Source organism: Pseudomonas leptonychotis (assembly GCF_004920405.1).
GTDB classification, from domain to species: domain Bacteria; phylum Pseudomonadota; class Gammaproteobacteria; order Pseudomonadales; family Pseudomonadaceae; genus Aquipseudomonas; species Aquipseudomonas leptonychotis.
This window is the reverse complement of the sequence record NZ_RFLV01000004.1, coordinates 114,696-169,913: the sequence shown is the minus strand read 5'-3', so window position 1 is coordinate 169,913 and position 55,218 is coordinate 114,696. Positions and strand designations below refer to the sequence as shown.

At 59.7% G+C, this 55,218-nt stretch carries 60 protein-coding genes (1 of these 60 cut by a window edge); 27 read left to right on the top strand and 33 right to left on the bottom strand.

What is annotated here, in order from left to right; genetic code table 11:
* Positions 1–198, bottom strand: the 5' portion of a protein-coding gene (locus D8779_RS17555; RefSeq protein ID WP_136665766.1) for an MFS transporter. The gene continues 1,008 nt to the left of window position 1, outside the view; 198 of the gene's 1,206 nt are visible here — the first part of the coding sequence; its start codon is at positions 196–198; its stop codon lies off the left edge, out of view.
* A 145-nt stretch (positions 199–343) separates the two neighbouring features.
* On the opposite strand from D8779_RS17555, the gene D8779_RS17550 reads away from it, so the two are divergent.
* On the top strand, positions 344–1,237 hold the full coding sequence (locus D8779_RS17550; RefSeq protein WP_136665765.1) for a LysR family transcriptional regulator: 894 nt from the start codon (positions 344–346) through the stop codon (positions 1,235–1,237).
* A gap of 258 nt (positions 1,238–1,495) precedes the next feature.
* On the opposite strand, the gene D8779_RS17545 is transcribed toward D8779_RS17550, so the two are convergent.
* Positions 1,496–2,389: a LysR family transcriptional regulator gene (locus D8779_RS17545; RefSeq protein WP_136665764.1), complete on the bottom strand. Its 894-nt coding sequence runs from the start codon at positions 2,387–2,389 to the stop codon at positions 1,496–1,498.
* A 144-nt stretch (positions 2,390–2,533) separates the two neighbouring features.
* Between D8779_RS17545 and D8779_RS17540 the strand changes: the two genes are divergently transcribed.
* From D8779_RS17540 to D8779_RS17530, 3 genes are all read left to right on the top strand, one after another.
* Complete coding sequence (locus D8779_RS17540) at positions 2,534–3,097, top strand: cupin domain-containing protein (protein WP_136665763.1); 564 nt, start codon at positions 2,534–2,536, stop codon at positions 3,095–3,097.
* Between the two features lie 137 nt (positions 3,098–3,234).
* Complete coding sequence (locus tag D8779_RS17535; protein WP_205895840.1) at positions 3,235–4,527, top strand: MFS transporter; 1,293 nt, start codon at positions 3,235–3,237, stop codon at positions 4,525–4,527.
* 267 nt (positions 4,528–4,794) lie between these two features.
* Positions 4,795–5,913, top strand: coding sequence for a hypothetical protein (locus tag D8779_RS17530; protein ID WP_136665761.1), 1,119 nt, complete (start codon positions 4,795–4,797; stop codon positions 5,911–5,913).
* A 240-nt stretch (positions 5,914–6,153) separates the two neighbouring features.
* On the opposite strand, the gene D8779_RS17525 is transcribed toward D8779_RS17530, so the two are convergent.
* Positions 6,154–7,053 carry an NmrA family NAD(P)-binding protein gene (locus D8779_RS17525; protein WP_136665760.1) on the bottom strand — a complete coding sequence of 300 codons (900 nt, stop codon included), beginning with the start codon at positions 7,051–7,053 and terminating at the stop codon, positions 6,154–6,156.
* A gap of 79 nt (positions 7,054–7,132) precedes the next feature.
* Here D8779_RS17525 and D8779_RS17520 point away from each other — a divergent pair, with 79 nt between their 5' ends.
* Positions 7,133–8,053, top strand: a complete 921-nt coding sequence (locus tag D8779_RS17520) for a LysR family transcriptional regulator (protein WP_205895839.1) — start codon at positions 7,133–7,135, stop codon at positions 8,051–8,053.
* 241 nt (positions 8,054–8,294) lie between these two features.
* On the opposite strand, the gene D8779_RS17515 is transcribed toward D8779_RS17520, so the two are convergent.
* The 6 genes from D8779_RS17515 to D8779_RS17490 form a co-directional block, all read right to left on the bottom strand.
* Positions 8,295–9,206, bottom strand: a complete 912-nt coding sequence (locus D8779_RS17515; protein ID WP_136665758.1) for an SDR family oxidoreductase — start codon at positions 9,204–9,206, stop codon at positions 8,295–8,297.
* 107 nt (positions 9,207–9,313) lie between these two features.
* Positions 9,314–9,844, bottom strand: a complete 531-nt coding sequence (locus D8779_RS17510; protein ID WP_136665757.1) for a DUF1569 domain-containing protein — start codon at positions 9,842–9,844, stop codon at positions 9,314–9,316.
* On the bottom strand, positions 9,823–10,734 hold the full coding sequence (locus D8779_RS17505; protein ID WP_136665756.1) for an alpha/beta fold hydrolase: 912 nt from the start codon (positions 10,732–10,734) through the stop codon (positions 9,823–9,825). Before D8779_RS17505 ends, D8779_RS17510 begins: the two co-directional genes overlap by 22 nt.
* Entirely contained in the window at positions 10,731–11,513 is a 783-nt protein-coding gene (locus D8779_RS17500) for a class II aldolase/adducin family protein (RefSeq protein ID WP_136665755.1), read from the bottom strand. The genes D8779_RS17505 and D8779_RS17500 overlap by 4 nt, the downstream gene beginning before the upstream one ends.
* Before the next feature lie 113 nt (positions 11,514–11,626).
* The gene (locus tag D8779_RS17495) at positions 11,627–12,094 is read right to left on the bottom strand and encodes a cupin domain-containing protein (protein ID WP_136665754.1); all 468 of its coding nucleotides are present in this window, start codon (positions 12,092–12,094) and stop codon (positions 11,627–11,629) included.
* Positions 12,094–12,546 carry a flavodoxin gene (locus D8779_RS17490; RefSeq protein ID WP_136665753.1) on the bottom strand — a complete coding sequence of 151 codons (453 nt, stop codon included), beginning with the start codon at positions 12,544–12,546 and terminating at the stop codon, positions 12,094–12,096. Before D8779_RS17490 ends, D8779_RS17495 begins: the two co-directional genes overlap by 1 nt.
* A 112-nt stretch (positions 12,547–12,658) precedes the next feature.
* On the opposite strand from D8779_RS17490, the gene D8779_RS17485 reads away from it, so the two are divergent.
* The gene (locus tag D8779_RS17485) at positions 12,659–13,120 is read left to right on the top strand and encodes a PAS domain-containing protein (protein ID WP_136665752.1); all 462 of its coding nucleotides are present in this window, start codon (positions 12,659–12,661) and stop codon (positions 13,118–13,120) included.
* 51 nt (positions 13,121–13,171) lie between these two features.
* Positions 13,172–13,783, top strand: a complete 612-nt coding sequence (locus tag D8779_RS17480) for a PilZ domain-containing protein (RefSeq protein WP_136665751.1) — start codon at positions 13,172–13,174, stop codon at positions 13,781–13,783.
* 149 nt (positions 13,784–13,932) lie between these two features.
* Here the strand turns inward: D8779_RS17480 and D8779_RS17475 are convergent, their stop codons facing one another.
* Positions 13,933–15,711 (bottom strand): acyl-CoA dehydrogenase C-terminal domain-containing protein, encoded by a 1,779-nt coding sequence (locus D8779_RS17475; RefSeq protein WP_136665750.1) that lies wholly within the window; start codon positions 15,709–15,711, stop codon positions 13,933–13,935.
* 209 nt (positions 15,712–15,920) lie between these two features.
* Positions 15,921–16,874 carry a MerR family transcriptional regulator gene (locus tag D8779_RS17470; protein ID WP_136665749.1) on the bottom strand — a complete coding sequence of 318 codons (954 nt, stop codon included), beginning with the start codon at positions 16,872–16,874 and terminating at the stop codon, positions 15,921–15,923.
* Positions 16,875–17,171: 297 nt separating this feature from the next.
* Between D8779_RS17470 and D8779_RS17465 the strand changes: the two genes are divergently transcribed.
* From D8779_RS17465 to D8779_RS17435, 7 genes are all read left to right on the top strand, one after another.
* The gene (locus D8779_RS17465) at positions 17,172–17,597 is read left to right on the top strand and encodes a thiol-disulfide oxidoreductase DCC family protein (protein ID WP_136665748.1); all 426 of its coding nucleotides are present in this window, start codon (positions 17,172–17,174) and stop codon (positions 17,595–17,597) included.
* A gap of 561 nt (positions 17,598–18,158) precedes the next feature.
* The gene (gene folM, locus D8779_RS17460; protein WP_136665747.1) at positions 18,159–18,869 is read left to right on the top strand and encodes a dihydromonapterin reductase; all 711 of its coding nucleotides are present in this window, start codon (positions 18,159–18,161) and stop codon (positions 18,867–18,869) included.
* Positions 18,870–18,892: 23 nt separating this feature from the next.
* Positions 18,893–19,453, top strand: a complete 561-nt coding sequence (gene folE / locus D8779_RS17455; RefSeq protein ID WP_136665746.1) for a GTP cyclohydrolase I FolE — start codon at positions 18,893–18,895, stop codon at positions 19,451–19,453.
* Positions 19,453–19,824 (top strand): dihydroneopterin triphosphate 2'-epimerase, encoded by a 372-nt coding sequence (gene folX, locus D8779_RS17450; protein WP_136665745.1) that lies wholly within the window; start codon positions 19,453–19,455, stop codon positions 19,822–19,824. Before folE ends, folX begins: the two co-directional genes overlap by 1 nt.
* Before the next feature lie 126 nt (positions 19,825–19,950).
* Entirely contained in the window at positions 19,951–20,244 is a 294-nt protein-coding gene (locus tag D8779_RS17445; RefSeq protein ID WP_136665744.1) for a DUF1244 domain-containing protein, read from the top strand.
* Positions 20,241–20,585 (top strand): HopJ type III effector protein, encoded by a 345-nt coding sequence (locus D8779_RS17440; RefSeq protein ID WP_136665743.1) that lies wholly within the window; start codon positions 20,241–20,243, stop codon positions 20,583–20,585. The genes D8779_RS17445 and D8779_RS17440 overlap by 4 nt, the downstream gene beginning before the upstream one ends.
* Before the next feature lie 201 nt (positions 20,586–20,786).
* Positions 20,787–21,374: a putative glycolipid-binding domain-containing protein gene (locus D8779_RS17435; RefSeq protein ID WP_136665742.1), complete on the top strand. Its 588-nt coding sequence runs from the start codon at positions 20,787–20,789 to the stop codon at positions 21,372–21,374.
* Between the two features lie 286 nt (positions 21,375–21,660).
* Here the strand turns inward: D8779_RS17435 and trxB are convergent, their stop codons facing one another.
* Positions 21,661–22,611, bottom strand: coding sequence for a thioredoxin-disulfide reductase (gene trxB, locus D8779_RS17430; RefSeq protein ID WP_167492593.1), 951 nt, complete (start codon positions 22,609–22,611; stop codon positions 21,661–21,663).
* Between the two features lie 264 nt (positions 22,612–22,875).
* Here trxB and cysZ point away from each other — a divergent pair, with 264 nt between their 5' ends.
* Entirely contained in the window at positions 22,876–23,628 is a 753-nt protein-coding gene (gene cysZ / locus D8779_RS17425; protein ID WP_136665740.1) for a sulfate transporter CysZ, read from the top strand.
* A gap of 171 nt (positions 23,629–23,799) precedes the next feature.
* Here the strand turns inward: cysZ and D8779_RS17420 are convergent, their stop codons facing one another.
* The gene (locus D8779_RS17420) at positions 23,800–24,921 is read right to left on the bottom strand and encodes a sterol desaturase/SRPBCC family protein (RefSeq protein ID WP_136665739.1); all 1,122 of its coding nucleotides are present in this window, start codon (positions 24,919–24,921) and stop codon (positions 23,800–23,802) included.
* An 82-nt stretch (positions 24,922–25,003) separates the two neighbouring features.
* On the opposite strand from D8779_RS17420, the gene bsrA reads away from it, so the two are divergent.
* Together bsrA and D8779_RS17410 are read left to right on the top strand one after the other, a co-directional pair.
* On the top strand, positions 25,004–25,906 hold the full coding sequence (bsrA, locus tag D8779_RS17415) for a LysR family transcriptional regulator BsrA (protein ID WP_136665738.1): 903 nt from the start codon (positions 25,004–25,006) through the stop codon (positions 25,904–25,906).
* Positions 25,907–25,964: 58 nt separating this feature from the next.
* The gene (locus D8779_RS17410; RefSeq protein ID WP_136665737.1) at positions 25,965–27,146 is read left to right on the top strand and encodes a glycosyltransferase family 4 protein; all 1,182 of its coding nucleotides are present in this window, start codon (positions 25,965–25,967) and stop codon (positions 27,144–27,146) included.
* A 102-nt stretch (positions 27,147–27,248) separates the two neighbouring features.
* Here D8779_RS17410 and sfsA read toward each other — a convergent pair whose 3' ends face one another.
* A complete protein-coding gene (sfsA, locus tag D8779_RS17405) occupies positions 27,249–27,956 on the bottom strand; it encodes a DNA/RNA nuclease SfsA (RefSeq protein ID WP_136665736.1) in 708 nt (235 codons plus the stop codon).
* Positions 27,946–29,127 carry a pyridoxal phosphate-dependent aminotransferase gene (locus tag D8779_RS17400; RefSeq protein WP_136665735.1) on the bottom strand — a complete coding sequence of 394 codons (1,182 nt, stop codon included), beginning with the start codon at positions 29,125–29,127 and terminating at the stop codon, positions 27,946–27,948. Before D8779_RS17400 ends, sfsA begins: the two co-directional genes overlap by 11 nt.
* A gap of 196 nt (positions 29,128–29,323) precedes the next feature.
* Between D8779_RS17400 and dksA the strand changes: the two genes are divergently transcribed.
* Together dksA and gluQRS are read left to right on the top strand one after the other, a co-directional pair.
* Positions 29,324–29,767 carry an RNA polymerase-binding protein DksA gene (gene dksA, locus D8779_RS17395; RefSeq protein WP_136665734.1) on the top strand — a complete coding sequence of 148 codons (444 nt, stop codon included), beginning with the start codon at positions 29,324–29,326 and terminating at the stop codon, positions 29,765–29,767.
* Positions 29,768–29,830: 63 nt separating this feature from the next.
* Positions 29,831–30,718 (top strand): tRNA glutamyl-Q(34) synthetase GluQRS, encoded by an 888-nt coding sequence (gene gluQRS, locus D8779_RS17390; protein WP_136665733.1) that lies wholly within the window; start codon positions 29,831–29,833, stop codon positions 30,716–30,718.
* 5 nt (positions 30,719–30,723) lie between these two features.
* On the opposite strand, the gene D8779_RS17385 is transcribed toward gluQRS, so the two are convergent.
* From D8779_RS17385 to pgm, 3 genes are all read right to left on the bottom strand, one after another.
* Positions 30,724–31,083 (bottom strand): winged helix-turn-helix domain-containing protein, encoded by a 360-nt coding sequence (locus tag D8779_RS17385; RefSeq protein WP_136665732.1) that lies wholly within the window; start codon positions 31,081–31,083, stop codon positions 30,724–30,726.
* 113 nt (positions 31,084–31,196) lie between these two features.
* The gene (locus D8779_RS17380) at positions 31,197–31,355 is read right to left on the bottom strand and encodes a DUF3309 family protein (RefSeq protein WP_136665731.1); all 159 of its coding nucleotides are present in this window, start codon (positions 31,353–31,355) and stop codon (positions 31,197–31,199) included.
* Between the two features lie 122 nt (positions 31,356–31,477).
* Entirely contained in the window at positions 31,478–33,136 is a 1,659-nt protein-coding gene (gene pgm / locus D8779_RS17375; RefSeq protein ID WP_136665730.1) for a phosphoglucomutase (alpha-D-glucose-1,6-bisphosphate-dependent), read from the bottom strand.
* 123 nt (positions 33,137–33,259) lie between these two features.
* Between pgm and D8779_RS17370 the strand changes: the two genes are divergently transcribed.
* Positions 33,260–33,793, top strand: a complete 534-nt coding sequence (locus D8779_RS17370; RefSeq protein WP_136665729.1) for a hypothetical protein — start codon at positions 33,260–33,262, stop codon at positions 33,791–33,793.
* 21 nt (positions 33,794–33,814) lie between these two features.
* Here the strand turns inward: D8779_RS17370 and D8779_RS17365 are convergent, their stop codons facing one another.
* From D8779_RS17365 to D8779_RS17355, 3 genes are read right to left on the bottom strand one after another with little or no spacing between them, the layout of a single operon-like run.
* Positions 33,815–34,048 (bottom strand): anti-sigma factor family protein, encoded by a 234-nt coding sequence (locus tag D8779_RS17365; RefSeq protein WP_136665728.1) that lies wholly within the window; start codon positions 34,046–34,048, stop codon positions 33,815–33,817.
* Positions 34,042–34,653 (bottom strand): RNA polymerase sigma factor, encoded by a 612-nt coding sequence (locus D8779_RS17360; protein ID WP_136665727.1) that lies wholly within the window; start codon positions 34,651–34,653, stop codon positions 34,042–34,044. Before D8779_RS17360 ends, D8779_RS17365 begins: the two co-directional genes overlap by 7 nt.
* Positions 34,653–35,774: a beta-ketoacyl-ACP synthase III gene (locus D8779_RS17355; protein ID WP_136665869.1), complete on the bottom strand. Its 1,122-nt coding sequence runs from the start codon at positions 35,772–35,774 to the stop codon at positions 34,653–34,655. The genes D8779_RS17360 and D8779_RS17355 overlap by 1 nt, the downstream gene beginning before the upstream one ends.
* 361 nt (positions 35,775–36,135) lie before the next feature.
* On the opposite strand from D8779_RS17355, the gene D8779_RS17350 reads away from it, so the two are divergent.
* The 3 genes from D8779_RS17350 to D8779_RS17340 all read left to right on the top strand — a co-directional run bounded on the left by D8779_RS17350 (position 36,136) and on the right by D8779_RS17340 (position 38,727).
* Positions 36,136–37,209 (top strand): alpha/beta hydrolase family protein, encoded by a 1,074-nt coding sequence (locus D8779_RS17350; RefSeq protein WP_136665726.1) that lies wholly within the window; start codon positions 36,136–36,138, stop codon positions 37,207–37,209.
* Positions 37,210–37,357: 148 nt separating this feature from the next.
* Positions 37,358–37,969, top strand: coding sequence for a LysE family translocator (locus D8779_RS17345; protein ID WP_136665725.1), 612 nt, complete (start codon positions 37,358–37,360; stop codon positions 37,967–37,969).
* A gap of 29 nt (positions 37,970–37,998) precedes the next feature.
* Positions 37,999–38,727 carry a substrate-binding periplasmic protein gene (locus tag D8779_RS17340; protein ID WP_240789756.1) on the top strand — a complete coding sequence of 243 codons (729 nt, stop codon included), beginning with the start codon at positions 37,999–38,001 and terminating at the stop codon, positions 38,725–38,727.
* A gap of 25 nt (positions 38,728–38,752) precedes the next feature.
* On the opposite strand, the gene D8779_RS17335 is transcribed toward D8779_RS17340, so the two are convergent.
* From D8779_RS17335 to D8779_RS17320, 4 genes are all read right to left on the bottom strand, one after another.
* Positions 38,753–41,095 carry a M48 family metallopeptidase gene (locus D8779_RS17335; protein WP_136665723.1) on the bottom strand — a complete coding sequence of 781 codons (2,343 nt, stop codon included), beginning with the start codon at positions 41,093–41,095 and terminating at the stop codon, positions 38,753–38,755.
* A 77-nt stretch (positions 41,096–41,172) separates the two neighbouring features.
* On the bottom strand, positions 41,173–42,504 hold the full coding sequence (locus D8779_RS17330) for an FAD-dependent oxidoreductase (protein WP_136665722.1): 1,332 nt from the start codon (positions 42,502–42,504) through the stop codon (positions 41,173–41,175).
* A 187-nt stretch (positions 42,505–42,691) separates the two neighbouring features.
* The gene (locus tag D8779_RS17325) at positions 42,692–43,117 is read right to left on the bottom strand and encodes a 3-isopropylmalate dehydratase (protein WP_136665721.1); all 426 of its coding nucleotides are present in this window, start codon (positions 43,115–43,117) and stop codon (positions 42,692–42,694) included.
* Positions 43,118–43,222: 105 nt separating this feature from the next.
* A complete protein-coding gene (locus D8779_RS17320; RefSeq protein WP_136665720.1) occupies positions 43,223–43,660 on the bottom strand; it encodes an HIT family protein in 438 nt (145 codons plus the stop codon).
* A 134-nt stretch (positions 43,661–43,794) separates the two neighbouring features.
* On the opposite strand from D8779_RS17320, the gene D8779_RS17315 reads away from it, so the two are divergent.
* Positions 43,795–44,499: a glutathione S-transferase N-terminal domain-containing protein gene (locus D8779_RS17315; protein ID WP_136665719.1), complete on the top strand. Its 705-nt coding sequence runs from the start codon at positions 43,795–43,797 to the stop codon at positions 44,497–44,499.
* Between the two features lie 89 nt (positions 44,500–44,588).
* Entirely contained in the window at positions 44,589–46,298 is a 1,710-nt protein-coding gene (locus D8779_RS17310; RefSeq protein ID WP_136665718.1) for an amidase, read from the top strand.
* A gap of 60 nt (positions 46,299–46,358) precedes the next feature.
* On the opposite strand, the gene D8779_RS17305 is transcribed toward D8779_RS17310, so the two are convergent.
* The 7 genes from D8779_RS17305 to D8779_RS17275 all read right to left on the bottom strand — a co-directional run bounded on the left by D8779_RS17305 (position 46,359) and on the right by D8779_RS17275 (position 53,038).
* Entirely contained in the window at positions 46,359–46,835 is a 477-nt protein-coding gene (locus D8779_RS17305) for a nuclear transport factor 2 family protein (RefSeq protein WP_136665717.1), read from the bottom strand.
* A gap of 97 nt (positions 46,836–46,932) precedes the next feature.
* Complete coding sequence (locus D8779_RS17300; RefSeq protein WP_136665716.1) at positions 46,933–47,172, bottom strand: hypothetical protein; 240 nt, start codon at positions 47,170–47,172, stop codon at positions 46,933–46,935.
* A 14-nt stretch (positions 47,173–47,186) separates the two neighbouring features.
* Positions 47,187–49,247, bottom strand: a complete 2,061-nt coding sequence (locus tag D8779_RS17295; RefSeq protein WP_136665715.1) for a pyridoxamine 5'-phosphate oxidase family protein — start codon at positions 49,245–49,247, stop codon at positions 47,187–47,189.
* Between the two features lie 52 nt (positions 49,248–49,299).
* A complete protein-coding gene (locus D8779_RS17290; RefSeq protein WP_136665714.1) occupies positions 49,300–49,929 on the bottom strand; it encodes a glutathione S-transferase in 630 nt (209 codons plus the stop codon).
* A gap of 181 nt (positions 49,930–50,110) precedes the next feature.
* Entirely contained in the window at positions 50,111–51,013 is a 903-nt protein-coding gene (locus D8779_RS17285; RefSeq protein WP_136665713.1) for a LysR family transcriptional regulator, read from the bottom strand.
* Between the two features lie 3 nt (positions 51,014–51,016).
* Positions 51,017–51,913, bottom strand: a complete 897-nt coding sequence (locus tag D8779_RS17280; RefSeq protein ID WP_205895838.1) for a LysR family transcriptional regulator — start codon at positions 51,911–51,913, stop codon at positions 51,017–51,019.
* A gap of 204 nt (positions 51,914–52,117) precedes the next feature.
* The gene (locus D8779_RS17275) at positions 52,118–53,038 is read right to left on the bottom strand and encodes a LysR family transcriptional regulator (RefSeq protein WP_136665711.1); all 921 of its coding nucleotides are present in this window, start codon (positions 53,036–53,038) and stop codon (positions 52,118–52,120) included.
* Between the two features lie 140 nt (positions 53,039–53,178).
* Between D8779_RS17275 and D8779_RS17270 the strand changes: the two genes are divergently transcribed.
* The gene (locus D8779_RS17270) at positions 53,179–53,574 is read left to right on the top strand and encodes a RidA family protein (protein WP_136665710.1); all 396 of its coding nucleotides are present in this window, start codon (positions 53,179–53,181) and stop codon (positions 53,572–53,574) included.
* Positions 53,575–53,714: 140 nt separating this feature from the next.
* Here the strand turns inward: D8779_RS17270 and D8779_RS17265 are convergent, their stop codons facing one another.
* Positions 53,715–54,605, bottom strand: coding sequence for a LysR family transcriptional regulator (locus tag D8779_RS17265; RefSeq protein ID WP_136665709.1), 891 nt, complete (start codon positions 54,603–54,605; stop codon positions 53,715–53,717).
* Positions 54,606–54,701: 96 nt separating this feature from the next.
* Here D8779_RS17265 and D8779_RS17260 point away from each other — a divergent pair, with 96 nt between their 5' ends.
* Positions 54,702–55,202 carry a lactoylglutathione lyase family protein gene (locus tag D8779_RS17260; protein ID WP_136665708.1) on the top strand — a complete coding sequence of 167 codons (501 nt, stop codon included), beginning with the start codon at positions 54,702–54,704 and terminating at the stop codon, positions 55,200–55,202.
* Positions 55,203–55,218: the final 16 nt, after the last annotated feature.

Sequence of the window (55,218 nt, the reverse complement as noted above, 5' to 3'; positions counted from 1 at the left end):
CGGCACCTTGCCGGTCATTGCGGTAAGCAGTGGCGCGCCGATGGCTACGCCGAGGGCATACAGGCTGATTAACAGACCCGCAGAGGGCAAGCTGACACCGAGATCGGCGGCGATGGTAGGAAGCAGGCCAACGATAACAAACTCGGTGGTACCAATGGCAAAAGCGCTCAGGGTTAGCGCCAGTAGAGCGATGGGCATTGTATTACTCCGGTGAAGATTCTTTTTAAAGCTATGTAGCGAGGCTTTGAACAGAACCTGTTAACTGTGTGGCGTGCAGTTTCACCGGATCATTCGTGCAGAAAAATAGTGTTTAAAGCACAAGATATTTGACTATAGTGCACGAATGAAGACGACACTTGATGAAATGCTGGCCTTCGTCCACGTGGTGGACAGCGGCTCGATCAGCGCTGCGGCCGAACAACTGACTCAGACGCCTTCCGGCGTTAGCCGGGCGCTCAGTCGTTTGGAAGAAAAGCTGGATGTCACCCTGTTACGCCGCACAACACGTCGCCTAGAACTGACCGAGGAGGGTCAGGCCTTTCTCGTTCAGGCGCGTAGAATTGTCGATGCGGTGGAAGACGCCGAAGAGCAGATGAAAGTCCGCCGGCAGAAACCTGCAGGCCGCCTAAGGGTCAACGCTGCCGCGCCATTCATGCTGCATGCGGTGGTGCCTCTGGTATCGGGCTTTCGTGCTCAATACCCGCAGATCCAGCTGGAATTACACAGTAGCGAGCAGATCATCGACCTGCTTGAGCAGCGTACCGATATCGCCATTCGCATCGGTACGCTGCGTGATTCAACCCTGCATGCGCGGCCATTGTGCACCAGTCGTCTTCGCATCCTCGCTAGCCCGGCGTACCTCAAGGCTCGAGGTACGCCGCAAAGCGTCGAGGAACTGAGCGGCCATAGTCTGCTCGGCTTTACTCAACCCGACAGCCTCAACCAATGGCCACTGCGCCACGCTCTTGGGGATTCGCTAAGCATCAACCCGAGTGTCAGCGCTTCTAGTGGGGAGACCCTGCGGCAACTCGCCTTGGCCGGCGGTGGGATTGTCTGCCTCGCCGACTTCATGACTGATGCAGACAGAGCCCGTGGTGATCTGGTGCAATTACTGCTGCGCGATACAGTCGAGGTGCGCCAACCGATACATGCGGTTTATTACCGCAACACCGCGCTGGCTTCACGCATCACCTGCTTTCTCGACTATCTGAGCATGCACATAGCCGAGCAGGTATAACCTAGCTGATCAGTACTCGGCACCAGCCAGGCACAGAAAAAGGACTCGATTTATTTTCAACGGACTGAATTGTGTGACTCACTGAGCAGGCTCAACAGTTAGTTTGTCAGTCGCATCTAGAGTGGTGAAGCCGGGAATAGCTCCATGCTCCTAGCCACTTCTGAGTGGCTGCTATTGGCCGATCTCTGCCGATCATGAAAGGCGAGAGTCGGCCAGTAGCGGTCATCGAGCGTCTACATAATCAGAGGTCAGTCAGTATTAAGTTTTTCCACAAACACCAAGAACCAGACTTCGAAGCCACCGATGAGCCGGATCAGCACTGAATCGGGGATGCCAAAGCAAAGCAACGGTGAAGGCTTGCGTGTGAACCGGAAGCGGAAAGCTATACATCCCCTCGCGCAAACTCGCGGTATGACGCTCGGGTACACTGGCGATCAAATCGGATCCCCGGGCCAGCCCCAGCGCGGTTGAAAAGCCAGCGACGATCGTGGCTATCTTCCGCTCCAATCCAAGTGACTGCAGCGCGTCATCTATGGGGCCTTTTTCTACACCCTCTCGCGACACTGAAATATGCATGCCCGCTGCATACTGTTCCCGCGTGATTGCGTCGCGGCTCAGTGGGTGCCCGGCTCGTACAACGCCGACGTAATTATCCCTGAACAAAGACTGGCCCTTAAGCTCGGGGGCAGAGGTCAGATCTATAACACCTGTTTCAAGGTCGACGACTCCATCGCGTAACGGCTTACTGTCTTTGTCCGGCTTCTGCATAAAAAACAACCGAACTCCAGGGGCCTGCTCCGCAACACGTGCGATAAGAGCCGGGCCAAAGCTCTCAGCAAAACCCTCGCTGGTTCTGATCGCGAAAGTCCGGTCGAGCTTTTTCAGGTCAAGAAGCTCGACTGGGGACAAAACCTCCTGCGCATCTCGAACAAGCTGACTGACGCGATCACGAAGCTCGATCGCCCTAGGAGTAGGCACAAGCCCCCTTCCCGCCCTGACTAAAAGCGGATCTCCCGTGGTTTCTCTGAGCCGCGCAAGTGCCCGGCTCATCGCCGAGGGACTGAGCCGCAGGCGTTTAGCTGCACGCGTGACACTTCCTTCGGCGAGCACTGCGTCGAGGGTAATGAGCAGATTAAGGTCCGGATTCGACATGGCCTGATGTTAGCCCAACTTGTCTGTCACATGGCGTCAGACGCAACAATAAACTGCAAACAGTGCGTCTTCCGCCATGTATCTACCCTACATACAGTTCTCTCCATCGGCACATTCGTACCGAAATGAATGAGGAGATGATGTATGAATTCGTTGAGCAGATTTGTTGAGCATGTCCAATCAATCTGGGGGCCGCTCAGCTCTGAGGTAGTCGCAGGCTGCCAGCAACAGCTGGATGAGCTCCTGAAGGCGCCTGCCACCGAGCCATGGTTGGCAGATCTACGCCAGCGTGCATTGGCTCAACAAGAAATGTACCGAGACTCGGTAAACGGCTTTGTGTTGCTGGCACACACTGAGCCTGAGGGGCTCTATCGGCCGCCTCATGATCACGGCAGAAGCTGGGTCATTTACGCGGTGCAGCACGGTGAAATAGAAATGACCACCTATGCCAAGGTTCAGGCCCCAGATGGCCAGGTGAAACTGGTAAAGCGCAGTGTCACAAGGGTTTGCGCCGGTCAAACGCAGGTCTACCTGCCGGGTGATATTCACGATACGCGCTGCATCTCCGGGCCTGCTGTGCTCTTTCGCTTTACCGAGCGCGATTTGAAGAAGGAGGACAAAGAGGCCCGCAAGCTGACACGCTATATAGAGCAGGAGGGTGATTGGGTCCCGGCGAGCCAATGCGCTCCCCAGTGGTTGGAGTCATGAAGCTTGGCCCAGCGCCCAAAGTCGGCCGTCTCAGCATACGACCGGAACAAGCAGCCTCATCGGTGCAGCCTGTTAACGCGCTGCCAGTCCGCGCAAAACCAAGAAGCTTGACTGCCATCGGCTCGGTGCTCGTAGCCATGGTGCTGGTGGTGCTCAATACGGCGATAGCCAACATGGCCTTGCCAACGATCGCCCAATCGCTGCAAGTGCCCCCCGCCCTGTCCATCTGGATCATCACGGCCAACCAGGCGGCGCTCCTGATGGCTCTGCTGCCCTGCGCAGCGCTAGGTGAAAGCCTTGGCTACCGCCGAGTATTTCGCTGGGGAGTGGCGCTCTTTCTGGTCGCCACCCTGATGTGCGCGCTGGCGCCGACGTTGCCTTGGCTCATTGCCGCGCGGTTGCTGCAGGGGCTTGGAGGCGCGGCAGTCATGGCACTCGCCATTGCACTGCTGCGCCAAGTGGTATCGAGCCAACAACTAGGTGCCGCTATCGGCTGGAATGCACTTGCGATTGCCCTGTCATCAGCCGCAGGCCCCGCAATGGGGGCAGCAATTCTCAGCGTGGCAGATTGGCGATGGTTATTTGCTGTGCTGCTGCCCTTGGGGCTCTGGGTGTTGCTAGCGACCCGTGCGCTGCCCGCTGTGGACGGCAGCGCGCGCAAAGCTGATCTGTTGAGCATTGCATTGAATGCCGGGACCTTTGCATCGCTGGTCATAGCCGCTGGAGTCATCATTGAGCACACAGCACTCGCTGCAGCGTTACTGGTCATCTCCACTACCCAACTGATGCTGTTGATTACGCGAGAAAGGCAGAAGGAAGCGCCACTGATTCCGCTTGACCTGCTCAGGGTCCACTCATTCCGTATTTCAGTTATTGCCTCGGTGCTCTGCTTTGCTGGGCAGACCGCAGGCTTGGTCGCGCTGCCCTTCTACCTGCAGCACAGCCTTGGGCAAGAGGTGCTGATGACAGGTCTCTACATGATCCCCTGGCCTTTAACCGTCGCGCTAATAGCTCCGCTAGCTAGTCGTTTTTCAAACCGATTCTCGACTGCCTGGTTTTGTTCGATAGGAGGCATGTGCCTTGCGACAGGATTAGCCGGAGTTGCGCTTTGGCCTCTGCAGGAAAACCTCATGATGTTTGTGCCACTAACCATGCTCTGCGGTCTCGGTTTTGGCCTTTTTAACGTGGCCAATAACCGCAACATGTTCCTCGCAGCGCCGCTGAGCCGAAGTGGTGTGGCTGGAGGAATGCAGGGTACCGCGCGCTTACTCGGGCAAACTGCTGGCGCAGTTCTCATGACGTTGCTCTTTAACTTGTTCCCCGCCGACTCTGCACCTCAGCTTGCTCTTGGTGCAGGAGCTTTATTGAACGTGTTCGCAGCCCTGATAAGCACACTGCAAGGCAGAAAGGCGGTGTGTCGACACGCCTGAACGAGCAACGCCCTTAGCTACCGAAAGACCTCGCACGATCACTTTTTTGACTGCTTCGATTTTAAATCTTCGGGTAACGCGGGTTGCTCATGGCACATCTTTATAGGTCGAAATATGAGGCTTGGAGGTGTCTACGAAACCAGGAGCGATTCATTCTTAAATTTCCGCAAGATCAAATACAACGCGGCCCTGACGAATAAGTGGACACGATAATGGCAAAACCGTAGCGTCCTGAAAAACCCTACTCACGCACATCCTGAGGCAACAATGACAATTATTCAGCGATCATTTTTGTGGATTGCCGTTGCACTTCTGGCAGGCTGTGTTTCTACAGAACCCTCGCGACCTCAGCCCTACCCCATTCCCGATCCTTCGGTGTTCGCCTCATTGAGCTGCGAGGAACTCGCCTACAAACGCGATGGCTACCAGCAATTGCTGCAAAACGTCGCAGTGGATCATCCTACTGATTCACATCTCCATATACCGGGGTTACAGGCAAACTTTCAGGGTTTAAGTAATGCTCTCGCGCTGCGCAATTGTCCCGCATCTGGACAAACCAGTGCCGCGCCTCCCACCCCAGTGGGTGACGACAGTCATTGCTTCGCCTATTACACAAATAGAAATCTGATGGAGCCCGCGAACACTACTACGGGTGTCGTCAGCAAACCCTGGCAAGCTGGCGCCATCGCTGGCGCGCCAGCGCGGGTTGCGCTCACCGAGTTCCAGGCATTTTTGATGTCCCGCGTAAACAGCGAACAACTTGGTCCGCTTTCCTGCAGTACATTAGCGCAGAGCCAGAGCTGCACCGTCAGCAAAGCTGACACTGGCTCATTCACTCATGGGACTCGGTTGGCGAGCGTTATTTGTAGCACGTCAAGGGAAGCTGTTGAAAAAGGCTTGGCCTCCCTGCGTGCCACTAACCCATTGCTGCACGTGATTGACTGGTTGCCTGCCGAGCGAGCCGCTCAAGTGCCGGTGATGCCAACGGCTCCAGTAACCAGCGTGACGACTGCGCCTCCGGTCGAGCAGTCAGTGACCTCTGTAGGTGCTATGTATTGCACCGCGGTCATCTCCACTCAGCATACTTACGGCGCTACTGTCAGCCCGGTCAAATTGATCGTCGGGGCAGCAAACGACATACGACCTTCGCTCACACACTACATCGCGAAAGTAAAACAGGAGCAGCCGGGCGTTTGGGGAGAATTCAAACTCAATCCCGTCATTTGCGCACCGGGTGCAACAGTTTGTATGGGCGAGGCCAAAGGGCCGACTGGCAAAACCCAGAACGCCTTCTCGTTTTGCCATGCGACACAAGCGAAGGCGGATGCTGAATTACATCAGATGCGTCAGGGTGACCCGAAAGCGGTTGTCGTTGAATGGCCTTGAGCATTGAAACCGTCATTTCTTTCTTCAGCGTCTGCTTTTGGCCAAATCTCGCCTGTCATGATCGGCAGAGATCGGCCAGAAGCGGACGGTCAGGCCCGCAGTGTGTCGCGATAGCCGGTCGCAGCGGCCTTGGCACTGGCTTTAGCGGACACCACGACGCACTTGGCTTCATCCGGAAATGCTTGCTAAGCCCATGTCACCGAGTGCGGCGAAGTTTGCGCATATAACGCCAGCTGGCCTTTATCGCTGACCCTGTACCAGTTCGACGATAACTCGTTCGAGCGGAGTTGTTCCTACCCATTCGACCGCGCGGGGATCGCTTTTGATGTCGATATGCGAGCAATTGAGGCCACGGGTCATTTCGGTGAATCCAGCAAGGGCGGCCTTTGAGAAATGGGCATCCGCCAGCGCTTCTGGCCACTCAGTTTCCGGCAGAACTGCAACGTCGACAGGCTTCTCGAGCGTGGCTGAAACAATGGCAGCGACATCGTTCGGGGCATAGTCTTTGGGCCCCGCGAGAGTGACGGCGCAGGTCCCTGTCCTTTTTTCTTGCAGCAAAGCAGCTGCAGCACTACCGACATCCACAGTCGCCACCATCGGGAGAAGACGCTGTGGTGGTGCCAGAAACGTCGGCAGAGTGCCGCTGCGCATGGCCTGTCCGACCATCGGCATCCAGTTTTCCATGAAATAGGCCGCGCGCAGGAAGATGGTGGACACACCGGCATCGGTCAAACGCTGCTCGAACATGCGGTTCATCCTGATCCACCCTGTTCCGCTTTCACGGTCGGCACCCACCGAGGAAAGGGCCACAAGTCTGGGCACGTCCGCCGCAATTGCGGCGCGCGCCGTGATCTCGGCAATCAGCTCTGCTCTCTCGAACAGGTCTTCACGGCTGTAGTGTTGCGGGCTGACGACATAGGCGCCTTGGACCTGACTGAGTGCCTGGGTCATTGCGGCCAGATCAGTCAGGTCGGCCACGGCAACTTCTGCGCCACGTTCCGCCCAGGCCTGGGCCTTGGCCGAGTCGCGCACCACGACGCGCACAGGCTGGCCGGAGCGCAAGAGAGCATCAGCGGTTGCGGCACCGGTACGACCGGACACGCCGAATACAGCATAAGGAAGGGGGGAATAAGCAGTCATACAACATCTCCTGTTTAGATGAACCAGGATGGTGGATGATTGCGCGACGTACATAAATGATATGGAAGTTATAGCCAACATGCGTCAAGTGGATTTATCTAGGGTCGACCTCAATCTGTTAAAGCTGTTCGAAGCACTCGTTCGGGAGCGAAGTGTTACGCAGGCGGGCCTCCGCCTGGGCTTGAGCCAACCGGCCGCCAGCCGCGCGCTGGGGCGACTGCGCACGATGCTGGGTGATCGCCTGGTGGTTCGCGGCAAGCTCGGGCTGGAACTGACGCCACGCGGCGAAATGCTGGCAGCTCCCGTGGCTAAACTGCTGGACGATGCCAGAGGCATCGTCTCGCCTGCCGTCTTCGACCCTGCCTCTGCAACGGGGCGAATCACGATCGCCGCGCACGACCATCTGAGCCTGACGGTCCTTGCTGGTTTAATCGCCCGCTTCGAGCGCCATGCGCCAGCGCTAAGTCTCCATATCGCGCAACCTGTTGGGGATAACGTGCGGCTGGTCGAGCAGGGGGACGTAGATCTAGCCCTGGGCATTTTCGAGACACTGCCCGGCAGTCTCCATCGGCGCCGCCTTTACGCTGATAGCCTGGTGTGCGTAGTGAGGTCCGATCACCCCTGTGTAACAGACGGACTCAGCCTGGAGCGTTATGTGACCTTGCGCCACATCACCGTGACCATTTCCGGAGTGGGAGGGAGCGCGGTCGAAGTCGCGCTCTCGACGCTGGGGCTCACTCGCCAAGTCGCGCTGCGAGTTCCCCACTTTGTTGCTGGTGCGATGTTGGTGGCGGACAGCGACATGATTCTCACGTTGCCCAGCCGTTTGGCGCGCCTGCTTGCGAAAAGGCTCCCACTTGCGCTCCTAGATCTGCCGCTAAAGGTTGCGCCCCTGTCACCAGCCATGATCTGGAATGAACGCTTTCACGGCGACCCCGCCCATGTTTGGGTCAGGCAACAGCTTGTCGACGTCGTCGCATCGTTCAATACGGCCGGATAAATGCCGCCGACCTCGATTTATAAAATGGCGATCCCCCCAGTTATTATTAGTCTCGGGTCCTAAATATTCTCAGCAGCTGTCTCAGGGTGTCCGCTTCTGGCCGCTTGCAGCCCGTCAAATCATCACGACCGCAGGTACCCATTCACTAAAAAATCAAAGGCCGGCAAATGCCGGCCTTTGTCTTAAACACTTGCGACAGTGGCATCAGCCTACTGAACGATATTCCGCCAAAGTGGCGTAATCAGAGGGCGAACTTCTGCAGGTTGGCCATCATCTCTTTCATCGCTTCGATGTTGTCCTTCGGATGGGCCGCGCCCTCGAAGTCGCAGATTTGCGCGAAGTTGGCCGCCACGTCTTCCGGGCTGTAGCCGACCCGTGGATCGAAACCGGCACCCAGGCTGCGCTCCCAACGCACTTTGCCCATCCAGCCGCCACCGACTTCAAACAGGCCGGAGGTTTCTTCGCAGGCGTTGCTGGCCAGGTACACCACCAGCGGGCTGACCAGCTCAGGCTTGAGCTGCTCGAACACCTGTGGCGGGATCAGCCCTTCGGTCATGCGCGTGCCGCCAGTCGGGGCGATGGCGTTGACCAGGATGTTGTTTTTGCGACCTTCGATGGCCAGGGTGCGGGTCAAGCCGTACAGGCCAAGCTTGGCCATGCCGTAGTTGGACTGGCCGAAGTTACCGTAGATACCTGAGGTGGACGCGGTGAAGATGATGCGGCCATAACCCTGCTCACGCATGTGCGGCCACGCGGCGCGAGTTACCTTGTAGGCGCCTTCGACGTGGACCTTGTAAACCAGATCCCAGTCGGCGTCGTCCATCTTATGGAAAGTTTTGTCGCGCAGGATGCCGGCGTTATTCACCACCACATCGATGCGGCCAAAGGTATCCAGTGCGCACTGCACGATCTTCTCGCCGTCGGTCACCGAATCGTGGTTGGCCACTGCGGTACCACCGGCAGCCCGGATTTCCTCAACCACTTTGTCTGCCGCCGACGCGTTAGCGCCTTCGCCGTGGGTGCTGCCGCCAAGGTCATTGACCACCACTTTGGCGCCGTGCTGGGCGAACAGCAGCGCATGGGCGCGGCCCAGGCCACCACCGGCCCCGGTGACGATTACAACCTGATCTTGAAAACGGATGGCGTCGCTCATGCAGCATTCCTCGGCAGATTAACAATGCACCGAGTGTCCAGCAGACGCACGCCAGTCACAATAGATACGAGCAGCGCTGAATGGTGCGCGATAAAGCAGCGGGATAGTCAGGCCAACTTGAGCAGTGTGAGATGGTTGTACAGGTGCAGCACATGGGCCTGAGCGTAATCAGCATGGTTTAACACGCCATAGGCGAAGTGCGGCTGCAACTCACCTTGGTAGGCTACAAAATCGCTGAAGGCCTGCTGCAAACGCTTGAGCGCCAAGGTTTGGCTAGACGGCTCGCTGAGCGTTGCAGCGCCCGGAATGGCTTCATCCAGCGGGTGACGCATGGCCCCGCGCGCGGCAAATACACTGAAGGCCAGCGGGCCGACGCTACTACGAAACCAGCCGGGCTTAAGCGCGGGATAACCGCTAATGGAGTACTCGATGCTCTGCGCGCAATGGTTAAACACCTGCGCCGGGCTCCAGCCTTTGAGGCTGGTTAACGGTTTATCGACCAGCCCTGCCAACACCTGTTGTGCGCCTTGCAGGCTCACGGCAGCCGGGGCTACCCCGCTGGGCAATGCCCAGAAACCCACGCCCAAGACCGCGACACCACCCAGAGCGGCTCCTTTTAAGACAGTACGTCGCTGCATGCGGCGGCCTCCAGCCGGTCACGAAAGTGTAAGTAATGCATCAGCACCTCTGCCGGGGCCTCAGTTTGCGGATAGTGGCCGATCTGCTCCAGCAGGACGGTGTCGGCGTTGGCAATCAGCTCGCGATAACGCACCACCATGTGTGCGCCGGAAATCGGGTCGGCCGCCCCATCTATTATCCGCATAGGCACTGTCGTGGCCTGCATTGCAGCCACCCAGCGGTCACGCTGCACGCGACGCTCGGGCATGTAACGAATCAACCGGTGCATCACTGCGGTGCCATCATTGGCGGCAATCAGGCTCCAGAAATCATCCAGCTCGCGAGCGCTGGGCTGGGTGTGCGGGCCGAACACCTTGGCAAAACTGGCAGCCAGCTTTTGCCGGCTAAACAACCGACTGATCAAGGGCCCCACGGGGCTGAGCAGCAGCTTTTGCACCAACACCGGGTGGTGGGTTTCCGGGAACAGGCCGCCATTGAGAAACACGCAACTGCCCAACTTAATACGACCGTCCTGGTCACGGGCAATCAACTCCTGGGCCACGCTGTCGCCATAATCATGAGCCAATACATGCAGCGGTCCCTGAATCGCCAGGTGTTCAAGCAGTGCTTGTTGCAGATCGGCCTGCTCCAGCAGGCTGTAGGCATGCCCGCGCGGCTTGGCCGAATCGCCAAAGCCGAGCATGTCGCAGGCGATCACTCGGTACTTCTGCGCCAGCGGCTGCCACAGGTAATGCCAATCCCAGCTGGCGGTGGGGAAGCCGTGAATCAGCAACAGCGGCTCAGCATCTGCCGCACCTGCCGTCCAGTAACGTATGGCATGGCCCTTGAAGGTAAAACTCTGCCCTTGCCCGCGCCAATCCTGCAGGGCAATGCCGAGGAGCGCAGTCACGCGTCGTAACCCGGCATCTGCTGGTCCAGCTTGCGCAGCAAGGCCGGCCAAGCCAACTGACCACCCATACCTTGCGGGCTTTTCATAACGCCAGCGACCATGGCCTTAGCACCCTCGAGAATTTGCTGAGGGATATGGATCAACTCGGCGCCACCGCTTTGCGCCATGACTTGAATTTCACAGGCGCGCTGCAGGGTGAACATCATCAGGAAGGTATCGGCGATGCTGCCGCCAGCAGTGAGCAGACCGTGATTGGGCAGAATCATAAAGTTCTTCTCGCCCAGGTCCGCTTGCAAGCGCGCTTTCTCGTCATGGTTCAGCGCCACGCCTTCGTAGCCGTGGTAAGCCAGGCTCGCGAGGACGAACAGCGACTGCTGCGACAACGGCAACAGCCCCTGCTTCTGCGCCGAAACGGCAATGCCGGCCGCCGTATGAATGTGCGCCACACACGCAACATCGTGGCGCACCTCATGCACGGCGCTGTGAATGGTGTAGCCCGCCGGGTTGATGTCGTAGGGGCTGTCCATCAGCTTGTTACCGGCCAGGTCAATCTTCACCAGGCTGGAGGCGGTGATTTCGTGAAACATCAGGCCGAAAGGGTTAATCAGGAATTCTTCAGCGCCCGGAATCTTCGCCGAGATGTGGGTGAAGATCAGATCATCCCAGCCATGCAGTGCGATCAACCGGTAACAGGCCGCCAGGTCGACGCGGGTCTGCCATTCGACGGCAGACACCTGAGTTTGGACATTGAAGGACGGCAGTGCATGGGCAACGGTCATGGCTTTTACCTCGGCAGTTCTTGTTATCAAGTGCCAAGCAGTCTAGCCAGGGCTGCGGTAAAGGTGAGTCGCTCTAGCGGCCAGCGTGGTGGCTTTACGGGTCAGTAAGCGTTTCAGAAACTTTCGGGGTGCAGCTGACGCAGCAACGGCCAGTCACGCTGGGCCTGAGGATCATCGGCGAGCAGGCAAAAGCCGGTGAAGTCAAAACCGGGGGCCACGGTGCAACCCACCAAGGTGAAGTCGCCCAGGCTGCGCGCACTTTGCCAGGCATGCGCCGGCACTGCGCGTTGCGGTAATTGCTGCGTGGCCACCGGGCCGAGGCGCTCGCTGCGAATCGCCGTGGGGTGTTCGGCAATCAATAGTTGCAGCGGCGCGCCTTCGTAGAAGTGCCAGAGTTCGTCGGCATCCACACGGTGCCAACGGCTGACCAGCCCAGCCGGCAACAAAAAGACAATCGCCGTACTGCACAACCGGCCCTGCGCCGTTTGCTGGCGCGACTCGAACAGCCGACGGTAATAGCCACCCTCAGGGTGCGCCTGCAGTTGCAGCGACTCGATCAGCTCCAGCGCGCGCGGATGCATCAGCCGTGCAGCACCGTAATAAATTCGGCCAGCCAAGGCTCGGCGTCGGTTTCCGGGGTTACGCTTTCGCTGCTATCCAGGCGCAGCATCGGCTGCACTTCGCGAATGCCCAGCTCGGCATATAACTCGCGCACTAGCTCGCCGCCACCGCAGAAGGTATCGCCATAACTGGAGTCGCCCAGGGCGATCACCCCACCCGATAGCCCGCTCCAAGCGGGCAAGTGGTCACGAATGGCGAAATACAGCGGCTGCAGGTTATCGGGCAATTCGCCCATGCCGGTGGTCGAGGTCACCGCAAGAAACGCCTCAGGGGCAAAGGTTTGGATATCGGCCAGATTGGCCCTGGGGTTGTGCCAGGCCTGATGGCCAGCGGCGTTCAACAGGCGCTCGGCGTGGCGGGCAACTTCCTCGGCAGTGCCATACACCGAGCCGGAAAGGATGGCGATTTTCATGCAAAACTCCGAAACATACAGAACCAAGTCGATAAGCCCGGCATTATGCCGCAAGTAGACAGCTCGCCCGGATGTTTTAGAATGCAGCGGACATAGACTGGGAAAACGCCTCATGATCAACGCCAAACTGTTGCAACTGGTGATCAACGCCTCCAACGACGGCATCGTGGTTGCCGAACAAGAAGGCGATGACAACATCCTGATCTATGCCAACCCGGCCTTTGAAAAACTCACCGGCTACGCCAGCGAAGACATCCTCTATCAGGATTGCCGCTTCCTGCAGGCCGGCGATCGCGACCAGCCTGGTTTGAGCGCCATCCGTGAAGCGGTTAAGCAGCACCGTCCTTGCCGACAAATTATTCGCAACTACCGCAAAGACGGCAGCCCGTTCTGGAATGAGCTGTCGATCACCCCCGTCGTCAACGACGCCGATCAGCTGACCTACTACATCGGTATCCAGAAGAACGTTACCGAGCAGGTGCAGGCGCAAGAGCGGGTCAAAGAACTGGAAGCCGAACTGATCACCCTCAAGGCCGAACTGGCTCGATTACAGGCGACGATCGGTCATAACTAATCTCGTTCGAAGCGGTCACAACAGCTCCAGAGCTTGATATAGACCGCTTCCATGCAAGAACAGGCACTCCTGACCCAAGCTGAATTGGCCTTTATTCGCCAGCTAAACCAGCCGACGAATATTGAAGCACGCAGCAACCTTCCTCTGCAGGCTGATATTGTTAAACAATTCAGTGAGCTGCTCTCGCACTGTGCCACCCATGAACAGCTGAGCCTGCATGCGCATATCGCCAACCAGCACCTGACCTTCGACCTGCACCTGAGCCAGAACGCGCACAGCGCGCCTTGCCTGCAACTCAGCGCGCCGCAGATTTTTGACGAAGGTGCAGTCAACCGCGCCTGGCGCTCCCCCTTATCCGAGCCGTTGGCGCTGCACACGCCCAACGCGCAACCCAGTGGCCTGTGGGTACACCAACTGTCGATGAATGGCGCACTGATTGAACATCGTGCGCGGCGCGCCGCACCGAAACGCTTCCACTTGGTCTTACCGCTAGACGAGCACACCCCGATTGCCATTGCCGGCGTTTTTGTGCGCAAAACCGTGGACGGCTTTCTGGCCTACCAACTGCACACCCTGGACCCGCAAAGCGATGAACACCTGCGTCAGTTCATCTACCAACAACACCTCCAGCAAGAACAGCGGCTGGCCAGCGGGCATCGCTGAACGCACCACCGCTAGATGGTTAAAACGTAGGCAAAAAAAGACCCGCAATCAGCGCGGGCCTAAAGTGCAGGGGAAACCCCTGCAGCAGGGATAAAAAAACCGATAGCCGAAAGGGCGATACACGCTGGCTATCGGATTGCGCAGTCGTTTTAGGCAGCAAACTCCTCTTCGCTAAAGGCCATCAGCGTGGCTTTGCCGGCCTTAACCTCAGCCAACAGGCTGTCGGTTTCAGTCAGGACTCGCGCCATATAGAAGTCGGCAGACTTCAACTTGGCGCAATAAAAAAGGGTTTCGGTGCTGCCGTCAGCCAGCTTGGTCTTGGCCACCGCCGCCATGCGCGCCCACATCCAGGCCAGGCTGGTGAGTGCGAACAAGCGCAGGTAAGGCGTAGCAGCTGCGCCGGCTTGCTCAGGGTCTTTCATGCCTTCGCTGGCAATCCACATGGTGGCTTGTTGCAGCTGCTTGAGTGCTGCAGCCACCGCAGCCGCATGCTCGCTGTCGGCATTGGCCTTGAGCCAGCTTTCGATCAAGGCGAAATAGTTGCGCACCGCGCGACCGCCGCCCAAGCCCAACTTACGGCCGACCAGGTCGAGTGCCTGAATACCGTTGGTGCCTTCGTAGATGCGGGTAATCCGGCAATCACGCACCAGTTGTTCGATGCCCCAGTCTTCGGTGAAGCCGGAGCCACCGAGCACCTGCAGGCCTTCGTTGGCGCAGTTGAACCCTTCATCGGTAAGGAAGGACTTCACCACCGGGGTCAGCAGCTGCACCAGATCATCGGCCTGCTCACGCATCGCAGGGTCTTCGTGATCATGGGCAACGTCTTCGTGCAGGCCGGTGAAATACGCCAGGGCGCGGCAACCTTCGATCATCACTTTCTGGCGCAGCAGCATGCGCCGCACATCCGGGTGCACAATAATCGGGTCTGCCGGCTTATCCGCCGCTTTCGGGCCGGACAGCGAGCGGCTCTGCAAGCGCTCTTTGGCAAAACCCAGGCTGACCTGATAAGCACTCTCGGCAATACCAAGGCCCTGCATGCCCACCATCAGGCGCGCGGAGTTCATCATGGTGAACATGCACTTGAGGCCTTTGTTGGCTTCACCGATCAACCAACCCTGTGCGCCTTCGAAATTCATCACGCAGGTGGCCGAACCTTTGATGCCCATCTTGTGCTCTAGTCCGCCACAAAACGCGGGGTTACGGCTGCCATCTTCGAGGAACTTGGGCACCAAGAATAAGGAAATGCCTTTTACGCTATCCGGTGCATCGGGCAGTTTGGCCAAAACCAGGTGCAGGATATTGTCAGCCAGATCGTGCTCACCACCGGTGATCCAGATCTTGGTGCCACTGATGGCATAACTGCCGTCTGCCTGAGGCACGGCGCGGGTACGAATCAGGCCCAGGTCGGTACCGCACTGCGGCTCGGTCAGGCACATGGTGCCGGTCCATTCGCCGCTGATCAGTTTCGGCAAGTAGCGCTCCTGCAGCTCACGCGCACCATGCGCAGTCAATGCGTTGATCGCGCCATGGGTCAGGCCTGGGTACATGCCGAGCGACAGGTTGGCCGAGCAGACCATCTCCTCAACCATCATATTCAGTACATGGGGCAAGCCTTGGCCGCCAAACTCAGGCGTGCAGGCCAAGGCTGTCCAACCGCCTTCAGCAAACTGCTTATAAGCCTCACGAAAACCGTCTGGGGCTTTAACTGATTTGCTCTCGGGGTCGTACTTGCAGCCTTGCTGATCACCTGGCCCGTTCAACGGAGCCAGCACGTTCTCTGCCAATTTGGCAGCTTCTTCCAGAATGGCGCCACCGAGGTCGTCTCCGAACTCGCGCTGACTAGGCAGCGACTGCAAGGTGGCATAAGCGTCGAGCACCTCGTCAAAAACGAAACGCATGTCACGAAGGGGTGCGCGGTATTGGGTCATGTTGCTGAGTCCTCAAGCTGTACAAGTGAATAAAAGCTATACACAAATTAACAATGTACAGCTTTTGTATAGGCAAAGAAGGCAAAGCGCAAGCATTTTTCTATACAGCCTGTACAACTTTATGCAATCCACACTAAATCACAGGCGCAGCAAAGCGCGCGGCGCCATGCGGCGACACGCTCCCATTCAGGCGTTTTTAATAAGAGGAATCAGGTATCCAGATGGCCCGCGAGGAACTGCTGCAGTCGACGCTGCATCAAACGTCCTTCATTGCCCAGACAGGCAATCGGCGACCCCCTGAGGCTCTCCTCAGCCAGATCGGCCCCGTCACCCGCCATCACCAGCGGACAATCCAGCGCCAGCGCAAGACGCGACAACACCTTAGGCAAATCATCACTGGGCGGCTGATTGGAGAACAACACCAGCGCCTGGGGCTGCATTTTTTCGCAGATCAGGGTCAGCTCTTCGAGTGGCTGGCCCATCCCGAGCACACTGACGGCGGTGTCGGCACTGCTCAGCAGCAACCCAGCCACCAGCAACTCCAACTCCCGGCAGTGACCGGGAAACGCCGCTAGCAGCACACGCTCTTCAACTTGGGCGCGTAACACCTGCAGGCGCTGCAGCGTGCGGGCACGCAAGAACGTATCGAGAAACAGCCACTCACTGGTTTGGCCGTACTCATCCTGGCGCAACAACAGCTCCTGCCACAGCGGCATCAGGATCTCTTGAAACACCACCGGCAGTGGGTAGCTGGAAAAAATCTGCCCATATAGACGATCCAGACGCAGCTCATCGAAGGCGCTAATCGCGCGCCGCAGCTGCGCTTGCCACTCCCCCCACTCGCTGGCGCTGACTTCTTCATAGCCCGGCGAACTGGCGGACTTGATCGTGCTGCTCTTAGCGAGAATCTTGCCGACCTTGCTCACCGCCACGCCGCGCTCAATCCACGCCAGGATGCTGCGTACCGACTCGATATCCACCTGCGAATACAGGCGATGACCACTGTCAGTGCGCGTCGGCTGGATCAGCCCATAACGGCGTTCCCAGGCCCGCAAGGTCACCGGATTAACGCCGGTCAGGCGCGCCACCTCACGAATAGGAAAGAGTTCTTCCTGCTTGAGGGCACTCGAAGCGAAGGACGGCGCACCAACGAGATCGGACATGGGAGGCGATATCACAGAAAAAAGATTGCACGCATTGTAACTCAGCTATTTTCGGCATACTTTGTACAAGACTTATACAAAACCTCAGAACTTGTTTACGCTATTGCGAACTAGATCCAGGCAGACGCTACGCAGTAACAACCCGCAATGATCAAAACGTCATGAAGGCGGAGTTTACGAGCTGTAAATAAGCATGGCTCGCTCTGCCCGCCCTTCGAGTCGCGCTAAAGCGGTTTGCCGAGGCTGTTTTCACCCCGACGGCTCGACGCGCAGCCGATCGTTAAAGGTTTTTAGATTATGAACAAACAACCAAGCTGGCCCCTGACCCTTTACTACGATGGCGATTGCCCCTTGTGTGCACGCGAGATCCAGCTGCTGCGCCAGCATGCCGATGTACAGCGCCTGTGCCTGGTCGACATTAGCCTGCGCGACTTCCATGCCGAGTCCATCGGGGTAACCCAACCCGCCCTGCAAAACCGTTTGCATGCACGCTTTGCTGACGGCCAATGGGTTACCGGTCTGGATGCGACACTGTGGAGTTGGCGCGCTGCCGGCCTGGGCCGCTGGACCACCCCCCTCACCTGGCCTGCGCTGCGACCGTTACTGGAGCTGGGTTATCGAGCGTTTTGTCGCTTACGCCCCTACCTTGAATGGCTACCTCATCCCGACGCTAGCCGACGCTGCAAGGACGCACAGTGCACCCCGGCTAAAACTCCGCGCTGAGTCAGCCCACGTGAATCCACAAGCCTGGATCCTTTCCAATCAGCGCGGGCCGGCCGATGATTTCATCGTGATTTTCCGGCTGTAGCAGTAAAACCTGGTGCACCCCGCAGCGACGTAAATGCGTTTTGAGCAGCGCCAGCGTAGGCCACAGCGGCCCTCCAGGCGCACAACCAAATACGCGCACGCGGCCTGTGCGAAGAATCACCCGCACCTGATAACCGCAACAGCGCAGTGCCAGGACCTCGACGCGCGCCACCCAGCCACAGCGAACGGCGATGCTCAACTGCCAACCCTTCACGACACCAATTCCTGTACAAGAAAACCAATCTTGTACACCATAAAGACAGTTTTATTCAGCCAACACACATAAGAAATATCGATACAGCTCAATGAAATAGGCAAATATCTAAAAAATGGCGCAGTAACCGCACAGCCAGCATGGTTGTACAAAGCACAATGCTGGTATAACTTTACTTCTGGTTCAGTCGAGGCCGCGCCCTACTGGTCAGGTAACCCGGCGCAGCGTCGCTGAACCCACCTCTTTCTTTTGCCGAGCCGACCATGAGCGCCAGCGCCGCCCCCATTCTGATTACCGGAGCCAGCCAGCGCATCGGCCTGTATTGCGCCGAGCGCCTGCTCGATGATGGTCATTCGCTGATTGTCACCTACCGCCAAGAACGCGAGAGCATTGCGCGTCTTAAGCAGCGTGGAGCATTGGCACTGGCCGCCGACTTTTCCAGTGAAGCCGGTATCCTGGGTTTTATCGAGCAGCTCAAACAGCACACCGACAGCCTGCGCGCCATCGTGCACAACGCCTCCGACTGGCTGGTAGAAACGCCGGGCGAGGAAGCCGCAGCATTCACCCAACTGTTCAATGTGCACATGCTCGCGCCTTACCTGATCAACCTGCATTGCGAAGCGCTGCTGCGACGGTCGACACCTGCCGACATTGTTCACCTCAGCGATGACGTCGCCCGCAAGGGCAGCGCCAAACGCCCTGCTTACTGCGCCAGTAAAGCTGGATTGGACAGCCTGACGCTGTCACTGGCCGCTCGCTTCGCACCACAGATCAAGGTCAACGGTATCGCTCCGGCACTGATCATGTTCAACCCGGACGACGATGCCGAGTATCGCCGCAACACCCTGAACAAATCGGCACTGGGCATAGAACCCGGGCCGCAAGTGATTTACCAAAGCTTGCGCTATCTGCTCGACAACCCTTACGTCACAGGCACCACCCTTACCGTCAACGGCGGCCGCCATCTCAAATGAGCCTGGCCGCGAGGACCCTTGCAATGAACCCAGAACTGCCCAATCACTACCGCGAGATTCTCCTCGGCGTTGGTGAGAACCCTGAACGCGAAGGCCTGCTAGACACGCCCAAGCGTGCGGCCAAAGCCATGCAATACCTGTGCAACGGCTACCACAAGAGCCTGGAAGAGGTGGTCAATGGCGCGCTGTTCGAGTCGGATAACGACGAGATGGTGATCGTCCGTGACATCGAGCTGTACTCGCTGTGCGAGCACCACATACTGCCGTTTATCGGCAAGGCTCATGTGGCCTACATCCCCACCGGCAAGGTACTGGGGCTGTCGAAAGTGGCGCGCATCGTCGACATGTTCGCGCGGCGCCTGCAGATCCAGGAAAACCTCACCAAACAGATCGCCGATGCCATCCAGCAGGTCACCAACGCTGCCGGCGTAGCCGTGGTCATCGAAGCCAAACACATGTGCATGATGATGCGCGGCGTGGAGAAGCAGAACTCGGTGATGACCTCCTCGGTCATGCTTGGAGCCTTCCGTGAATCCTGCAACACTCGCCACGAATTCCTGCAACTGATCGGACGGAACAAGTAATGCCGCGACTGGAACCTGGGATGGCGCGCATCCGCGTCAAAGACCTGCGCCTGCGCACCTTCATTGGCATCAAGGAAGAAGAGATCAACAACAAGCAGGACGTGTTGATCAACCTGACCATCCTCTACCCCGCCGTGGAAGCAGTGCGCGACAACGATATCGACCACGCGCTGAACTACCGCACCATTACTAAAGCGGTGATTCGTCACGTCGAAGAAAACCGCTTCGCCCTGCTCGAACGCATGACCCAGGAGATTCTTGACCTGGTCATGGCTAACCCCGACGTGCGTTACGCCGAAGTAGAAGTCGACAAGCTGCACGCCCTACGTTTTGCCGAGTCGGTGTCGATCACCCTCGCCGGGCACCGCTAGTAAGTTGTTGAAAAACGGCCTGCCCCAGGCCGTTGCCGATTCCCCGCACACCCTGCGTGGGGCGTTGCCGTCGGGCGGGCAGGCTCTTATCATCGCCCGCATCGCCCGCCTTCTGAGAACATCGCCATGACCGAGCAAGAACGCCTCGAACTTGAAGCCGCCGCCTTTCGCAGCCTGGTTCACCACCTGCGCTCACGTCCTGATGTGCAGAACATCGACATGATGAACCTCGCCGGTTTCTGCCGAAACTGCCTGTCCAAATGGTTCAAGGCCGCCGCCGATGACAGTGGCATCGCCATCAGCCTGGATGAAGCCCGCGAAGAGGTTTATGGCATGCCCTATGCCGAGTGGAAGGCCAAACACCAGAAAGAAGCCAGCACCGAACAGCAGGCGGCTTTCAGCAAAGGTAAAGACGCATGAGTGCCTTGAACGATTTCCGCGCCAAATTGCACAACGTGCAGTTCACTTTCGCCGAAACCCTGGCGTTTATCGCCGCGCACTACCAGTACCAACCCAGCGCCTTTCGCAATGGTGCGGTGGAAAACCCCGCTGGCCAGAATGAAGGCTCCTGCAAGACCCTTGGCCTGGCTCTACTCGAAGGCCTAAGCCTGGAGGAAACCCTGCACTGCTTTGGCGAGCACTACCGCAGCGTGCTGGCCACCCCGACCGGCAACGACCATGGCAACATCCGCGCACTGCTGGATACCGGCCTGGCTGGCGTGCGTTTCGAGCAACCGTCATTGCAGCGCAAAGTGCTTTAACCCCACTGCCAAGGGGATTGCACGCACCACAATAGCGCGCAGAAAGTTGCACAACTGTCGGCAAAAGCTGACAGACATCACGTTTCAATCGCTTTAAGCTGCGCGCCAGCAAACGAACGAGAACACCAGGGAAGGTGCTCCGTGCCGCGTTATGGCCGCCCTTCCCGGCTTTTCCCCCTTACCTGGCTTGGAGTCGCGTTGATGCAGCAGACCTTGGTATGGAAACCATGGCACAACCCCGGCGTGGAAAACCTGCGCCTAAGCATCGATGAGCACGGCATCAATGCCACCAGCCATCTGATGCAGAGCCTGCAAGGCCACAGCATCGCCGCCACCTATGTGCTCAATTGCGACCCTCGCTGGCGCTTTCGTCGCCTGTGGTTGAAGGTCGACAACCACGGTCAACGCAGCCTCAACCTCAAGCGCGATATACGCGGCAACTGGTTCCATAACGGCGAACCGCGCCCGGACCTCAGCGAGTGCCAGCAGGTGATGCTCTCCGACTCGCCCTTCACCCATACCCCGCTACTGCAACGCTGCGCCCTGGAAACCGGGCAGAGCGAATCACTGCAAGTGGCGTATATCGACTTGCTGACACTCAAGGTGGAAGCGCGCGGCCAGCGCTACCAGCGCCTGCGTGAGGAAGACGGTAGAACCCTGTACCGCAGCGAAGCGCAGGGTAAAAAGAGCAGCGAACTGACCGTCGACGAGCATGCCCTGCTGGTTAAAGCCAGCGACCAGTTTTTACGCTTGAGCTCGCGGGATTTGAAGCTCAATACCTGGGTCTGAGAAGCCATCACTGATGTGGGTAGGGCTTTCGGCTCTGGCATCCTGCTTCGCGATCCACAGGGATGTGGTGAATGCCGCAGCCCCGCCAGGAGCAGGTGCGACCCTACCTCCTGCATCCATGCAGTCGTAGCCGCGACACGACCACTAATACTCTCGCCGCTAAAGCGCCTCCTACAAAGCCCCCATCGCCCTGTATAGATGTTTTCCTCGGACAGATGAAAATGCCGCCGACCTGATCCAGGTCGGCGGCATTGCGGCTCACATCAAGTTCTTTGCATGCACAAACCTATTGGCCGTCGAGATAACGCTCCACATCCAGCGCCGCCATGCAGCCGGCGCCGGCCGAGGTTATGGCCTGGCGGTAGACGTGATCGGCCACGTCCCCCGCCGCAAAAACGCCTGGCACACTGGTGGCGGTAGCATTGCCTTCGCGGCCACCGCTGACTACCAGATAGCCATCCTTGAGCGCTAACTGCCCCTCAAACAACGAGGTGTTCGGTGTATGGCCGATAGCGACGAACAGGCCATCGACGCTCAGCTCGTCAACGCTGCCATCATTGTTCTTCACTCGCACGCCGGTCACGCCCATGTTGTTGCCGAGCACTTCATCCACCTCGGCGTGCAGCTTGAGCACGATCTTGCCTTCGGCCACCCGAGCCTGCAGTTTGTTCTGCAGAATCTTCTCCGCGCGGAAGCTTCCACGGCGGTGCACCAGGGTCACCTTGCTGGCGATATTGGCCAGGTACAGCGCCTCTTCTACCGCGGTGTTGCCACCACCGACCACCGCGACTTCACGGTTGCGGTAGAAGAACCCATCGCAGGTGGCGCAAGCGGAAACGCCCTTGCCCATAAAAAGCTCTTCGCTGGGCAAGCCCAGGTAACGGGCGCTGGCGCCGGTGGCGATGATCAAGGCATCGCAGCTGTAGGTGCCGTTGTCGCCGACCAGGGTGAACGGCTTGCCGGCCAAATCCACCGCATTGATATGGTCAAAGACGATCTCTGTCTCGAAGCGCTCGGCATGCTCCTGCATACGCTGCATCAGCGCAGGCCCGGTCAGGCCATGCACATCGCCCGGCCAGTTATCCACCTCGGTGGTCGTGGTCAATTGGCCGCCAGCCTGCATACCGGTGATCAACAACGGCTTGAGATTGGCCCGCGCAGCGTAAACCGCAGCGCTATAGCCGGCAGGGCCGGAGCCTAAAATGATCACGCGGGCATGACGATTGGTCGACATCAGCAACTCCACCCGGCAAGGCCGGCGATAATAAAAAGGGACTTCCGGGAGCGCCTAGGGGAAGGCCGTAAGAGCGCAAGCCCCGTAAAGGGATGCCGCGCAGCCTATGCCCGCTCAGTGCACGGCGGAAATATGCTTTGCCAATGCCTTGCATAGGCAAGCGCTATAACGCTGACAGGCAATCGTTAGCACCCATTGCAGAGGCTTTCACCTGCCACACAAAGCCGGTAAGGTCGGCGCGACTTCAACCTCGCGGAGACTCTCCCCATGCCTGCTCCCGTACTGACCGGCCCGCAATACCTCAGCGAGGGCCTGAAACTGGTACTAAGCCCCGGCCTGCGTCTGTTTGTACTGCTGCCCCTGACGATCAACCTGGTCCTGTTTATTGGCCTGATTTACCTGGCCTTGCAGCAGTTCGGCGGCTGGGTCGACACCTTTATGCCCAGCTTGCCAAGCTGGCTGAGCTTTCTCGAATACGTGCTGTGGCCGCTGTTTGTGGTGCTGGTGCTGTTGATGGTGTTTTTCACCTTCACCCTGCTGGCCAACATCATCGCCGCGCCGTTTAACGGCTTTCTCGCGGAGAAGGTCGAAGTGGTGGTGCGCGGCCAAGACGATTTTCCGCCGTTCAGCTGGGCTGAGCTGATGGCCATGGTGCCACGCACCCTGGGCCGCGAGCTGCGCAAGCTGGGCTACTTCCTGCCCCGCGCCATCGCCCTGCTGATCCTGACGTTTATTCCGGTGGTCAATATCGTCGCCGCGCCGCTGTGGCTGCTGTTTGGCGTGTGGATGATGGCCATCCAATACATCGACTACCCAGCGGACAACAACAAGATGAGCTGGCAGGACATGCTCGCCTGGCTGCGCGGAAAGCGCTGGCAGAGCCTGGGCTTTGGCGGCATTACCTACGCCGCACTGCTGGTGCCAGGGCTGAATATCCTGATGATGCCGGCAGCGGTAGCCGGTGCCACGGTGTTCTGGGTGCGTGAGCGCCAGGAGCAGGCGCTAACGCCCACTTCCTAAGAGCTTGTTCACGATCTCGCGAGCTAGAGCCATACAGGCGCTACGTTAGTAACAGCCTCCGGCTGGTCAAAACAGGCGAGGAAGCGGAGTTTACTGCTGTAAATGAGCATTCCGAGCCTGATTTTAACGCCGCAGGGCCGACGCGCAGCAGATCGTGGACAGGCTCTGCGTTCACACCGCAGGCTGGCTGCGTTCAAGTACCGCGCGCAGCGCCTGCATGGATGCCAGGGATTCGCGTTCAATGCGCCGGCTTAGCAGCAGACGGTTGGCCAGGCGCATCAGCCCGCCGTCGAAGCCGTACTCCAAGGTGCGCACGAACTCGCAACCACCCTCCACCGCTATGCACTCGTAGGTCAGCAACAGCCCTAGGCCGTGATCGCCACGCGCGCTGGCCTGCCAGCGGCGGGCCGGCTGATAGTCGAGCACGTTCCAGCGTAGATGGCCGGTGCGGCCGCCGGCGTGGATGTCCTCCTCAAATACTTCGCCGGCGAGCAACGCGCCCTCGCGACCGTAGATGCGCAAGGATGATGGATGCCACTCGGGCCAATGCGCCGGAGCAGCGGCATAGCTCAACACCGCGTCCGCCGGACGGGTAAGTCGAATGCGGTGCTGCTGACGATTCTGCTGATAAGTGGGCTCCGGCTCCCAATGCAGGGTGCCGTACAACCAGTCCATCAGTGGATGGACGATGCCGAAATTGCGCGAATGCATCAGCTCACGCCGATGGTGCAGCGCATGCAGGCGGCGCATCTGGCGAATCCCCGGCAGCCGCGCAACGGGATGCTCAGCCGGCAGATGCTCGCAGGCGTGCACCACCTCATAGCTCATATATCCCAACAGCATGCTGCCGGCGAACAGCGCGGCGAGGTTGCCGTCGATATGGCTCAGCAACCACCAGACGCCCAGCAATGGCAGGCTATAGAGCACGATCAACCAGGCGGGAAAAAGGATCACCCGCCAATCGCGCAGCGTCTCGTAGCGCATCTGGCCTTCAACAAAGAAGCTGTGATGATCACCGGTATGGCGCTTGTAGAACAGCTGACCGAAGCGCGTCTTGTTGTGCCCCAGGCGCTTATGCACCTGGTACTCGCCCCAGCTAAAGAACACCAAGCTCAGCGGCACCAGCAGCCACTGCCAGAGCGCTACCGCATCCAGGGTGCGCCACAGCAGGCCCACGCAGGTAAGACCGTAGGCCAGCACAAAGGCGGCATGCAGCCAGGGGTTGTACAGCGGATGAATGGCATCCCGATAACGTGCGCGGAAAGCCTGGGCATTGTCGTTGTTATAAGCCACGGTGGTACTCCTGTGCGGATTGACAGCAGTCTAGGCGCGGCTAGATCATTCGGATAATGGATATTTTAAAAGAGCATTATTCTTGATAGCGAATTTACGTCAGCTCGATCTCAACCTGTTGCTGGTCTTCGATGCGCTGATGCAGGAAGGCAACTTGACCCGCGCCGCCGAGCGCCTGCACCTGAGCCAGTCGACGGTGAGCAATGCCCTCGCCCGCCTGCGCCAGCAACTGGGTGAAGAACTGTTCCTGCGCACCGCCCGCGGCATGACCCCCACCGCTCGCGCTCATTCCTTGTATGTACCCGTGCGCCAGGCCCTGCGCTTGCTGCAGACAGGACTGGGCCCTGCTGAGCCGTTTGATCCGCAAACGGCGCACGCCTTCAGCCTGTCACTCAACGACTATGCCCAGGCCGCGCTGCTGCCCATGTTGCAGGCGCATCTGGCGCGCAACGCTCCACAGGTCGAGCTGCTGGTGCAAGCCGATGATGCCGACAGCCTGGTGCAGCGCCTGGAAAGCGGCGCGCTGGACTTGGCCATCGACTACCTGCACTTCGATTCACCCGACCTGCACTACGCGCCGCTGCGCGAAGAGCCACTGGTGGCCATCGGCCGAGCCGGCCACCCGGCCTTTGCCGGCGGGTTGAGCCTGGAGGATTACCAACAGGCGCGGCATATCACGGTGACGCCGCGCGCCGGGCGTGGCTCGCCGCTGGAAATCGTCCTGGGCTCGGCCAGGGTGCGCCGGCAGGCGGCGCTGCATTTGCCCAACTACTTGCCGATCCCGGCCATCGTCGCCCAGACCGACCTGCTCGGCACCGTGCCCGCGCGCCTGGCCGAGGCTTTTGCCCCGGTACATGCGTTGGAAATTGCAGCGCTGCCCTTCGATATGCCACCCGTTCAGGTCAGCCTGATCTGGCATCGCCAGCAGCATCTCGACTCGGCGCACACCTGGCTGCGCCAGCAACTGATCGAACTGCTCGACTGAAATGCAAACGCAATCAAAGCGTCACAGTCATTACATAGCGGCAGCGGACACTGCTGCCATGAACACACCTTCTGCGTTGTACATTGCCCTGATCAGCGAAACCTACCCGCCGGAAATCAACGGCGTGGCCAATACCCTCGGGCGCCTGGTAGACGGCCTGTGCGGCCGTGGCCATCGCGTGCAACTGGTGCGCCCGCGCCAGAACATCGATCCACGCGGCGCTGCCGAGCAGGATGTGCTGCTGGCCCGTGGCTGGCCGCTGCCGGGCTACCCAGGCTTGCAGTGGGGCCATTGCTCCATGCACAAACTGCTGCGCAACTGGCAGCGCCAACGGCCAGATGTACTGTATATCGCCACTGAGGGGCCGCTGGGGCTCTCGGCATTGCGCGCCGCGCGACGCTTGCAGATCCCGGTGATCAGCGGCTTTCACACCAACTTCCAGCAATACACCGGGCATTACGGCTTCGGCATGCTGACCCGCGCACTGACCAATTACCTGCGCTGGTTTCACAACCGCTCGAACATGACCCTAGTGCCCAGCGTCAGCCAGCAAATCGAATTACAACGCCGCGGCTTCGACAACCTTGAACTGCTCGCGCGCGGCGTCGACAGCCAACTGTTCCACCCGGCCAAACGCTGCACGGCATTGCGCGAAAGCTGGGGACTGGCGGAACAGGACATTGCCGTCCTGCATGTCGGCCGCCTGGCGGCGGAAAAGAACCTGGCCCTGCTCAGCAAGAGCTTTCAAGCACTGCAGCAGGCACATCCGCAGCGGCGGCTGAAACTGATTCTGGTCGGCGATGGCCCACAGCGCGCCAACCTCCAACAGCAACTGCCCGAGGCCGTGTTCTGTGGCCTGCAGCGCGGTGAAGCGCTGGCAGCGCATTACGCCTCAGGGGATATGTTCTTGTTTCCCAGCCTGTCAGAAACCTTCGGCAATGTGGTACTCGAAGCCCTGGCTTCGGGGCTTGGCGTGGTGGCATTCGATCAGGCTGCGGCGGCGCAGCACATCCGCCACGGGCATAACGGTGCCTTGGCCGTGGCCGAGGATGAACAAGGCTTTATTGACGCCGCCAGCGGGTTACTGACAGACCGCGAAAGCCTGCGCCGGGTGCGCTTAAATGCCCGGCAGCATGCCTCACATCAGGGCTGGCCAGCGATTGTCGAGCTGTTCGAGCAGCATCTGCGCAGCGCCATGCTGCCTGTGCAAGCGTTGCCGGCCGGCAGAACGCAGTATTGACGCCCCTGTAGGAGCGGCGGGGACGCCTAGTCCGTGCCCGGGAAAAGCATTGCTTGAAACCGCAAAAGCTCGCGGCTAAAGCGGAACGCCGCCCGGCCCCTCCTACAGCAGCACATCCAGACGCTTGATCAGCCGCACGTCCTGCGCACTGATCGCTGCGCCGTAGGCCAACACTTCCACACCGGCACTCACCGCCTCACGCAGCGCGGCGGCATAGGCTGGGTCGATCTCCTCAGCCGGACGCACCGCATCAATATCGCTCAGGTTCACGCAGTACAGCTGTACCGCTCGCACCCCGTCACGGGCCAACGCCGCCAGTTCGCGCAGGTGTTTGCTGCCGCGCTCGGTGCGCGCATCCGGGAAGGCCGCGACGCGACTGTCGGCGAACCCCAAGGTAACGCTCTTAACTTCAACAAACGCCGGGCCTTCGGAGTAGTCCAGGCGAAAATCGATACGGCTGCGCTCCTGGCCATACGGCACTTCGCGCTTAAGGTTGGTGAAGCCGTTCAACTCGGCAATCAGCCCGCCACGCAAGGCTTCCTCCACCAACGCATTGGCGCGCCCGGTGTTGATTACGGCAAGGCGACCATGCGGCGTCTCGCCAATCTCCCAGGTGCCCGGCAACTTGCGCTTGGGGTCGTTGCTGCGACTAAACCAGATCGCTGCACCCTCACTCATGCAGTTGAGCATCGAGCCGGTGTTGGCACAGTGAATGGTCAACAGCTCGCCACTGGCCGTCTCGATATCAGCGAGAAAGCGCTTGTAGCGGCGCAGCAGACGGCCCTGCTCCAAAGGCGGGTCAAAGCGCATGGGGCCGCCACGTTTTCAGACCACGAGCAATCCGCTCGACCGCTTGCTGCAACCGCGGCAGGTCCTGGGTGTAGGAAAAACGCACATGCTGAGTGGCCAGATAGCGGCCGAAATCCAGACCTGGGGTAAAGGCCACGTGCTCGGTTTCCAGAAAGTGCTGACAGAAGGCGAAGGCATCGCCGCCAAAGGCGCTGATGTCGGCATATAGGTAGAAGGCCCCTTCCGGCTCCACGGCGATCTTGAAACCCAGCTCACGCAAGGCCGGCAGGAGGAAATCGCGACGCTGTTGAAACGCATGGCGACGCTGCTCAAGAATCTCCAGGGTATCTGGCTCAAAGCAGGCCAGCGCGGCGTACTGGGCCATGCTCGGCGCGCTGATATAGAGGTTCTGCGCCAGTTTCTCCAGTTCCGCAAAGGCAGCCGGCGGCGCCACCAGCCAACCGAGACGCCAACCGGTCATGCCGAAGTATTTGGAGAAGCTGTTGAGCACAAAGGCGTCGTCATCCACTTCCAACACGCTGGCTGCGTCTACGCCGTAAGTCAGGCCGTGGTAGATCTCATCCACCACCAAATGCCCGCCGCGCGCTTTTAGCGCCTGTGACAGGCCGCCCAGCTCATCACGACTGAGCAAGGTACCGGTCGGGTTGGCGGGGGATGCCACCAGTGCACCGACACTGTCTTTATCCCAATACCGTTCAACCAGATCAGCTGTCAGCTGATAACGCACCTCAGGACCTACCGGCACCAGTTGCGCAGCCCCTTCTACCAGGCGCAGAAAGTGCCGATTGCAAGGGTAACCGGGGTCGGCCAGCAGCCAGTGTTTGCCGGGGTCTACCAGCAGGCTGGTGGCCAACAGCAAGGCCCCCGAACCACCGGGGGTAATCAGAATGCGTTGCGGGTCGATATTCAGGCGATAACGTTCGGCATAGAAGCCCGCAATCGCTTCACGCAGCGCCGGCAAACCGCGCGCGGCGGTGTAACGGGTATGACCATTGGCCAAGGCCGCTTGCCCGGCCGCGACGATCGGCGCGGCCGTGGTGAAGTCTGGCTCACCGATTTCCAAATGAATTACATCATTGCCATCGGCCTGTAACTGATTGGCACGGGCCAACAGCGCCATTACGTGAAAGGGTTCTATGGCGCGGCTGCGTGCACTGTAAGACGGGACCATCGGACTGCCTGCCAGGGAGATAAGCCGCCGATTCTAAAGCATACCCAGCGCAGCTTCGACAACCGGGAGTGGCGCGTTGTGAGTTGTTCTGGTAAGTTCGCCCGCTTTACAGCCGCAGGGCCAGTTCTACTCGACGTAGGATCGGCAAGGGACACCGTCCTGCGCAGTGGATTAGAAGAGTGAGAGGCGGTCATCCATGCCCACCAAAGCAAAAGCAAAAAGCAGCCAACTGACTCGCGGTTTCGAGCCCTATAAAGAAACAAAGGGCGAAGAGTACATGGGCGCACCAATGCGCGCCCACTTCACCGGCATCCTCAACAAATGGAAGCTGGAATTGATGCAGGAAGTTGATCGTACTGTGCACCATATGCAGGACGAAGCAGCCAACTTCCCCGATCCAGCGGACCGTGCCAGCCAGGAAGAAGAATTCAGCCTGGAACTGCGTGCCCGTGATCGTGAGCGTAAGCTGATCAAGAAGATCGACCAGACCATGCAGCTGATCGAAGACAATGATTACGGCTGGTGCGATTCGTGCGGCGTCGAAATCGGCATCCGCCGACTGGAAGCCCGCCCCACCGCCACCCTTTGCATCGATTGCAAGACGCTGGCGGAAATCAAAGAAAAACAGGTCGGTTCCTGATCTGACTCAAGGGGTGCTTCGGCACCCCTTGTTGTTTCTGTCTCTGCGTGTGCGCAATAGAACATGAACACACCTGCCTACATCGGGCGCTTCGCCCCCACCCCCAGCGGTTATCTGCACTTTGGCTCACTGGTCGCCGCCCTTGCGTCGTACCTTGACGCGCGCGCGGTAAACGGCCGCTGGCTGCTGCGCATGGAAGACCTCGACCCGCCGCGAGAAGTTGCCGGCGCTCAAGCCGCGATTCTCAGGACCCTAGAGTGCTACGGTTTGGAGTGGGATGGCGAGCTGGTGCGGCAAAGCACGCGTCATGGCGAATATGCCGCGCTAGTCGAACGCCTGCTCAGCCAGGGCCTGGCCTATGCCTGCACCTGTTCGCGCAAACAACTGGCCGGCAGCCAAGGCATCTACCCCGGCACCTGCCGCAATGCCGGCCATGGTTTTGCCGATGCCGCGATTCGTTTGCGCGTACCGGAGCTGAACTACCACTTTGTCGACCGCGTGCAGGGCGATTACCGTCAGCACCTTGGCCGCGAAGGCGGTGACTTTGTGATTCGCCGCCGCGATGGCCTGTATGCCTACCAACTGGCGGTGGTGCTTGATGATGCGTGGCAGGGCGTGACGGATGTAGTACGCGGGGCTGATCTGCTCGACTCCACCCCGCGCCAGCTGTATTTGCAGGAACTGCTCGGTTTGCCGCAGCCGCGCTACTTACATGTTCCCCTGATTACCCAGCCAGACGGCCACAAGCTCGGCAAATCCTACCGTTCGCCACCGCTGCCAGCCGACCAGGCGACTGTGCTGCTGATGCGCGCCCTGCGAGCGCTTGGCCAATCATTGCCGGAGGGCGCCGATTACGGCACGCCGAGCGAACTCCTGCACTGGGCCAGCCAGCATTGGGATGCATCGCGCATTGCGCGCAGCCTGACGCTGGCCGAAGCGCAGCTGCTCTAGCACTACTAATCCTTGGCAACCCCTTCAGCCAATAACTCCGCCAGCTCAGCACAACCATCCTGCACCGCCGCCTCGGCCTGCGCACACAGGGCGCGGTAGCGCCGTAGTACTTGCTCACCGGTTTCGGTCAACTGGGTACCGCCGCCGTGTTTGCCACCGGCCAAGGTGCTGACCAGCGGCTGCTTGAAACTGCGATTCATGGTTTCTACCAACAGCCAGGCCCGCCGATAGGACATACCCAAGGCGCGAGCCGCCGCGCTGATCGAGCCATGCTGAGCAATCGCCGCCAACAGCTCAGCCTTACCTGGGCCCATGGCAATGTCTGCGCCGTTATGTAGGCGAAGTTTCAGATCGAGACGATACATAAGGTGGCCGCAGCGAGGATTCGCTGGGCAGACTAACGCCTGATTGGCTCAGGCGAAAGCGCTGCTAAGCCTGCAGTGCAGCGGGCTTAGCACGATGGATTGGCCGGCAGGGGTCAGATACGCCCCATCAACAACAGCACTATCAGCACAATCACCACTACGCCCAAACCGCCCGTAGGGCCGTAACCCCAGCTTCTGCTGTGCGGCCAGGCAGGTATGGCGCCGACCAGCAACAAAATCAGCACAATCAATAGAATGGTACCCAGGCTCATGACGTTCTCCTTGATGAGTCACTGCAGCGCGCCGCAACAGCAGGTGCCGAGATGGCACCCGAACGCTCCATCATCCTGTATGCCGCAGGAACCGCTGTCTGTGCGCTATTGAACAAAACGGATCAACCCTTCTCCACCGCCAATGCGCTATCAACAAGCTGCTGCGCCTCACTAAAGATGCGCTGCAAATGCGCTTCATCGCGGAAGCTTTCAGCGTAGATCTTGTAGATATCTTCGGTGCCTGACGGCCGCGCCGCGAACCAGCCGCCCTCACTGATCACCTTGATCCCACCGATCGCCGCGCCATTACCCGGCGCCTTGTCGAGCACCTGGGTAATCGCGTCACCCGCCAGTTCATCGCGACTGATCTGCGCTGGCGTGAGTTTGCCCAGGGCTTTTTTCTGCGCAGTGCTGGCCGGCGCATCGACGCGATCGGCGTAAATAGCGCCGAACTCATCACTCAGGCCTTGATACAGCTCACCAGGGTCGCGCCCGCTAACAGCGGTCATTTCTGCGGCCAATAGCGCGAGGGCTATACCGTCTTTGTCCGTGGTCCAGACCCGGCCATCACGGCGCAAAAAGGTCGCCCCGGCACTTTCTTCGCCGCCAAAGCCCAGCGAGCCATCAAACAAGCCACCGGCGAACCACTTGAAGCCTACGGGTACTTCCTGCAACGGCCGGCCCAGACGTGTAGCGATGCGGTCGATCATCGCGCTGCTGACCAGCGTTTTGCCCACCGCCGCGCTGGCGCTCCACTGCGGGCGATGCTGAAACAGGTAATCGATGGCCACACTGAGAAAGTGGTTGGCCGGCAACAGACCCACGCTGGGCGCGACGATGCCGTGCCGGTCGTAGTCGGTGTCGCAAGCAAAGGCGACGTCATAACCGCTCTTAAGGCCGATTAAGCGCTGCATGGCATGGCTGGAAGATGGGTCCATACGGATCTGCCCATCCCAATCCAAACTCATAAAGGCAAACTGTGGATCAATAGTCTGACTGACGACGTCCAGATTTATGCCGTACAGCTCGGCAATCCGCCCCCAGTAATGCACACCGGCTCCACCCAATGGATCAACACCCAGGCGCAGGCCTGCAGCACGAATTGGGGCGAAATCGATAACATTGCCCAGATCGTTCACGTACGCGCTGAGGTAATCGTATTCCTGCACATTGGCCGCCTGCCGCGCCTGCGCCAGGGGCATGCGCTTGACCTCACGCAAGCCGCCTTCGAGCAGAGTATTGGCGCGGTTTTGCACCCAGGTGGTGATGTCGCTGTCCGCCGGGCCGCCATTGGTCGGGTTGTATTTGAAGCCGCCGCTGTCCGGCGGGTTGTGCGAGGGAGTAATCACGATGCCATCGGCAAGCCCCGAACTGCGGCCCTGGTTGTGCACCAAGATGGCCTGGCTGATCGCCGGCGTCGGGGTGAACTCACCACCAGCAGAAATCATCGTCTGCACGCCATTGGCCGCCAGCACTTCAATCGCGCTTTCCAGCGCCGGCTGCGACAGCGCGTGAGTATCAGCGCCGATAAACAGCGGGCCGTTGATGCCCTGCGCAGCGCGGTAATCACAGATGGCCTGGCTGATCGCCAACACATGGGCCTGATTGAAGCTGCACGTCAAAGAGCTGCCGCGGTGCCCGGACGTGCCAAAAGCCACACGCTGGCTGGCAACAGCGACGTCGGGGTGCAGATCAAAATAGGCGGCTAATAAGCACGAAATGTCGGTCAACATGGCAGCCGGTGCTGGCTGACCGGCCAAAGCATGGATACGCGAACTCACAAAAAACTCCCGGTTATTAGCGAGAAAGCGTCCAGCTTAACAGGCAGCGTGCAGCAAACGCAGCGCTTTGCCGTAGGATTGCGGCTATCCTAGCCAGCCCTTTTTTGCCACAGGAACGCCAGAATGAAAGCCCAGCTCGAAGAATTGATCAGTAAAATAAGCTCGGGCTGCATGCTGGCGGAAGAAGTCGCGCGCATCGCCGAAGAGGCCGCCCAGGCCTACTCCGACCCGCAGGCATTTCTCGCTGCCAACCCGGATATCAATTTCGACGACAGCTTCCCGATTCCACTGGGTGAGTGGATGGTGATCGGCAGCCTGCCGGAAACCGTGCTGTTCCAAGCTGATAGTTATGATGCGCTGTTTCAGCAGGTGGTCGAATCATTCGGACCAGAGGTGAGCTTTGTGCTCAAAGCCAAGCAGCTGGCCAAGGTCGAGCCGCTGAAAGCGCTTAATCGCATCCAGGTACAGCTCGCAAGCCTCTCGCCGGAAACCCAGGGCTATGTGCTGCTGAACTTCAGTGAACCGCTGGATGACGAACTGCAAGCCGTGCTGGTGTACAGCAGCGACCTGCCTCGGGTGATGGCGCTGGCAGTGGAAGTCGGTATCTACGCCGCGCCGGCCTATGAAGCCTTGAAAGCGGCACAAAACGAGGAATAATCACGGGGCCAGCGCGAGGGCTCAGTGCTGCTGGCGGTGTACCTCGGCGAGTTTCGCAGCCAGCTCATCCAATTCCGCACTTTGCCCGCGCGGCAACCGACGCAGCACCGCCTGACTCAGGCGCAGCTGTTTGATAAAGCGTCGGCAATTGACACACATGGCCAAATGCATGCGTACCGACAAGCGTCGCCGCAACTTCATCTGGCCATCGATGTACTCACTGGAGTGAGCCACCAGCTCCTTGCAGCTCAACATTGGCCGGTCTCCTCAAAATGCTCCAAGGTGGCAAATACCTTGAGACGCGCGCGGTGCAGCAGCACGCGAACATTGGAGAGAGAAACCTGTAAAAGATTACAGATCTCGTCCAACTCCAGCCCTTCACGTTCGCGCAGGTGTAAAACGCTGCCCTGCAATTCGGACAGACTGGCCAAGGTACGCTCCAAGCACTCGCGCAATTCCTCTTCGGTCAGCAGCGCCTCCGGAGAATCGTGATGCCAGGCATGCGGCGCCAGCAGCCAATGGCCATCACCATGGAAACGCTCATCGCCGACAGTACCGTGGGGAGACGGAATATCGTCGAGCAGCACTTCACGACGGTTGCCCTTGAGGCGAGTTTTTGCGGTATTGGCGGTGATCGTCAGCAGCCAGGTTTTCAGGCTGGAGCGCCCCTGAAAACCGTCCAAGTTGCGCACCACAGCTAACCAGGCGTCCTGCACCACCTCATCGGCATTACGGCTGCCGACAATCGCAAACGCCACCGCGCGCATCGCCCCCTGATAGGTGGCAACCAACTCACGGTAGGCCTTCTGCTCGCTCACGCGTAGACGGGCAAGCAATATCTGATCAGCTGGGTAGTCCATTAATGCTTACGCAGGATCACGCTACCGATGGAGTAACCCGCACCGAACGAGCTGAGCACACCGAGAGCACCGCTTGGCAGGTCTTCCTGATGCTTGTGCAGGGCGATGACGGAGCCGGCCGAACTGGTGTTGGCGTAGGTATCGAGAATCACCGGTGCTTCACCTGGCTCGGCATCGCGGCCGAGCAGCTTGCGCGCGATCAGCAGGTTCATATTGAGGTTGGCCTGGTGCAGCCAGAAACGCTTCACATCACCGACGTTGAGCTGGTTTTCTGCCAGGTGCGCAGCAATCAGCTCGGCAACCATCGGGCAGACGTCCTTGAAGACTTTGCGGCCTTCCTGCACGAATAACTTGTCACGGGCGCCGACGCCTTCTTCCGCACAGCGGTTGAGGAAGCCGAAGTTGTTGCGGATGTTATTGCTGAACTGCGTGATCAGCTTGGTGCCGACGATATCGAACTGGTAGTTCGAAGTGGCCTGGTCGGCACGCTCAATGATCACGGCTGTGGCCGCATCGCCGAAGATGAAATGGCTGTCGCGGTCGCGAAAATTGAGGTGGCCGGTGCAAATTTCCGGGTTAACCATCAGGATCGCACGGGCCTGGCCCAGCTGAACGCTATTGGCCGCCGCTTGAATACCAAAGGTGGCGGAAGAACACGCCACGTTCATGTCGTAGCCAAAACCCTGAATGCCCAGCGCGGCCTGCACCTCAATCGCCACGGCCGGATAGCCGCGCTGCAGATTGGAACAGGCGACGATTACGCCATCAATATCGGCAGCTGTCTTACCGGCGCGCGCGAGGGCGTCCTTAGCGGCACCCACAGCCATTTCACAGAGGATGCCCCAGTCGTCATTACTGCGCTCGGGGATGCTTGGGGTCATGCGCTGCGGATCAAGAATACCGGCCTTGTCCATGACAAAACGGCTCTTGATGCCAGACGCCTTTTCGATAAAACCGCTGCTCGACTCACTCAGCGCTTCGACTTCACCACTGGCGATGGCGGCCGCGTTGTCGGCATTGAATTGCTGCACATAGGCGTTGAATGACTCGACCAACTCATCGTTGGAAATACTGTTTGCCGGGGTATAGAGGCCGGTACCGCTGATCACGACGTTATGCACAGTCATTCCTCTTGTTCTTCGCCGCAGGCAGCGGTCATTAATTCAATATGTCCAGGGCGGGCCCTGGGCAAAAATCCGGGCGGGCAGGCTCAGCTCATTTGCCGCGCTGAAACGACCTGCAATTAGCCGCAGAGTTTGCCACAGCCAGAGGCGCTTCGCCCGCTCAGCACGTCAGGCCACAAGCAACAAGCTGACGGCTATTGAGGCAAAGATGCGCACAACACGCGCCAAGACACATCCAGCACAGCGCAACACTTGCGTGCCGTGCGCTCTAAAACGGCATCACCCATCCGGGCGATAGCCGACTGTCGGACAATCCTAGATTCTCGCCGCTCCTCTAATAACAAAAAAGGTTTCCGTCATGCGCAAGCTGCTTTTATTGCTGGTGCTGAGTTTTGCCTCGCTGACCCAGGCGGCGGTCGGCGTGTTCCCCGACAGCACCTTCCAGAACCTCGACCATGGCCTGTACTGGTTTGGTTATGGCGACAGCTGGCAAAAGGCAATTCCGGGCCAGACCAATGCCTATTACGTGGCCAGCAAACCGACGCTGATTTATATCCACGGCTGGCAAAATGGCTCATCGCTGGCTAAAAACCGCGAAACCTTCAACCGCAAAGATGCTGGCGGCCCGGACCTTGACTTGGCGAACGCCTGGCTCGCGGCGGGTTACAACGTTGGCGTGATGTACTGGAACCAATTTGCCGATGAAGGTGAGGTGAAAGACGCCGAAGCCAAGATTTGGACTGCCGCAGGTCCACGTGCCATGCGCTGGCGCAACAGCAGCGGCGTTTACAGCAACGGTCCTAGCCAGTCAGTCGGCGACCTGTTTTTCAACAGCTATAAAGATAACTTGGCCGGCTATACCGGTAGCAATATTCGTATCGCCGGTCACTCCCTGGGTAACCAACTGGCTATCCTTCTGACCAAAAAAATCAGCGATGCGGTAACCGCCGGCACCCTAAACAGCAAGCTGCTGCCCAAGCGCGTGGCCCTGCTCGACCCGTTCTACTCCAACTACGCCAAAAGCTATTTGGGCAACAAGTGGGTGGGTGAGGTCTCGCGTAACTACGTCAGCGAGCTAAAGACCAAAGGCGTAACCTTTGAGGCCTACCGCACCTCGTCCGTGACCAGCACCGTTTTTGTGGGTGACAGCAACACGGGCCTGATGAACATGACAGCTTTCAGCGAACTCAAGCCGTGGTACTTCAATTCGGCCCAGCAGGTCGAGAAACACAATGCCGCCGTTTGGCACTACCTGTGGTCGTTCAGCAGTAACCCGCCCCTGATTACCGGCACCAGCAATCAGGCTGCCTCGGCGAAAACCAGCGACAGCCGCATCACCACCCTGATGAATGGCACCAAGAAACTGGTGCACGACCAGGGCGCCTACACCAAGGAACCGTCCGACGATAACTTCAAGGAAGCTAATCGCTGATAGCGCAGGTCCTGCCTTGTCGGCAGGACCTCCTCACTCTCGCTAGCCGGCGCGGTTCAGCGCGCCACTTGACTATCCAGTCAGCGCATGAAAAAACAGAGGCACGCAGGCACAGCCCTGCACTCTCCTGCTTCTGGAATCCTGCATTATGGCCCTGCATACCTGGCTGATCTTTCTTACGGCAGTATTTGGCCTGGCGTTGACCCCAGGGCCCAATGGCCTGCTCGCGCTCAGCCATGGTGCCTTGTACGGCCATCGCAAAACCCTGTTTACCGTCAGCGGCGGAGTACTCGGCTTTACCCTACTGATGGCCTTGTCGATGCTGGGCATCGGCACCTTGCTGCAAGCCTCGGCGCAGGCCCTGACCATCCTCAAATGGCTCGGTGGCGCTTACCTAATCTGGCTAGGCATTCAACTCTGGCGCGCGCCACCGCTGCATCTGGCCATGGCCGAGAAAGCCGACGCCCGCAGCAGCCTAAAATTGTTTCGCCAGGGTTTACTCTCGGCGCTCTCCAACCCCAAGGTGATCCTGTTTTTCGGCGCGTTTCTGCCGCAGTTTCTCGACCCGCGCGGTGACCTCTGGCTGCAATTCGCGATCATGGCGCTGACCTTTGCCGTGGTCGAAGGCAGCGTCGAATACCTGCTGGCACGTATGGCCCATCGCGTTCGGCCCTGGTTACAGCGCAGCGGTAAAGGCTTCAACCGCTGCTGTGGCGGCCTGTTTGCGTTGATGGGCGCAGCCCTGCCGATGACCCGCTGAACCGCCTACACCGCAAAGGATCTGCCCTGGTGCCCAAACTGTTACCTGCCCTGCTATTGCTTGCCCTGAGCTGTGCGTCACCCGCCAGCGAACGGGCACTGCGCTTCTCGATCAACGACAGCTGGGCCATGCCCATAGTGCGCATCGAGAACGGCAAGGCAGTGGAAGGTATTCTGGTCGACCTGCAACAGCGCATGGCCGCCAAGGTTGGGCGCACCGCCGAGTTGGTGGTCATGCCACGCCGACGAGTACATCACGCGCTGGATAGCGGCTACATCGATGTGCGCTGCTACGTCAGCCCGAACTGGGTCAACAGCGGCCACCATCGCTATATCTGGAGCCTGCCTTTTATGACCCAGCACGATGTACTGGTAGGCGTTAATCCCGAAAAACTGGAGCCCGAACAGCTGCTGAATCAGCGCCTGGGCACCGTGCTTGGCTTCACCTATCCACGCCTGGACCCGCTGTTTGCCAGCGGGCAGATCCAGCGTGAAGACGCCCGCACCCAGGATCAAGTGCTGCTCAAACTCAGCGCCCAACGCTACCGTTACGCCATCAGTAACGAACTCTCACTGCAGTGGTTCAACCGCCACCAAGCGCCTGGACAGAAACTGCACATCATCAGCGAGGTAGCCGCCGACCCCGTCGCCTGTATTATCCGCGACGCCCCGGATGTGCCGACCATGGCGCTACTGCGCGCCATGATGCAGATGAAACAGGCTGGCGAATTTGACCAAATGCTGGCTCGTTACCGCTAAGGCGACAACGTCGAGGGATCAATACTCAAACCGCTTGCGCAACCTTGAGCACCAGCCGAATGCCGCGCAGACCCCGTTCTTGCTCACGCTGCAAGGAATAGCTGGCCAGGTCAGCCATGGCCCGACGGTGCGCATAAGCCAGGCTATCAATCAGCGTGGCGCTGTTGCGCAGGAACTCGACCGGTTCACCGGCCTGAGCATTCAGCCGTGGGCAGCGCAGGCGTAGATATCCGCCCAGCGTGGTGCCATCGAGCAGGGTCTGTGGAATCTGATCCGCCGCTTTGAGCAAACGTAGGGCCAGATCCTGATAGCGCGACAAGGCATCCTGGCTCAAACGCTCAGTCAGGCTGTCGGGAGTCTGCTGATGCCAATCTAGAAAGCGCTCTGCCAGCTCACGGGCCTCCAGCAGACGCGCGTAATCGACATATAGCTTGCTTAGCTGCAGCGCCAATCGGGCAGTGTCACGCAAAGCGGTCGACGCCCCAGCCAGACTCAGCTCCAGGCGCCGCCGGTACAGCGATGCAGCCTGTAATAGTTGCAGCTGCGCCGGGGTCTTACCGCCGTCAATCTGCTGATACAACGGCAGGTGCTTGCTGGCATCAAACGCCTCGTTATCACTGAGCCGCGAATTCACCCCATTGCGCTGCAACTCGCCACACCAGGCCAGCGCCACGCGCTGGTCTTCCTGGGTTTCAGCCTGAGTCCAGGCCTGAGTAATTTCCGGAGACAGACGCCGCAACTCGTCAATCACAGCCTGCCAACCCAGCGTGGCATGGGCCGCCTGAACGGGCTGATGCAGTGCCAGCCAGGGCAGACTGCGCCATTGCCGGCCCGTCCACTCCCAGAGCTGATCCAGCGCCTCTTCACGCTGGGCGCTGATCTGGAAGATCTGCTGGCTGTCCTGTAGCTGCTGCTCGTCATACTCCAGGCCCAGCTCGGCGTAGTAAGCCTCGGTGACACTCTGACAATGCTGGGAGAAGTGCTCGAACAGAACTGCCGCTGGGCGGGCGTCATGCAAATAGCCGGGCGCCTGCAGAGCTTCACTGTGCTGGATACGCGCCAGATCGGCAGGATGCGTGTGCCAGTAGCGGGTACTGCCCTCGTCGAGGCTTTGCTCCATTTGCTGCAGAGTGGCCTGGCTCATGCTGGAGGTCTTCTCGGCTGTGGCCTGCGGCATATCGCGCAGCAAACGTCGCTCGCGCCAGGTACGAGAATTTTGCTGATCCACCTCACGCCAGGCCCAGGACAGCGAACGCAGCTGCAAGGCACTGCCACGAAACGCCGCACTCCCGGCCAGCAAACTCTCGTAGCGGTCAGCGTCAAACTCCATCTGCCGCGACAGCGAGCGGGACAAGCGAAAGCTCAACCAGAAACAGCCACGCATTAACAATCGCGACAGCTCGATACCTTGCTGCGCCACCCAGACTGCCAGCTGCAGAATCCACCAAGGATCATCCTCCAGCCACTCCTGCAGCCGATCATCCCAAGGATCACGGTCGTAACTGCGCACATCCAACCAAGCATTGACCGAGTTGACCAGGAAGTTACAGCGCATGCCCAGACGCTGAGCAAAGTGACCAAACTCATGGCCCAGTACGCCGACAAACTGCTGCACGCTCATGCCGGCCACCAGCGGCATACCGATGGTCAACACCTTGCGACCCGAGAAAAACCCACTCCAGCCGTTCTCGAAATGCACGCTGGCATTCACCTCATTGGACAGCTGCACCGCCACCGGCGGGCGCAGGCCGATTGCCTGACATAACTGGCTGATCACCAACTGCAGACGCGGCTCGCAAGCCAGATCCAGCTCCAGCGGTTCATCACCCCGCCGATTGGGCAAAAAAAACGGTCGCGCCATAAACAGCAGCAGAATGCCGCCACTGATAGCCGGCACACCGTAGATGCAGAGCAGCAGCCAAATATTGCGTAAGCCGCCGAGGTACTCGTGGATATGCATCAGGTACCAGGCCAAACCCACACCTAGGCCGATCACCAAGCCCGCATAAAGCGTCGGCACCAGCAGGCAGCAGAGCGTGACCAGAAACAGCTGCAAGGCATACGCCGGGCTGGGACGCGCGCGCTTTAGCCCCTTTTGAGCCAGCTCCTGCAAAACCGTCAGAGGGTCGACCGCCGCAGGCGCGGCAACTTCCTCGACCGAGACGGCCAGGCCGGCCTGTTGCAGCCGACTGCACCAGCGCTGGGCGCCCGGCTGGTCCAAACCACTTTTGACCACCCGGCGAGCCGGCGGCAACAAAGCTTGCACCTGAGCCTCGGAGAATTTCAGCTGCGTCTGTAGATGCTGAGCAATCTGCTCAGGCGTATACCCGGGCAATGCCCGGCCACTCAGCACAACACGGAACGACACGGCGATCCCTCGCAACAGTTTGAAATTGGCGGGCAGCTTAACAAAGAGTGCGGCGCTCGCAGCATGTAATGGGTAGCTCAAGTGACCGGTAGCGGGCCTGCCTCTGACACGGTTGCGACCTTATCAAGCCCTTTCACCTGCTGGCCATCCCAAACGTGCAAGGGCCTTGAGCCGCCGGCCAGCAGCCAACCACTGCGCCCCCCCACCAAAGTGCTGACCGCATGCGCTCGCCCCAGTGGATTGTGCCGCGCCAGCAGCAGAACGCTGTCGCGCAGCCAGGCCAGGCTGCGGCTGTGGGACTGGAACAGAGGGGTAAGCAGGCGGCAGGCCTGGCGGTAGTAGCGCAAGTGGTCACGCCGGCTGCTGGCATATGCGGCGAACACCGCCTGCCAGTCGCAATCAGTTGGCGTTCTTTGTGTGGCAACCGCAGCGGATAAAGCCGCCGCATCCACCAGCGCCATATTGGCGCCCTGCCCCAACTGCGGGCTCATGGCGTGGGCACAATCGCCAATGGCGATCACCCGGTTATCGTGCCAGCGCTGCATGCGTACATCGGCATACACCGCCTGGCTGAGTTGCTCGGGGTGTTCGATCAGTTCAACAAAGGGTTCGGCAGCGCTGCCGGCCAGCTGCAGCACCTGGGCTTTCCAGGCAGCCAAGCCGGCTTCACGCCAGGCGCCAAACTGCGCCACCGGCAGGCTCCAGAACAGGCTGCTCAGCGCCTGCTCACGGTTTAGGTGAGTACGCCCGGTGGGCATGATGCCGAACATCTGCGCGCAGTCCCGGTACCACTGGCGAAGATCCGTCGAATCGGGTGCATTTGCAGACGAAGCCGGGGTCGGCACAATGCTCCACAGCGCACCCCAGGGGTAAAGCTGCAGCCACTGCTTGACCTGCATCTGCCCGCGCAAAGCCGAACGCACGCCATCGGCCAATACCAGCGCGGCGAACTCGCCAAATGGCTGCTCCACGCCCTGCTCGTCTTGGTGATACAGCTGCACATGGCTGCCGTGTTGGCTGAAACGGCTGATATGCACGCCGGTTTCAACCTGCACCCCAGCTTGCCGCGCAGCAGTGAGCAAAGCCGTGAGCAATACGCTGCGGTGAATACCCATACCGAAACTGTCGGGTTGCCAATGCGCGTAACGGGTATCGAGAATCACCCGGCCATTGCATGAAGTGCCGTACAAGCGGCTAACCGCAGCACCCAGGCCGCTGCACTCGGCAAACAGTCCCAGTTGCTGCAACACCGCCAGCCCCGAAGGTTGCAACAACACCCCGGCACCTACCGGCTGCAACGCGGGCACCCGCTCCAGCAACCGCACGCGAAAACCTTGGCGAGCGAGGAACAACGCCGTAGCCAACCCCGCCGTACCGGCCCCGACAATGGCAATCGGCAATCCCTTCACAATCCATCTCCACTAATTAATCGGGCGGATTCTACCCTTACCCTATGCCCATGCAGGCGATATGGCAGCAGATTGCAGCGGGTATGCGCGCGAGTGCACATCCACAAAAAAGAGAGGTGGGACGAATCGAGGAAAGAGGCTACTGGTACGCCGACACCTGAGAGGCAGATGCCGGTGCACCCGCGTGTTACGGCGTAACCGGCAGAATGTCGAAGCCTTTGCGGTTATCGCTGACGATGCGAAATTGCTGCTGCGAACCCGGCTCAACCTTCACCGCCAACTCACGGCGCAGGCGGCCCATGCCGCATAGGGTGTCGTCCATCTCATCAATACCAATGCTCAACACCCGCGTGCCGACGGGCACCTGAAACTGCACCTGCTCACTCACGCCAATGCGCGCGGCCACTTTGCGGTCAACCAATACAGCCACATAACAGCCACCGCCCATACCGCCAACATCGCGGTTGACCTGCAACTGCCCGCCTTGCGCCAACGGCTCTTGGTAGCCGAGCAAACGATCAGCGGGCACTGGTTTGATGTCCTCCGCAGCGGGTTTCCAGGACGAACAGCCGGCCAACAGCAGGAGCGGTAAAACGGCACAAATCAATCGCATGGGAGCCCTCCATGGGCGCAGGGGAAAACAAAGGGGATGCCACAAACGGCTTGAGTATCGACCCAGCCGCAGTTGGCCTCAAGTACAGATACGCCTGCCTTCAAATCAGTCAGCTATGCGCTTAAGCAGACGCGCCTGTAGCGCCGTCAGTTGCTCGGGCTCAGCCTTGCCGCCAGCGTGCACGCTGAGCGCCTCGCCGGCGTAGCGCGGCACGATATGCACATGAATATGAAACACCGTCTGCCCGGCCGGCGCGCCATTGAACTGCGCCACCTGCACCCCGGCAGGCTCAAGCTCGTCGATGATCACGCCCGTGAGTTTCTGCACTACGGCCATCACCTTGCTCAGGCTGTCGGCATCGACGTCCAGAATATTGCGCGCTGCCGAACGTTTGGGGATCACCAGCGTGTGGCCCAAAGACTGTGGAAATACATCGAGGAAGGCCAGCACATCCTCATCCTCGTAGAGCTTGTAGCAAGGGGCTTCGCCACGGATGATCTGGGCAAAGATATTCTGGCTGTCGTATTCGCCGTGCAGGCTCATCGGGGTTCTCCAGTGCGCGGGGGTTGAGATGGCCCCAACCATACCGATTTATGCGCGCGGGGAAAAATCTGCGACCTGACCAAATGATCAATCACCGCTATCCTGCGCCTTTCGCCAGCTTATCCGGAGCGCCCATGTCAGCCCTTGCCGCCTACCCGATCACGCACAAATGGCCCGCCCAGCACCCCGAGCGCCTGCAGCTGTATTCGCTGCCCACGCCCAACGGCGTCAAGGCGTCGATCATGCTTGAAGAAATCGGCCTGGCCTATGAGCCGCACCTGGTCAGCTTCGACAGCAACGACCAACTCAGCGATGAGTTTCTCTCGCTCAACCCCAACAACAAGATCCCGGCCATCCTCGACCCCAACGGTCCAGACGGTCAGCCGCTGGCACTGTTCGAGTCCGGGGCGATTCTGCTCTACCTGGCGGAAAAGACCGGCCAGCTATTGGCCCAGGATGCCGCCACCCGCTACGAAACCATCCAGTGGTTGATGTGGCAGATGGGCGGCATCGGCCCGATGTTCGGCCAGCTTGGTTTTTTCCACAAATTCGCCGGCAAGGACTACCCGGATAAACGTCCACGCGACCGTTACGTGGCCGAATCCCAGCGCTTGCTCGGCGTACTCGACCAGCGCCTGCAAGGCCGCGACTGGATCATGGGCGAGCACTACAGCATCGCCGACATCGCCGTGTTCCCCTGGGTGAGAAACCTGATCGGCTTCTACGAAGCCGCCGAGCTGGTGGAGTTTGAACGCTTTAGCAATGTGCAGCGTGCACTGCAGGCTTTTGTCGCTCGCCCTGCTGTGATCAAAGGCCTGGCCACGCCGGCACGCGGCTAAAATAGACACCAGCAAGCCATTCCACGCGTATACAACAACGCTACGAGAACCAATATGAACAGCCATCTTCAACAGCCAGCGGTGACAGCATGATCGAGGTAACTGAGGTTTCCATTGCCGAACTGCGCGCCGCGCTCGAAGCCGGCCAGACCACGGCGGTCGAACTGGTGCAGGCCTACCTCGCCCGTATCGACGCCTATAACGGTTCCGACACACCGACTCAGCTCAACGCGCTGGTGGTACGCAACCCCGATGCACTCAAGGAGGCCGAAGCCTCCGATGCACGTCGCGCCCGTGGCGAGACCCTAGGCCCGCTGGATGGCATTCCCTACACCGCCAAGGACAGCTATCTGGTCAAGGGGCTTACCGCCGCGTCCGGCAGCCCGGCGTTCAAAAACCTCGTCGCCCATCGCGACGCCTTCACCATCGAACGCCTGCGCGGCGCCGGGGCCATCTGCCTGGGCAAAACCAATATGCCGCCCATGGCCAACGGCGGCATGCAGCGCGGCGTCTATGGGCGGGCAGAAAGCCCGTATAACGCCAATTACCTCACCGCACCCTTCGCTTCAGGTTCGTCCAACGGCGCCGGCACCGCCACAGCGGCCAGCTTTGCCGCCTTTGGCCTGGCCGAGGAAACCTGGTCCAGCGGGCGCGGCCCGGCCTCGAACAACGGCCTGTGCGCCTACACACCGTCGCGTGGGGTGATCTCGGTGCGCGGCAACTGGCCGCTGACGCCGACCATGGACGTCGTCGTGCCCTATGCCCGCACCATGGCCGACCTGCTCGCCGTGCTGGATGTCATAGTCGCGGATGATGCCGATACACGCGGCGACTTGTGGCGCCTGCAGCCCTGGGTGCCAATTCCCGCGGCGTCCTTGGTACGCCCAGTTTCTTATGCCGATCTCGCCGCCAGCGCCGCAGCACTGGCCGGCAAACGCTTCGGCGTACCGCGCATGTTTATCAACAAGGATGAACACGCGGGCAGCAGTGAAGCACCAGGCATCGGCGGCCCAACCGGCCAACGCATTCACACCCGCGCCACGGTGATCGCCCTCTGGGAACAAGCGCGCAAGGCGCTGCAAGCAGCCGGTGCCGAAGTCATCGAAGTCGATTTCCCACTGGTGTCCAATTGCGAAGGCGACCGCCCCGGAGCGCCGACCGTGTACAACCGCGGCATCGTCACCCCGGAGTTTCTCCATGACGAGCTGTGGGAGCTCAGCGGCTGGGCCTTCGACGACTTCCTCCAGGCCAACGGCGACCCCAAACTCAACCGCCTGGCCGACGTCGACGGCCCGCAGATTTTCCCCCACGATCCTGGCACCTTGCCCAACCGCGAAGGCGACCTGGCCGCCGGCATGGATGAATACGTCAACATGGCCAAGCGCGGCCTGAAGAACTGGGACGAAATTGAAACCTTGCCCGACGGCCTGCGTGGCCTGGAACACACCCGCAAGCTGGACCTGGAAGACTGGATGGATAACCTCGGCCTCGATGCCGTGCTGTTCCCCACCGTCGCCGACGTTGGCCCGGCAGATGCCGATGTAAACCCGCAGTCCGCAGACATCGCCTGGAGCAACGGTGTGTGGGTGGCCAACGGCAACCTCGCCATCCGCCACCTCGGCGTGCCCACCGTCACCGTACCGATGGGCGTGATGGCCGATATCGGCATGCCAGTAGGCCTGACCTTCGCCGGCCGCGCCTACGACGACTCGGCGCTGCTGCGCTTTGCCGCCGCGTTTGAATCCACCGGCTCGAAGCGCCTGGTGCCGCCACGCACGCCGCCGCTCCCGCGGGGCTAACGCAAAACGGGATTGGTGCGCCAGGCGTCAATCCCGTTTAGTCGTGCAGGTCACTTGCCGTTACAACCCCAACTGCGACAGCCCCGGATGGTCATCCGGGCGACGCCCCAATGGCCAGCGGAATTTGCGCTCGGACTCCTGAATGGGCAAGTCATTGATGCAGGCAAATCGATGCGCCATCAGCCCGTTCTCGACGAACTCCCAGTTCTCATTGCCGTAGGAACGGAACCAGTTTCCCGAGTCGTCGTGCCATTCGTAGGCATAACGCACGGAGATGCGGTTATCGGTAAACGCCCACAGCTCCTTGATCAACCGATACTCCAGTTCCTTGTGCCATTTACGTTCTAAAAACGCCTGCGCCTCGGCACGGCTGGTGACGAACTCCGCGCGGTTGCGCCATTGGGTATCCGGGGTATAGGCCAAGGCCACTTTGGCCGCATCGCGGCTGTTCCAGCCATCTTCGGCGAGGCGGACTTTTAACAGCGCTGACTCCTGGGTAAAGGGTGGAACCGGTTGGCGAATTTCAGCAGTGGACATGGTGGTTGCTCCTATTTGATGAAGAATTGTCGTGAAGGAAAACCGCCCCGCTGTTGCAGAGTGTCAGCGCCTTTCGATTGAGCAGGTGGACGCTCATTTATAGCGCCCGCCAGCCGCTCAAAAGGCGATGCCACCAGCCAGGCACCAAGAGTTCCGTGGTGCGCGCCGGGTACTCAGCACCGAGTAGCAATTGTGGAAGCAGATAATTTGCCTCCCATTCCCCAAGCGATTCGTGCAGCTGTGACGGTGTGGACGATTGGTAGCCGTCACTTGTGGCTTCGGGGCTCCAGGCTGCAAATGCGTCACTTTTCGAGCGGGTGAATTGTTCTCTGTTCATGTCGCGGCACCTCGCTAGAGATCAAGTACCAGGGGTTGGATAACGCCGTCCTGCTGCGCCGGTATGGCGCAGCAGATCAGCACGTTGCCACTCTCCGGCAGTTGTGCCGGAGGATTGGGGTAGTGCACGTTGCCGCTGACCAGGCGCGCTTTGCAGGTGCCGCAAGAGCCGCCACGGCAGCTGAAGTCGGGGTTCAGACCACGGCTTTCGGCCAGTTCCAGCAGGCTGCCACTGCCCGGCGCCCAGCGCGCCTCCTTCGCCGACGAGGCGAAATAGACCGGCACCGGTGCGCTGGCAGCGGGTAACTGGACCGCTGCGGCAAGCGGTTCGACCGTCAGGCGTTGCAGTGTCGAGGGGCCGAATGCCTCGGCGTGGATGCGCTCATCAACAATGTTCAGCGCCCGCAGCCCGTCGTACATGGCCTGCAAAAAACCGGCTGGGCCGCACAGGTAAAAGTCGTAGTCATCCAGCGGCAGCCGCGCTTTAACCTGGGCAAAGTCGAGACGGCCGCTTATCTCAAAGTCACGGCTAGCAACCGATTCAGTGCCTGGGCTGCTTAATGCACGATGGATATGCAGGTGCTCGGCATTACGTTGCTGCAGCGCCTTGAGTTCGGCCTGGAAAGGCAAGTCCTCCAGGCTTCTTGCACTGTGGAACAGATGCACATGGCGTTGCCGCTTGAGCTGATGGTTTTGCGCGGCCAGCTCCCGGAGCATCGAGAGCAAGGGCGTGATGCCAACCCCGGCAGCGATCAACACCACGGGGCGCTCGGTTTCCTCGATCAGGGTGAAGCTGCCCATGGGTGGGCGAGCCTCCAGCACATCCCCCACCTGCACATGGTTATGCAGGTGATGCGAGGCCGGGCCCTGAGCCTTGACGCTGATGCGGATATGCCCGTCGGACGGCGCGCTGGAAACGCTGTAGGTACGAATCAGCGGCGCCTCAGCGCCACTTGGCACTATGCGTACCGGCACGTGCTGCCCTGGGGTAAAAGCAACCGCAACCTTATTCAGCGGCTGGATAACGAACGAGCGGATGTCCTTACTCTCCTGCTGTACCTGCATCACGCGCCACTGTTGCCATTGCCGACGTTGCTCGCTTTGCCGCCGCTTCTCGTCCGCGTCTGCCCAAGTGCCGGTGGCCAGACTGGTCGGCGCGTAATCGTGAAATTCCCAGCGCAGCGATGTCGCAGCCGGGCGCAATACCACCTGTTCAACCTCGAAGGTCCACAGGCGCTCGGCGCTTTCACATGCTTGGATCATTGGGCTATCGAGAATCAGCTCGGTGCGGCCGGTGAGTTGCAACATGTCGCCGCTGGCAAAATCGACAAACAGCAAGCCGGCGACAGGATTGGCCTGCAGGTTGCCCAAGGTATTGAAGAACAGGTTGCCGGCGTAGTCGGGAATGGTCAGCCGGTTGCCTTCGACTTTGACAAAGCCGGCGCGACCGCCGCGATGCGATACATCCACCGAGCGGCTGTGCGCGTCATGGTCGAAGTAGCTGGCGATAAAGAAGGTGTCGGCCGCACGGATCAGCTCGGTGGTGCGGGTATTCAGTGCTGTGAAATCCTCGCGCACGGCGCGGTTCTTCAGTGGCTCCGATGTGCGGGTATAAGTGCGTGCCTGGATGTACTTGGGGCAGTTGCCGTAGGAGTGCTCGACCGCAACGGCCAGGCCATCGGCAGAAACCTGCTGGATCACCCCGTTGATGCGATTGCGCCGGCGTGTATGCAGCTCGATGCCGAGCAGGCCAATGGCGTGGCCGGGTTGCAGCCCGCTGGCGGCCGGGTCCTGCGCGTCGGGTTGAACAGCCAGTAACAACTGCTGCGGATCGACTGAGGTCACGAAGCCTTCTGGCCCCTCAAGCAGAGTGGCCCAGGGCCGCTGCTCTGCATCGACCGCGCCGACCAGCATAAACGGTAATTGCTGATAGAACTCGCGGTGCTGGTCGGGCATGTGATCGCGGATGACCTTCTGCCCAATCACCTCCATACGTTCGGAAACGCTATAGATTTCTTGAAGCGTTTTCTCCCCTGCATGCCAGGGCGAGCGGCGGTGTTTGGGCAGATGGTCCATGGAACGCGCTCCTCAAGAGCGGCTGCCGGGTACCCGGCAGCCTGTGGCGGACTCAGGCGGCTTGCAGGCCTGCTGCAGTAGGTTGCATGGGCACAAAACCTGGCAGGGCTTGGACCCTTTCCAGCCAAGCGCGCACATTCGGGTAGGCCTGCAGCGAGACATTGCCTTCCGGCGCATGGGCGATATAGGTGTAGTTGGCAACATCGGCGATGGTGGCGGCAGCGCCCGCCAGAAAAGGTGTGCTGGCCAGTTCGCCGTCCATTACGTTGAGCAAAGCATGGGAACGCGCGATCACCTCCTCGGCATTCAATGGCGCACCGAACACCGTGATCAGCCGAGCAGATGCCGGGCCAAAGGCGAGCTGGCCAGCCGCCACCGACAGCCAGCGCTGAATACGCGCAGCGGCTAGGGGATCTTCAGCCAGCCAGCTACCGTTGCCATACTTCTTCGCCAGATAGACGAGGATGGCGTTGGAGTCGCTGAGGATAATGCCACTGTCATCGATAACGGGCACTTGCCCAAAGGCGTTGATGGCGAGGAATTCAGGTTTTTTGTGCGCACCATTGGCCAGGTCGACAAACACCAACTCGGTGGGCAGTTTTAACAGTGACAGCAACAACTCGACGCGATGGGCGTGGCCGGAAAGTGGGTGACGATAGAGTTTGATAGCTGGCTGGGACATGGTGCGGCTCCGTATGGGGGTCAGGGAAGTCAGCGCGGCGTCAAACCAAGTCGACGACTCTTGCGCTGGTGGGTCCATGCTGCGCCCGCTTGCGGTTAAGCAGAATCACCATGCAAAGCAATGCATAATTTCGTTTTCTAAAAGAATGCGGCTGCCACACGGGCATGGCTGCCGCGCCTTGTCAGCCAAGAAATGCGGGGTGAGCGCGCAGCTTTGGCGTGGCGAAGTCGATAAAGGTACGTACCCGCGCCTCGGCCCGGCGTCCGTCACGGTAGATCAACTGCGCGGGCAGGTCCTGGCTGACAAAATCGCTCAATACCGGCTCAAGCAAACCGCTCTGCAGTTCATGGTGCGCCTCATAGCTCATGCAGCGAATCAGGCCCAAGCCCAGGGTCGCGGCATGGATGGCCGCACGTTGGGTGGTGCAGGTCAGCACTGGCGCAGGTTTAACCACGCGCGTGGCGCGCTCGCAGCGAAAGCGCCATTCACTTTGTTGGCCGGCTGCCGTGGTCAACACGCTGCGGTGCCCTTTGAGATCGTCTGGCGTCTGCGGGCGACCCCACTTGGCCAGGTAAGCGGGAGCACCGCAGACAATTGGCCGCACCCTGCCCACCGGCATGGCGAACCCGGAAGAGTTCGGCAAATGGCCCACCACCAAGGCGATATCAATGCCTTCTTCAAGCAGTTTGGGCACGCCTTCGCTGGCCTGGGTGACCAGCTGCACCTCGGGGAAAGCTGCCAGATAGTCGAGGGCGATTGGCATAAACACCTGCTGATCCATCAGCAGCGGTAATGCGACGGTCAACTGCCCGGCAGGGCATGCATGCAAGCCGGCGGCGGAGCGCTCGGCAACCGCAGTTTGCTCAAGAATCTGCCGACAACTCACAGCAAACTGCTCACCCGCCGGGCTCAGCTCGACGCCGCGCGGCCCGCGCAGCAACAGGGGGTTATTAAGGCGTGCTTCCAGTGCGCCAATGCTGCGCATGATGGTCGCAGGCGACAGATCAAGCTGACGCGCGGCCGCTGCCAGGCTGCCGGCTTGCACCACGGCTTCGAACACCTGCATCTGCCGATAGCGACTCATGCGCTAGGCGCTCCCGACCTTTTGCAGCGCTGGATCTTGCAGAAACCGGCCGGCACAAAAGTCGACAAAAGTACGCACCTTGGCGGGTACCCGTCCGCCGCCTTGATAGAGCACATGCACCGGCAGTGCCGCTGCCTCAAAGGTATCGAGGATGATTTCCAACTCGCCCTTCGCGACCAGTTCGGCCACCTGGTATGACAGCACCCGCGTAAGCCCCCAACCCAGGCGCGCGGCATTGATTGCCGCCTGATTGGAGCTCACCATCAGGCGCGGCTTGGGGTGCAGCGTGAGGGAGCTGGTGCCCAGGTTGAACTGCCAGTCGGTGAGCAGACTGCTGGCAGAGGACATCACGATGGGCGCGGCCATGACCGCCTTAGGCTCTTGCGGTCGGCCAAAGCGCTCAAGAAAGGCCGGTGCGGCGCAAATAACTGGGCGAATGTGCCCCACCTTGATGGCCTGCAGGCCAGTTTCCGGCAACTGACCGATGCGGATCGCGACATCCACGCCCTCCTCCACCATATTCACCAGGCGATCCACCAACAACGCATTGATCGTCACCTGTGGATGCGCCGACAGGTACTCGGTAATCAGCGGAATCAGGTACAGCTCGCCAAACATAACCGGCGCCGTCACAGTCAGGTTACCCCGTGCCCGAATGCTGCTGCCGGTGGCCAGCTCTTCGGCTTCTTCCAGCTCCAGGAGGATGCGCTTGCAGTCCTCCACATAGCGCCGACCTGCCTCGGTCAGGCGCAGGCTGCGCGTGCTGCGCGCCAACAACAGCGTCCCCAGGCGCTTCTCCAAGCCGGCAATCACCCGGGTCACACTGGGCGGCGACATACCCATCAGCTTGGCGCCGCCAGCAAAGCTTTGCGCCTCAGCAACGGCCAGCAGTACCGTCATCTCCTGAAACCTATCCACACTCACCGCCTAGCTTCGAGACTTAACGTAGAAAGTTACTTAACCAATGGTTTCAACAACTACAACCCCACCGATTGCACGCAGCTTAGTCCTGAGCCTGTACGCAGAGCGCGTCAACGACAGCATGAATCACCTCAGATTCCATAGACGCAGCTGACTGGCAACAGTTAGCAAAAGCGGCCTCAATCAACCCCGTTCAATCACAGGCGCATGCTCGTCCATCAACACCATCACCCAGTCGATAAATACCCGCAGTTTGGCACTAACATGTCGGCTTGGCGGGAAGGCTAGATACATAGGCATTGGTGCCATTTTCCAGTCCTCGAACAACGGCTGTAACTCGCCTGCAGTCAGATGCGGCTTGGCCATGTATTGGGGGAGCCAGAGCATACCCAGGCCGGCGAGGCCGGCGGCGAGGTAGGCGTTGCCATCATCGACTGTCAGCAGTGGGCGGCCCTGAGCCTCGATACGTTCCTCGCCCCGTTGCATCACGTAGGGTAGAGCCTTGCCTGTGCGTGACCAGAGAAAACCCACCGTACTGTGGCTATCCTCTTCCAGCTCACGTGGGTGTATTGGGGTACCAGAACGCTGTAGATAGCTCGGCGCCGCGTAGACCCCAAGCTGCAGATCGCCCACATGTCGCGCCACCAGGGACTGATCAGTGATCTCGCCACCACGTACCACGCAGTCGACGTTCTCGCCAATGATGTCAACGATGCGATCACTCACGCCCATGGTCAGCTGGATCTCCGGGTAGCGTGCATAGAACGCTGGCAAAGCCGGGATCAGCAGCATGCGCGCAAGCGGGCTGGGCACATCCACCCGCAGCCGCCCGCGCGGTGCCATCGACGCACTGGATAGGCTGGTTTCGGCATCGTCCATATCGGCCAGCAAGCGTTTGACACGTTCGTAGTAGGCCGCACCATCGGCGGTGACGTTAACCTTGCGCGTGGTGCGGTTAAGCAGTCGCACACGCAATCGCGCCTCCAGTTGCTGGACGAGTTGCGTCACGCTGGTCTTGCTCATGTGCAAGGTAGCTGCCGCCTTGGTGAAACTGCCGGTTTCCACCACTCGGGCAAAGGCCTGCATCGCATCGAAACGGTCCATTTCACGTCTCATTCAGGTCTAGATTGTTTGGATTCTACAAACAGTCATGGCTAGAGTTGCTGGTTTATCGGTACCGACCGTCTTTTTATAGTGACTCCATCGTAAACAAAGGGCCGCAATGGCCCCGATGGAGGCATGCAATGACCAGTAAACGTGATGTGGTATTCCCACCTAACCGCCATGCACTGTACGAACTGCATCGCTACTCGCCAGCGATTCGCTCTAACGGCTTTCTGTTCGTATCCGGTCAAGTTGGCAGCCGCAAGGATGGTTCGCCCGAGCCGGACCTAGGCACGCAGGTACGCCTTACCTTCGCCAACCTCAATGCGATCCTGGCCGAAGCGGGCTGCAGTTTCGATGATGTGGTCGACACGACCATCTTTATGGTCGACCCCAACTCGAAATTCGAAACCATCTGGGAAGTAGCGGCCGAATACTGGGGCGAAGCACCTTACCCAACAGTGACCGCTCTCGGCGTAACCTGGCTGTCTGGCTTCGACTTCGAGATCAAAGTGATTGCCAAACTGCCGGAGTAGCGCACGGCCAAGCCCCTCCTGCGAGGTAGGCCGCGATTTGTTAAATCGTGGTCTGCGCCACATTAGCGACTGATCTGCCTAGCACTGTAATGAGGCGTCGTAACAGGCGCCGGCAGATAAGGGCATAGCTTTTCAAGCCGTTACTGGCTTAGATCCTGTGCTGGCAAGAAATAGGGCCTGATGCGGTTTAGGGTTAATTCAGCACGCGCCGACAAGGGCCATTCTGCGCGGTGCAGCAGCCACAGGGTATCGATCAACGGAGTCGCCCCGGCAACCACCTGAATGGACTCCGGTCGAGCAAACGCTAGGCGCGCATAACGCGGCAATACGCTAAACCCCAAGCCACGTGAAACGGGCTCAAGGATCAGACCAATCTGATTGATAAAACCTCGACTGGGTAAGTTACGCACGCCCGGGCTACCGGGAAACTGCCGACTGAGCAAGCGCCCGGCCATGGCCTGACCATCCGGATGGTCGATAAAGCCCAGCCGTTCAAGGTCGCTCCAGCCTTTAACCTGCTCACCGGCCGGCACCACCAGCTCCAGCGGTTCCTCAGCGAAACGACTCACGGCCAGACGCGGATCGTCAGGCTTAAGCGTCACCAAACCCAACTCGAAACGGTTTTCCAAAACGCCATTGAGCACCTCGTGATCCGGTGCAAAACGGTGGCGGATGCTCAACCCTGGATGGGCCTGCTGAACCTCCAGCAAAAGCGGATACAACGCCAGGCCAATGCTGCCCGGGCTGATCAAGCCAACCTCGCCCTGCTCAGCATCAGACTCGGACAAGCGTTGCTGCAAACGCTGATCAGCGGCGCCCACTTCCTCGCAATAAGCCAACAAGGCGTGGCCCGCAGGCGTCAGCTCAAGTTGCCGTGGCCGACGAATCAACAGCGGCCCCAAACGCTCCTCAAGCCGCTGCACATGCTGGCTGACGGCGGCTTGAGTCAAGTCCAACTGCTCGGCAGTGCGAGTGAAGTTACCCTGTTCAACAAGGGTGGCGAAGGTGCGCAGCCATTGTGGGTTTAGCATAACGATCTCTTATCAAAACCATAACCTGATGATTATTTTGATTATGGCCAGCCCTACCTAAACTGACCACTACCCACTCAACACGAGGTATTGGTTATGTCTCCCGTTTACCCACGCAGTTTTTCCCACATCGGCCTGTCGGTCACCGATCTCGACGCCGCCGTGAAGTTCTACACCGAGGTCATGGGCTGGTACCTGATCATGCCGGCGACCACCATCAGCGAAGACGACTCAGCCATCGGTGTGATGTGCACTGACGTCTTCGGTGCCGGCTGGGGCTCGTTTCGCATCGCCCACATGTCCACCGGCGATCGCATTGGCGTAGAAATCTTCCAATTCCGCAACGCGGTAAAACCAGAGAACAACTTCGAATACTGGAAGACCGGCATTTTCCACTTCTGCGTCCAGGACCCGGACGTCGAAGGCCTGGCCGCTAAAATTGTCGCTGCCGGCGGTAAGCAGCGCATGCCGGTACGCGAGTACTTCCCAGGGGAAAAACCTTACCGCATGGTTTACATGGAAGACCCGTTCGGCAACATCCTGGAGATTTACAGCCACAGCTACGAGCTGACGTACTCGGCAGGCGCCTACGCATAGAGCATGGCGCTGAAAC

Coding starts and splice junctions, on each gene's coding strand:
- D8779_RS17550 (WP_136665765.1), top strand. CDS start 344: ATGAAGACGACACTTGATGAAATGCTGGCCTTCGTCCACGTGGTGGAC.
- D8779_RS17545 (WP_136665764.1), bottom strand. CDS start 2,389: ATGTCGAATCCGGACCTTAATCTGCTCATTACCCTCGACGCAGTGCTC.
- D8779_RS17540 (WP_136665763.1), top strand. CDS start 2,534: ATGAATTCGTTGAGCAGATTTGTTGAGCATGTCCAATCAATCTGGGGG.
- D8779_RS17535 (WP_205895840.1), top strand. CDS start 3,235: ATGGTGCTGGTGGTGCTCAATACGGCGATAGCCAACATGGCCTTGCCA.
- D8779_RS17530 (WP_136665761.1), top strand. CDS start 4,795: ATGACAATTATTCAGCGATCATTTTTGTGGATTGCCGTTGCACTTCTG.
- D8779_RS17525 (WP_136665760.1), bottom strand. CDS start 7,053: ATGACTGCTTATTCCCCCCTTCCTTATGCTGTATTCGGCGTGTCCGGT.
- D8779_RS17520 (WP_205895839.1), top strand. CDS start 7,133: ATGCGTCAAGTGGATTTATCTAGGGTCGACCTCAATCTGTTAAAGCTG.
- D8779_RS17515 (WP_136665758.1), bottom strand. CDS start 9,206: ATGAGCGACGCCATCCGTTTTCAAGATCAGGTTGTAATCGTCACCGGG.
- D8779_RS17510 (WP_136665757.1), bottom strand. CDS start 9,844: ATGCAGCGACGTACTGTCTTAAAAGGAGCCGCTCTGGGTGGTGTCGCG.
- D8779_RS17500 (WP_136665755.1), bottom strand. CDS start 11,513: ATGACCGTTGCCCATGCACTGCCGTCCTTCAATGTCCAAACTCAGGTG.
- D8779_RS17495 (WP_136665754.1), bottom strand. CDS start 12,094: ATGCATCCGCGCGCGCTGGAGCTGATCGAGTCGCTGCAACTGCAGGCG.
- D8779_RS17490 (WP_136665753.1), bottom strand. CDS start 12,546: ATGAAAATCGCCATCCTTTCCGGCTCGGTGTATGGCACTGCCGAGGAA.
- D8779_RS17485 (WP_136665752.1), top strand. CDS start 12,659: ATGATCAACGCCAAACTGTTGCAACTGGTGATCAACGCCTCCAACGAC.
- D8779_RS17480 (WP_136665751.1), top strand. CDS start 13,172: ATGCAAGAACAGGCACTCCTGACCCAAGCTGAATTGGCCTTTATTCGC.
- D8779_RS17475 (WP_136665750.1), bottom strand. CDS start 15,711: ATGACCCAATACCGCGCACCCCTTCGTGACATGCGTTTCGTTTTTGAC.
- D8779_RS17470 (WP_136665749.1), bottom strand. CDS start 16,874: ATGTCCGATCTCGTTGGTGCGCCGTCCTTCGCTTCGAGTGCCCTCAAG.
- D8779_RS17465 (WP_136665748.1), top strand. CDS start 17,172: ATGAACAAACAACCAAGCTGGCCCCTGACCCTTTACTACGATGGCGAT.
- folM (WP_136665747.1), top strand. CDS start 18,159: ATGAGCGCCAGCGCCGCCCCCATTCTGATTACCGGAGCCAGCCAGCGC.
- folE (WP_136665746.1), top strand. CDS start 18,893: ATGAACCCAGAACTGCCCAATCACTACCGCGAGATTCTCCTCGGCGTT.
- folX (WP_136665745.1), top strand. CDS start 19,453: ATGCCGCGACTGGAACCTGGGATGGCGCGCATCCGCGTCAAAGACCTG.
- D8779_RS17445 (WP_136665744.1), top strand. CDS start 19,951: ATGACCGAGCAAGAACGCCTCGAACTTGAAGCCGCCGCCTTTCGCAGC.
- D8779_RS17440 (WP_136665743.1), top strand. CDS start 20,241: ATGAGTGCCTTGAACGATTTCCGCGCCAAATTGCACAACGTGCAGTTC.
- D8779_RS17435 (WP_136665742.1), top strand. CDS start 20,787: ATGCAGCAGACCTTGGTATGGAAACCATGGCACAACCCCGGCGTGGAA.
- cysZ (WP_136665740.1), top strand. CDS start 22,876: ATGCCTGCTCCCGTACTGACCGGCCCGCAATACCTCAGCGAGGGCCTG.
- D8779_RS17410 (WP_136665737.1), top strand. CDS start 25,965: ATGAACACACCTTCTGCGTTGTACATTGCCCTGATCAGCGAAACCTAC.
- sfsA (WP_136665736.1), bottom strand. CDS start 27,956: ATGCGCTTTGACCCGCCTTTGGAGCAGGGCCGTCTGCTGCGCCGCTAC.
- D8779_RS17400 (WP_136665735.1), bottom strand. CDS start 29,127: ATGGTCCCGTCTTACAGTGCACGCAGCCGCGCCATAGAACCCTTTCAC.
- dksA (WP_136665734.1), top strand. CDS start 29,324: ATGCCCACCAAAGCAAAAGCAAAAAGCAGCCAACTGACTCGCGGTTTC.
- gluQRS (WP_136665733.1), top strand. CDS start 29,831: ATGAACACACCTGCCTACATCGGGCGCTTCGCCCCCACCCCCAGCGGT.
- D8779_RS17385 (WP_136665732.1), bottom strand. CDS start 31,083: ATGTATCGTCTCGATCTGAAACTTCGCCTACATAACGGCGCAGACATT.
- D8779_RS17380 (WP_136665731.1), bottom strand. CDS start 31,355: ATGAGCCTGGGTACCATTCTATTGATTGTGCTGATTTTGTTGCTGGTC.
- D8779_RS17370 (WP_136665729.1), top strand. CDS start 33,260: ATGAAAGCCCAGCTCGAAGAATTGATCAGTAAAATAAGCTCGGGCTGC.
- D8779_RS17365 (WP_136665728.1), bottom strand. CDS start 34,048: ATGTTGAGCTGCAAGGAGCTGGTGGCTCACTCCAGTGAGTACATCGAT.
- D8779_RS17360 (WP_136665727.1), bottom strand. CDS start 34,653: ATGGACTACCCAGCTGATCAGATATTGCTTGCCCGTCTACGCGTGAGC.
- D8779_RS17350 (WP_136665726.1), top strand. CDS start 36,136: ATGCGCAAGCTGCTTTTATTGCTGGTGCTGAGTTTTGCCTCGCTGACC.
- D8779_RS17345 (WP_136665725.1), top strand. CDS start 37,358: ATGGCCCTGCATACCTGGCTGATCTTTCTTACGGCAGTATTTGGCCTG.
- D8779_RS17325 (WP_136665721.1), bottom strand. CDS start 43,117: ATGCGATTGATTTGTGCCGTTTTACCGCTCCTGCTGTTGGCCGGCTGT.
- D8779_RS17320 (WP_136665720.1), bottom strand. CDS start 43,660: ATGAGCCTGCACGGCGAATACGACAGCCAGAATATCTTTGCCCAGATC.
- D8779_RS17315 (WP_136665719.1), top strand. CDS start 43,795: ATGTCAGCCCTTGCCGCCTACCCGATCACGCACAAATGGCCCGCCCAG.
- D8779_RS17310 (WP_136665718.1), top strand. CDS start 44,589: ATGATCGAGGTAACTGAGGTTTCCATTGCCGAACTGCGCGCCGCGCTC.
- D8779_RS17305 (WP_136665717.1), bottom strand. CDS start 46,835: ATGTCCACTGCTGAAATTCGCCAACCGGTTCCACCCTTTACCCAGGAG.
- D8779_RS17300 (WP_136665716.1), bottom strand. CDS start 47,172: ATGAACAGAGAACAATTCACCCGCTCGAAAAGTGACGCATTTGCAGCC.
- D8779_RS17295 (WP_136665715.1), bottom strand. CDS start 49,247: ATGGACCATCTGCCCAAACACCGCCGCTCGCCCTGGCATGCAGGGGAG.
- D8779_RS17290 (WP_136665714.1), bottom strand. CDS start 49,929: ATGTCCCAGCCAGCTATCAAACTCTATCGTCACCCACTTTCCGGCCAC.
- D8779_RS17285 (WP_136665713.1), bottom strand. CDS start 51,013: ATGAGTCGCTATCGGCAGATGCAGGTGTTCGAAGCCGTGGTGCAAGCC.
- D8779_RS17280 (WP_205895838.1), bottom strand. CDS start 51,913: ATGACGGTACTGCTGGCCGTTGCTGAGGCGCAAAGCTTTGCTGGCGGC.
- D8779_RS17275 (WP_136665711.1), bottom strand. CDS start 53,038: ATGGACCGTTTCGATGCGATGCAGGCCTTTGCCCGAGTGGTGGAAACC.
- D8779_RS17270 (WP_136665710.1), top strand. CDS start 53,179: ATGACCAGTAAACGTGATGTGGTATTCCCACCTAACCGCCATGCACTG.
- D8779_RS17265 (WP_136665709.1), bottom strand. CDS start 54,605: ATGCTAAACCCACAATGGCTGCGCACCTTCGCCACCCTTGTTGAACAG.
- D8779_RS17260 (WP_136665708.1), top strand. CDS start 54,702: ATGTCTCCCGTTTACCCACGCAGTTTTTCCCACATCGGCCTGTCGGTC.